36 protein-coding genes are annotated in these 49,673 nt (G+C 67.2%); 22 read left to right on the top strand and 14 right to left on the bottom strand.

Annotated features, from left to right (window positions below; translation table 11 throughout):
* Positions 1-167: 167 nt before the first annotated feature.
* Positions 168-1,886: a gamma-glutamyltransferase gene (gene ggt / locus QMX81_RS08335; RefSeq protein WP_282260487.1), complete on the bottom strand. Its 1,719-nt coding sequence runs from the start codon at positions 1,884-1,886 to the stop codon at positions 168-170.
* A gap of 656 nt (positions 1,887-2,542) precedes the next feature.
* On the opposite strand from ggt, the gene ilvC reads away from it, so the two are divergent.
* From ilvC to gdhA, 9 genes are all read left to right on the top strand, one after another.
* Positions 2,543-3,517 carry a ketol-acid reductoisomerase gene (gene ilvC / locus QMX81_RS08330; protein WP_070473592.1) on the top strand — a complete coding sequence of 325 codons (975 nt, stop codon included), beginning with the start codon at positions 2,543-2,545 and terminating at the stop codon, positions 3,515-3,517.
* Positions 3,518-3,556: 39 nt separating this feature from the next.
* A complete protein-coding gene (gene ilvG / locus QMX81_RS08325) occupies positions 3,557-5,290 on the top strand; it encodes an acetolactate synthase 2 catalytic subunit (RefSeq protein ID WP_282260482.1) in 1,734 nt (577 codons plus the stop codon).
* Positions 5,274-5,534 carry an ACT domain-containing protein gene (locus QMX81_RS08320; RefSeq protein WP_070473596.1) on the top strand — a complete coding sequence of 87 codons (261 nt, stop codon included), beginning with the start codon at positions 5,274-5,276 and terminating at the stop codon, positions 5,532-5,534. The genes ilvG and QMX81_RS08320 overlap by 17 nt, the downstream gene beginning before the upstream one ends.
* Positions 5,535-5,648: 114 nt before the next feature.
* Entirely contained in the window at positions 5,649-6,746 is a 1,098-nt protein-coding gene (locus tag QMX81_RS08315; protein WP_121041216.1) for a threonine dehydratase, read from the top strand.
* A 2-nt stretch (positions 6,747-6,748) separates the two neighbouring features.
* Entirely contained in the window at positions 6,749-8,296 is a 1,548-nt protein-coding gene (locus tag QMX81_RS08310) for a 2-isopropylmalate synthase (RefSeq protein ID WP_282260473.1), read from the top strand.
* 42 nt (positions 8,297-8,338) lie between these two features.
* On the top strand, positions 8,339-9,760 hold the full coding sequence (gene leuC, locus QMX81_RS08305; RefSeq protein WP_282260472.1) for a 3-isopropylmalate dehydratase large subunit: 1,422 nt from the start codon (positions 8,339-8,341) through the stop codon (positions 9,758-9,760).
* Complete coding sequence (gene leuD / locus QMX81_RS08300) at positions 9,760-10,338, top strand: 3-isopropylmalate dehydratase small subunit (RefSeq protein ID WP_282260470.1); 579 nt, start codon at positions 9,760-9,762, stop codon at positions 10,336-10,338. The genes leuC and leuD overlap by 1 nt, the downstream gene beginning before the upstream one ends.
* Positions 10,328-11,389, top strand: a complete 1,062-nt coding sequence (gene leuB / locus QMX81_RS08295; RefSeq protein ID WP_282260468.1) for a 3-isopropylmalate dehydrogenase — start codon at positions 10,328-10,330, stop codon at positions 11,387-11,389. The genes leuD and leuB overlap by 11 nt, the downstream gene beginning before the upstream one ends.
* 110 nt (positions 11,390-11,499) lie before the next feature.
* The gene (gene gdhA / locus QMX81_RS08290; RefSeq protein WP_282260466.1) at positions 11,500-12,843 is read left to right on the top strand and encodes an NADP-specific glutamate dehydrogenase; all 1,344 of its coding nucleotides are present in this window, start codon (positions 11,500-11,502) and stop codon (positions 12,841-12,843) included.
* Between the two features lie 68 nt (positions 12,844-12,911).
* On the opposite strand, the gene QMX81_RS08285 is transcribed toward gdhA, so the two are convergent.
* From QMX81_RS08285 to QMX81_RS08275, 3 genes are all read right to left on the bottom strand, one after another.
* Positions 12,912-13,952, bottom strand: coding sequence for a hypothetical protein (locus QMX81_RS08285; protein WP_282260464.1), 1,041 nt, complete (start codon positions 13,950-13,952; stop codon positions 12,912-12,914).
* Positions 13,953-14,068: 116 nt separating this feature from the next.
* The gene (locus tag QMX81_RS08280; protein WP_282260462.1) at positions 14,069-17,239 is read right to left on the bottom strand and encodes an efflux RND transporter permease subunit; all 3,171 of its coding nucleotides are present in this window, start codon (positions 17,237-17,239) and stop codon (positions 14,069-14,071) included.
* A 4-nt stretch (positions 17,240-17,243) separates the two neighbouring features.
* A complete protein-coding gene (locus tag QMX81_RS08275; protein ID WP_121039622.1) occupies positions 17,244-18,380 on the bottom strand; it encodes an efflux RND transporter periplasmic adaptor subunit in 1,137 nt (378 codons plus the stop codon).
* Positions 18,381-18,502: 122 nt separating this feature from the next.
* Between QMX81_RS08275 and QMX81_RS08270 the strand changes: the two genes are divergently transcribed.
* The 5 genes from QMX81_RS08270 (at position 18,503) to mgtE (ending at position 24,007) form a co-directional block, all read left to right on the top strand.
* Positions 18,503-19,168: a TetR/AcrR family transcriptional regulator gene (locus QMX81_RS08270; RefSeq protein WP_121039625.1), complete on the top strand. Its 666-nt coding sequence runs from the start codon at positions 18,503-18,505 to the stop codon at positions 19,166-19,168.
* A 131-nt stretch (positions 19,169-19,299) separates the two neighbouring features.
* Positions 19,300-19,947 (top strand): protein-L-isoaspartate O-methyltransferase, encoded by a 648-nt coding sequence (locus QMX81_RS08265; RefSeq protein WP_019183799.1) that lies wholly within the window; start codon positions 19,300-19,302, stop codon positions 19,945-19,947.
* Between the two features lie 16 nt (positions 19,948-19,963).
* A complete protein-coding gene (locus QMX81_RS08260) occupies positions 19,964-21,328 on the top strand; it encodes a TolC family outer membrane protein (RefSeq protein ID WP_121039628.1) in 1,365 nt (454 codons plus the stop codon).
* Positions 21,329-21,786: 458 nt separating this feature from the next.
* The gene (locus tag QMX81_RS08255) at positions 21,787-22,455 is read left to right on the top strand and encodes a hypothetical protein (protein ID WP_121039631.1); all 669 of its coding nucleotides are present in this window, start codon (positions 21,787-21,789) and stop codon (positions 22,453-22,455) included.
* Positions 22,456-22,624: 169 nt separating this feature from the next.
* A complete protein-coding gene (gene mgtE, locus QMX81_RS08250) occupies positions 22,625-24,007 on the top strand; it encodes a magnesium transporter (RefSeq protein WP_282260453.1) in 1,383 nt (460 codons plus the stop codon).
* 48 nt (positions 24,008-24,055) lie between these two features.
* Here mgtE and waaA read toward each other — a convergent pair whose 3' ends face one another.
* On the bottom strand, positions 24,056-25,354 hold the full coding sequence (gene waaA, locus QMX81_RS08245) for a lipid IV(A) 3-deoxy-D-manno-octulosonic acid transferase (protein WP_282260451.1): 1,299 nt from the start codon (positions 25,352-25,354) through the stop codon (positions 24,056-24,058).
* A 95-nt stretch (positions 25,355-25,449) separates the two neighbouring features.
* Between waaA and QMX81_RS08240 the strand changes: the two genes are divergently transcribed.
* Positions 25,450-26,370: an LpxL/LpxP family Kdo(2)-lipid IV(A) lauroyl/palmitoleoyl acyltransferase gene (locus QMX81_RS08240; RefSeq protein WP_121039637.1), complete on the top strand. Its 921-nt coding sequence runs from the start codon at positions 25,450-25,452 to the stop codon at positions 26,368-26,370.
* A gap of 72 nt (positions 26,371-26,442) precedes the next feature.
* On the opposite strand, the gene QMX81_RS08235 is transcribed toward QMX81_RS08240, so the two are convergent.
* Genes QMX81_RS08235 through QMX81_RS08225 form a run of 3 tightly spaced genes read right to left on the bottom strand, consistent with a single transcriptional unit; the run spans position 26,443 to position 29,074 of the window.
* Positions 26,443-27,690: an O-antigen ligase family protein gene (locus QMX81_RS08235; protein ID WP_259462118.1), complete on the bottom strand. Its 1,248-nt coding sequence runs from the start codon at positions 27,688-27,690 to the stop codon at positions 26,443-26,445.
* Positions 27,691-27,748: 58 nt separating this feature from the next.
* Positions 27,749-28,861, bottom strand: coding sequence for a glycosyltransferase (locus QMX81_RS08230; RefSeq protein ID WP_282260447.1), 1,113 nt, complete (start codon positions 28,859-28,861; stop codon positions 27,749-27,751).
* A gap of 15 nt (positions 28,862-28,876) precedes the next feature.
* Positions 28,877-29,074, bottom strand: coding sequence for a zinc-finger domain-containing protein (locus tag QMX81_RS08225; protein WP_019183790.1), 198 nt, complete (start codon positions 29,072-29,074; stop codon positions 28,877-28,879).
* Between the two features lie 386 nt (positions 29,075-29,460).
* Here QMX81_RS08225 and QMX81_RS08220 point away from each other — a divergent pair, with 386 nt between their 5' ends.
* Positions 29,461-32,817 carry a GH92 family glycosyl hydrolase gene (locus QMX81_RS08220; RefSeq protein WP_282260444.1) on the top strand — a complete coding sequence of 1,119 codons (3,357 nt, stop codon included), beginning with the start codon at positions 29,461-29,463 and terminating at the stop codon, positions 32,815-32,817.
* Positions 32,814-33,512, top strand: coding sequence for a basic secretory protein-like protein (locus QMX81_RS08215; RefSeq protein ID WP_282260442.1), 699 nt, complete (start codon positions 32,814-32,816; stop codon positions 33,510-33,512). Before QMX81_RS08220 ends, QMX81_RS08215 begins: the two co-directional genes overlap by 4 nt.
* Positions 33,513-33,978: 466 nt before the next feature.
* On the opposite strand, the gene QMX81_RS08210 is transcribed toward QMX81_RS08215, so the two are convergent.
* Complete coding sequence (locus QMX81_RS08210; protein WP_121039652.1) at positions 33,979-36,270, bottom strand: NADP-dependent malic enzyme; 2,292 nt, start codon at positions 36,268-36,270, stop codon at positions 33,979-33,981.
* Positions 36,271-36,469: 199 nt separating this feature from the next.
* Entirely contained in the window at positions 36,470-37,819 is a 1,350-nt protein-coding gene (locus tag QMX81_RS08205; protein WP_121039654.1) for a dicarboxylate/amino acid:cation symporter, read from the bottom strand.
* Between the two features lie 261 nt (positions 37,820-38,080).
* Between QMX81_RS08205 and QMX81_RS08200 the strand changes: the two genes are divergently transcribed.
* Both QMX81_RS08200 and QMX81_RS08195 read left to right on the top strand, forming a co-directional pair.
* Positions 38,081-39,247: a porin gene (locus QMX81_RS08200; RefSeq protein WP_282260438.1), complete on the top strand. Its 1,167-nt coding sequence runs from the start codon at positions 38,081-38,083 to the stop codon at positions 39,245-39,247.
* Positions 39,248-39,303: 56 nt separating this feature from the next.
* Positions 39,304-41,955, top strand: coding sequence for a PAS-domain containing protein (locus QMX81_RS08195; protein ID WP_282260436.1), 2,652 nt, complete (start codon positions 39,304-39,306; stop codon positions 41,953-41,955).
* Positions 41,956-41,965: 10 nt separating this feature from the next.
* Here the strand turns inward: QMX81_RS08195 and QMX81_RS08190 are convergent, their stop codons facing one another.
* The 4 genes from QMX81_RS08190 to QMX81_RS08175 form a co-directional block, all read right to left on the bottom strand.
* A complete protein-coding gene (locus QMX81_RS08190; protein ID WP_259259176.1) occupies positions 41,966-42,616 on the bottom strand; it encodes a response regulator transcription factor in 651 nt (216 codons plus the stop codon).
* A 188-nt stretch (positions 42,617-42,804) separates the two neighbouring features.
* Entirely contained in the window at positions 42,805-43,857 is a 1,053-nt protein-coding gene (locus QMX81_RS08185) for an ABC transporter substrate-binding protein (protein ID WP_282260428.1), read from the bottom strand.
* On the bottom strand, positions 43,854-45,236 hold the full coding sequence (locus QMX81_RS08180) for a sensor histidine kinase (RefSeq protein ID WP_282260426.1): 1,383 nt from the start codon (positions 45,234-45,236) through the stop codon (positions 43,854-43,856). Before QMX81_RS08180 ends, QMX81_RS08185 begins: the two co-directional genes overlap by 4 nt.
* Complete coding sequence (locus QMX81_RS08175; RefSeq protein ID WP_282260424.1) at positions 45,226-45,924, bottom strand: response regulator transcription factor; 699 nt, start codon at positions 45,922-45,924, stop codon at positions 45,226-45,228. Before QMX81_RS08175 ends, QMX81_RS08180 begins: the two co-directional genes overlap by 11 nt.
* Positions 45,925-46,080: 156 nt before the next feature.
* Between QMX81_RS08175 and QMX81_RS08170 the strand changes: the two genes are divergently transcribed.
* Genes QMX81_RS08170 through phbB form a run of 3 tightly spaced genes read left to right on the top strand, consistent with a single transcriptional unit; the run spans position 46,081 to position 49,397 of the window.
* Positions 46,081-47,262 (top strand): porin, encoded by a 1,182-nt coding sequence (locus QMX81_RS08170; protein WP_282260422.1) that lies wholly within the window; start codon positions 46,081-46,083, stop codon positions 47,260-47,262.
* A 40-nt stretch (positions 47,263-47,302) separates the two neighbouring features.
* The gene (locus tag QMX81_RS08165; RefSeq protein ID WP_070473693.1) at positions 47,303-48,631 is read left to right on the top strand and encodes a CitMHS family transporter; all 1,329 of its coding nucleotides are present in this window, start codon (positions 47,303-47,305) and stop codon (positions 48,629-48,631) included.
* 25 nt (positions 48,632-48,656) lie between these two features.
* A complete protein-coding gene (phbB, locus tag QMX81_RS08160) occupies positions 48,657-49,397 on the top strand; it encodes an acetoacetyl-CoA reductase (RefSeq protein ID WP_088432597.1) in 741 nt (246 codons plus the stop codon).
* Positions 49,398-49,673 lie beyond the last annotated feature (276 nt).

Genomic DNA, 49,673 nt, shown 5'->3' with positions numbered 1-49,673 from the left:
ACCATGAGCCGCATGGATGCGGCGACATGAGCCTCCATGGATGGATTCACGGCGTGTCCCGCCAACCCACCCAGGCCGGCCCACTACACGTAGCCCAAAGCGTCCTGCTTTACGCTCTGCTCTGCGCTTCTGCAGACCAGCGATCGGCACTACGGAGCACGAGAGAATCAGTACCCCGCCGCCTGCCCATCCTTGCGGCTTTCCGACGCCCCGTAATACACACCGGTCTCCGGATCACGCAGGATCGCCTGATACCCGCCGTACGGACCATCCGCGAACACCACGCGGTGGCCCTTGCGCATCAACGCGCGCACCGTCTCATACGGGAAGCCGGTTTCCAGATTCACCTCGCCGCCATCGCTCATCGCCGTCGCCTGCCCGGTCGGCTCGGTCGAGCCCTCGTGCTGGATGCGCGGCGCATCGCCGGCTTCCTGCAGATTCATCCCGAAGTCGACCATGTTCATCACGATCTGCGCATGGCCCTGCGGCTGCATCGCGCCCCCCATCACGCCGAAGCTCATCCACGGCTTGCCGTCCTTGGTGACGAAGCCCGGAATGATGGTCTGGAACGGGCGCTTGCCCGGCGCATAGCCGTTCGGGTGATCCTTGCGCAGCACGAACATCTCGCCACGATCCTGCAGGATGAACCCCAGGCCCGGAGGCGCCATGCCGCTGCCCATGCCGCGGTAGTTGGACTGGATCAGCGAGACCATCATGCCGTCGGCATCCGCCACGGTCATGTAGATCGTGTCGCCTTCCTGCAGCTGCTTGGGCGTACCCGGCTGCACTTCACTCAGGGCCTTGTCCATCGAGATCAGCTTGCGGCGCTCAGCCGCGTAGCCCTTGGAAATCAACCGGTCGACCGGGGCCGGGTGGAATGCCGGATCGGTGTAGAAGCGCGCGCGGTCGGCGAAGGCGAGCTTCTTGGCTTCCACGAACAGGTGCACGTGCTCGGGTGAGCCGAAGGCGATCTTGGAGAAGTCGTAGCCTTCCAGTACGTTGAGGATCTGCAGCGCGGCGATGCCCTGGCTGTTCGGCGGCAGCTCCCATACGTCATAGCCACGGTAGTTGCTGCTGACCGGCTCGACCCACTCGCCATGATGGCTGGCCATGTCGTCATAGCTCAGGTAGCCACCGTTGGCCTTGAAGTAGGTGCCGATGGTGCGGGCGATGTCGCCCTTGTAGAAGGCATCGCGGCCGCCCTGGGCGATCTGCTCCAGGGTGTGGGCCAGGTTCGGGTTCTTCCACATCTCGCCCTTGCGCGGGGCATGGCCATCGATCGTGAACTGCTCGGTGAAACCGGGGTACTTGGACAGCCGGGGCACCGAGCGGTCCCAGTAGTAGGCGATGACCTCGGCGACCGGGTGGCCCTCGCGGGCGTAACGGATCGCGGGCGCGAGGTTGTCGGCCATCGGCTTGCGGCCGAAGCGGTCGTGCAGGGCGAACCAGCCATCCACCGCGCCGGGCACCGAGACCGGCAGCGGGCCAGTCGCCGGGATCTCCTTCAGGCCGCGGCGCTGGAACTCGGCCAGGGTCAGCGACTTCGGCGAGCGGCCTGAGCCGTTGTAGCCATACAGCTTCTGCGTCCTGGGGTCCCACACGATCGCGAACAGATCACCACCGACGCCGTTGCCGGTGGGCTCCATCAAACCGAGGGCGGCATTGGCCGCGATCGCGGCATCCACCGCCGAACCACCGGACTTCATCACGTCCAGGGCGATCTGCGTGGCGAGGGGCTGGGAAGTGGCGGCCATCGCGTGCGGGGCGATCACCTCCGAGCGGGTGGCAAAGGTGTGGCCGGTGATCCGGTCGGCGGCAATCGCTGCGGCGGGCAGGGCACACAGGACGGCGGCGGCAAGCAGGCCGCGGGCAAGGCGTGAGGACACGGGGTGGTTCCTGAGGGTGGTAGCCACCCGATGGTGGCGGCAGAGGCCGCTGGATGACATCCCACAATGGTCATGCCCCGAGGTTGAAATTGACCCCCGATCCGCGCAATCCGCTGCACCAAAATGCTGAATTCCAGTTCATCGGAACGCTTTCAGCCGCAACCATCCTTGTACGGCGGGGCCTTGCGGTGGATGCAGGCGAAACCGATGGAAATTGTCTTTCCAGGGTTGACACCGCCAAAACCCGTGTGGTTTTCTCGATCTCATGTTGCAGCGCACAGCCACCCGCGAATCCATCGAGCACGCCGACCACGGCGCGGCCTCCATCCATTCGCTTCTCGTCCTCGTACTTATTACCCAACCAACAGGTGCGGGACGGACCGGCGTGTAAGCAAGACTGCCAGGTATCCATCAAAACCCGCACCCGACCAGGTGCGGGTTTTTTCGTTTCAGAACGCTTTGATTTCCCTCCTCCCCTCTGAGTTGCCCTCCACCATGACCCGCCAGCCCACCTCAAGCCAGCCGATGCCCACCGCCCCCACGGCGGGTGCGTTCGCGTGTGCTCGCGGCCAGGCCGGTGCCACCCCTTCCCCTGATGGGCCGACGCGTCGCTGACCGTCGGCCCTCTTTTTTCTTGCCTCCAAAGGACCTCCCCCATGAGCACCAACGACCTGCCCCAGATCAAGATCGCTGTTGTCGGCTACGGCAGCCAGGGCCGCGCGCACGCGCTGAATCTGCGTGAATCCGGTTTCGATGTCGTCGTCGGGCTGCGCCCGGGCGGTCCGACCGAGGTCAAGGCTCAGGCCGACGGCTTCACCGTCAAAGCCCCGGCGGAGGCGGTGAAGGATGCCGATCTGGTCGCTGTGCTGACCCCGGACATGGTGCAGAAGAAGCTCTACGAAGACGTGCTCGCGCCGAACATGAAACAGGGCGCGGTGCTGCTGTTCGCGCACGGTCTGAACGTGCATTTCGACATGATCAAACCGCGCGAGGATCTGGACGTGGTGCTGGTCGCGCCGAAGGGCCCGGGTGCGCTGGTCCGTCGCGAGTATGAGATCGGCCGCGGCGTGCCGTGCATCTGGGCGGTCTACCAGGACAAGAGCGGCAAGGCCGCCGAGTTCGCGCTGGCCTACGCCGGTGGCCTGGGTGGCGCGCGCGCCAACCTGATCCAGACCACCTTCAAGGAAGAAACCGAAACCGACCTGTTCGGCGAGCAGGCCGTGCTGTGCGGTGGCGCTTCGGCCCTGGTGCAGGCCGGTTTCGAAACCCTGGTCGAAGCCGGCTACCAGCCGGAAATCGCCTACTACGAAGTACTGCACGAACTGAAGCTGATCGTGGACCTGTTCTACGAAGGCGGCATCACCCGCATGCTGGAATTCATCTCCGAAACCGCGCAGTACGGCGACTACGTCAGCGGCCCGCGCGTGATCGACGCCGGCACCAAGGCGCGCATGAAGGACGTGTTGACCGATATCCAGAACGGCACCTTCACCAAGAACTGGGTGGCCGAGTACGAAGCGGGCCTGCCGAACTACAACAAGTTCAAGCAGGCCGACCTGGAGCACCCGATCGAGAAGGTAGGCAAAGAACTGCGCGCCAAGATGGTCTGGTTGCAAAGTCAAGCCGCGTAAACGCGCGGCTCCCCCACCCGCTTTCGTAAAGGTCACCGCATGAATACCTCCGCTCACAGCACCGCGCCCCGCAACGGCGCACGCTGGTTGACGCAGGCCCTGGAAGCCGAGGGCGTGCATACGCTGTTCGGCTATCCGGGCGGCACCATCATGCCGTTCTATGACGCCCTGGTGGATTCCGGGCTGAAGCACATCCTGGTCCGCCACGAGCAGGGCGCAGCCCTGGCCGCCAACGGCTTCGCCCGTGCCAGCGGCCGGGTCGGCGTCTGCGTCGCCACCTCCGGCCCGGGCGCCTCCAACCTGGTCACCGGCATCGCCGATGCGATGCTGGATTCGGTGCCGATGGTCTGCATCACCGGCCAGGTCGCCACCCCGCTGCTGGGCACCGATGCGTTCCAGGAACTGGACGTGTTCGGGCTGACCCTGCCGATCGTCAAGCACAGCTGGCTGGTGCGCTCGGTCGATGACCTGCCGCAGGTGGTCGCCGATGCGTTCCGCATCGCCCGCGAGGGTCGCCCGGGGCCGGTGCTGATCGATCTGCCCAAGGACGTGCAGGTGGCCGATGCGTCGCACCTGCCGGACCACGTGCCGTCCACGGTGGTCGCACCGCCGGCGCCGAATGACGACGCCATCGCGCAGACCATCGCCGCCATCGCCGGGGCCGAGAAGCCGGTGATCTATGCCGGGGGTGGCGTGGCGCTGGGCGATGCGGTGGAGGACTTCCGTGCCTTCGTCGAGGCGACCTGTATTCCGACCGTGCTGACCCTGCGCGGCCTGGGCGCGCTGCCGCCGCAGCATCCCCACTACCTGGGCATGCTGGGCATGCACGGCACCCGCGCGGCCAACATGGCCGTGCAGGAAAGCGATCTGCTGGTCGTGGTCGGCGCCCGTTTCGATGACCGCGCGACCGGCAAGTTGAACGAGTTCGCCCCGTTTGCCCGCGTCGTGCATATCGATGCCGATGCGTACGAGATCTCCAAGCTGCGCACCGCCGACATCGCGGTGCCGGGCAATGTCGGTACGGCGCTGCGCGCACTGACCGCCGCGGCCACCGCCCCGGCCACGCAGGAGGCCTGGGCCAAGCGCTGCCAGGGCCACCGTGAACGCTATGCCCCGCGCTACGACGCACCGGGCAAGCACATCTACGCCCCGGCGCTGCTGAAGCGCCTGAGCGAGCTGGCGCCGAGCGATGCGATCATCGCCTGCGATGTCGGCCAGCATCAGATGTGGGTCGCCCAGCATTGCCGCTTCACCCACCCGCGCAACCACCTGACCAGCGGTGCGCTGGGCACCATGGGCTTCGGCCTGCCCGCAGCGATGGGTGCGCAGTTCGCCTGCCCGGATCGCACCGTGGTGCTGGTCTCCGGCGATGGCAGTTTCATGATGAACGTGCAGGAGCTGGTCACCATCGCCCGCTGCCGCCTGCCGGTGAAGATCGTGCTGCTGGACAACAGCTCGCTGGGCATGGTCCGCCAGTGGCAGGAGCTGTTCTTCGCCGAGCGCTACAGCGAGATCGATCTGTCCGACAACCCGGATTTCGCCGCGCTGGCGCAGGTGTTCGGCATTCCGGCCACGCGCATCGAAGCGCGTGACGATGTCGAAGGTGGCCTGGCCGCGATGCTGGCCCAGCCCGGCCCGGCCCTGCTGCATGTGGCCATCGATGCGCGTGCCAACGTGTGGCCGCTGGTGCCGCCCAACAATGCCAACAGCACGATGCTGGAAAGCAACCCCGCTCATCAGTCCCAGGAGTTCCCCAATGCAATACCGGCTTGACCTGGTGCTGACCCCGGCCGAAGGCGCGCTGCTGCGCGTGATCGGCATGGCCGAACGCCGCGGCTTCGCGCCGCGCGCGATCGCCGGCGCGCCCAATGCCGCCGACGATGGTCGCTGGCACCTGCAGCTGGTGGTGGACAGCACGCGTCCACCGGAGACGCTGCGCCGCCAGATCGAGAAGATCTACGACTGTGTGTCGGTGCGCATCAGCGCACTGGAGCCCGGTACTGGAGTATCCGCATGAACGCCCGCACCGTTGCATCGGTGCCGGTACGGAGGTGTCTTCTTGGTCGTACGTCGCACCGTGCGCCGTGGCAGCGCGCGTCGCTCCGGAACGATCACCATGGCCGGGTGCGTGATGCCGGCTAGCCGTACCCCGCAGGAACCGGACGTAGGCGACGTAAGCGTCGCCGATGTGCTGGCCGCGCAGGCACGGCTGCGCCGCTTCCTGCCGCCCACGCCGCTGCATTACGCCGAGCGTTTCGGCGTGTGGCTGAAGCTGGAGAACCTGCAGCGCACCGGCTCCTACAAGGTGCGCGGTGCATTGAACGCCCTGCTGGCCGGGCGTGAGCGCGGCGACGACCGCCCGGTCATCTGTGCCTCGGCCGGCAACCACGCTCAGGGCGTGGCGTGGGCCGCCTACCGCCTGAACATTCCGGCGATCACGGTGATGCCGCACGGTGCACCGGCCACCAAGATCGCCGGGGTCGCCCACTGGGGCGCCACCGTACGCCAGCACGGCGAGAGCTACGACGAGGCCTACGCCTTCGCCCGCGCGCTGGCCGAACAGCACGGCTACCGCTTCCTGTCCGCCTTCGACGACCCGGACGTGATCGCCGGCCAGGGCACCTTGGGCATCGAGCTGGCCCCGCACGCACCGGACGTGGTGATCGTGCCGATCGGTGGTGGTGGCCTGGCCTCCGGCGTCGCGCTGGCGCTGAAATCGCAGGGCGTGCGCATCGTCGGTGCACAGGTGGAGGGCGTCGATTCGATGGCCCGCGCCATCCGCGGCGACGTGCGTGAGATCGCCCCGGTCGCCACCCTGGCCGACGGCGTCAAGGTGAAGATTCCCGGTTTCCTGACCCGCAAGCTGTGCAGTGCACTGCTGGACGATGTGGTGATCGTGCGTGAAGCCGAGCTGCGCGAGACGCTGGTGCGGCTGGCGCTGGAAGAGCACGTCATCGCCGAAGGTGCCGGCGCGCTGGCACTGGCCGCCGGTCGCCGCGTCGCCGGCAAGCGCAAGTGCGCGGTGGTCTCCGGTGGCAACATCGATGCGCTGGTATTGGCCCAGCTGCTGGCCGACATCCGTCCCCGCCCCCCGCGCAAACCGCGCCGCCGCGCCAGCGAGCGAACACGCCCGCCCCTACCAACCGTGCTCGCGACATCCCCGATTTCCGCTTCGAATCCTACCTCTGCCATCCCATCCGACCTTGCCGTCGAGGAGACCTCCTGGTGACCATGCCCAACTCCCCCCGAATCAGAATTTTCGACACCACCCTGCGCGACGGCGAGCAATCGCCCGGCTGCAGCATGAGCCCGCAGCAGAAGCTGGTGATGGCCCGCGCACTGGACGAACTGGGCGTGGATGTCATGGAAACCGGCTTCCCGGCCAGCTCCCAGTCCGACCGCGAAGCGATGGCGATGATCGCCCGCGAAGTGCGACGCCCGACCCTGGCCGTGCTGTCGCGCTGCCTGGCCGCCGATATCGAAACCTCGGCCAAGGCGCTGGAGGCCGCGGCGAACCCGCGCCTGCATGTGTTCCTGTCGACCAGCCCGCTGCACCGCGAGCACAAGCTGCGCATGACCCGCGAGCAGGTACTGGAGTCGGTACACAAGCACGTCAGCCTGGCCCGCAGCTACGTGGGCGATGTGGAGTTCTCCGCTGAAGATGCCACGCGTACCGAGGAAGACTTCCTGATCGAGGTCGCCCGCGTGGCCGTGGCCGCCGGCGCTACCACCATCAACCTGCCCGACACCGTGGGTTTCACCACGCCGGAAGAGATCCGCGGCATGTTCCAGCGCGTGATCGCCGGCGTGCCGGACAGCGACCGCATCATCTTCAGCGCGCACTGCCACAACGATCTGGGCCTGGCCGTGGCCAACTCGCTGGCTGCCATCGAAGGCGGCGCGCGTCAGGTCGAATGCACCGTCAACGGGATCGGCGAGCGCGCGGGCAACTGCTCGCTGGAAGAAATCGCGATGGTGCTGAAGGTCCGCAATGCCTTCTATGAAGAAGACACGCGCATCAACACCCCGCGGATCGTGGCCACCTCGCAGCTGCTGCAGCGCCTGGTCGGCATGCCGGTCCAGCGCAACAAGGCGATCGTCGGCGCCAACGCCTTCGCTCACGAGTCGGGCATCCACCAGCACGGCATGCTGCGCCACCGCGGCACCTACGAAATCATGCGCCCGGAAGACGTTGGCTGGGAGTCCTCGCAGATGGTGCTGGGCCGCCACAGTGGCCGCGCTGCGGTCGAACAACGCCTGCGTGCGCTGGGCTTCTTCCTGTACGAGGAGGAACTGAAGCACGTCTTTGAACAGTTCAAGGCGCTGTGCGAACAGCAGCGCGTGGTCACCGACGCCGACCTGCAGACCCTGATGCAGGGCAGCGCCACCCAGAACGGCTATCGCCTGGCCTCGATGACGATCAGCGACGTCGGCAGCCGCGCGAATGCGCTGGTCGAGCTGTCCGATCCGGAGGGCAACCGTGTCGCCGAGACGGCGCAGGGCGATGGTCCGGTCGATGCACTGTTCGGCGCATTGTCGGCCGCCACCGGCGTGCAGTTGATGCTGGACAGCTACCACGTGCACAGTGTGGGCATCGGCGCCGATGCGCGCGGCGAAGCCAACCTGAGCGTACGCCACGAGGGTGTGGAGTACGAAGGCACCGGCACCAGCCGCGACATCATCGAAGCCTCCGCACTGGCGTGGCTGGAGGTGGCCAACCGTCTGCTGCGCCAGCGCAACGCGACGGCCGACCAGCCCGCGGCCACCGCCGCGGCCTGAGCCCCCCCCACTACGTACCCCGAACTGCAGCAAGGCCAGTCCATGACCCCAGCTCCCCGCACCCTGTACGACAAACTGTGGGATGCCCACGTCGTCGTTCCCGAGACCGACAGCGCGCCCGCCGTGCTGTACATCGACCTGCACCTGATCCACGAAGTGACCTCGCCGCAGGCCTTCACCGAACTGCGCGAGCGCGGCCTCTCCCCGCGCCGGCCGGACCGGACCAAGGCCACGATGGATCACTCCACCCCCACCCTGCCGGCCGGCGCCGACGGCAAGCTGCCCTATGCCAGCGCCGCCTCCGAAGCCCAGGTAGCGATGCTGGCCGACAACTGCGCCGCGCATGGCATCGAGCTGTTCGACCTGCAGTCGGCCAGCCGCGGCATCGTGCACGTGATCGCCCCCGAACAGGGCTTCACCCAGCCGGGCATGACCATCGTCTGTGGCGACAGCCACACCTCCACGCATGGTGCATTTGGCGCGCTGGCCTTCGGTATCGGCACCAGCGAGGTCGGCCATGTGCTGGCGACGCAGTGCCTGCTGCAGCGCAAAGCCAGGACGATGGCGATCACCGTCGATGGCGCGCTGGCCCAGGGTGTCGGCGCCAAGGACGTGGTGCTGCACATCATCGGCGTGATCGGCGTCAACGGCGGTACCGGTCATGTGCTGGAGTTCCGTGGCAGCGCGATCGAAGCGATGGACATGGAGCAGCGCATGACGTTGTGCAACATGTCCATCGAAGCCGGGGCACGTGCCGGCATGGTCGCCCCCGACCAGATCACCTTCGACTGGGTGGCCGCCACCCCGCGTGGTCCCAAGGGCGCTGACTTCGATGCTGCCGTGGCCGCGTGGTCGCAGCTGCGCAGCGATGAAGGTGCGCGCTTCGATGTCGAGGTCCACATCGAGGCCGCCGACATCCGCCCCACCCTGACCTGGGGCACGCACCCCGGCACCGCCATCGCCGTGGACCAGCCGATCCCGGCGGCCAACGACGCGGCCGCGCAGAAGGGCCTGGACTACATGCACTTCCATGCCGGGCAGACCCTGGCCGGCACCCCGGTGGATGTGGTCTTCGTCGGCTCCTGCACCAACGGCCGCCTGAGCGACATGCGCGAAGTGGCGCAGGTGCTGCAGGGCCGCCGCGTCGCCCCGAGCGTGCGCATGCTGGTGGTGCCGGGCTCGGAAATCGTCAAGCGCCAGGCCGAAGCCGAAGGCATTGATGTGATCGTGCGCGCGGCCGGTGCCGAATGGCGCGAGCCGGGCTGCTCGATGTGCATCGCCATGAACGGCGATCTGGTCGCGCCGGGGCAACTGGCGGTCAGCACCAGCAACCGCAATTTCGAAGGCCGCCAAGGCCCCGGCTCGCGCACCCTGCTGGCCTCGCCGATGACGGCCGCCTGGGCCGCGGTGAACGGCCGCGTGGCCGACCCACGCGAACTGTATGCCACGCTGGAGGTGGCCTGATGAGCGGCTTCCGTACCCTGACCTCGACCAGCGTGGTGCTGCGCGAGACCAACATCGACACCGACCAGATCATTCCGGCGCGCTTTCTGTCCACCACCGAGCGCGTCGGCCTCGGCAAGCACGCCTTCAATGATTGGCGCTGGCAGAGCGAGGGCGTACCAAACCTGGCGTTCGCCTTCAACCAGCCGCACAACGCTGGCCGCAGCATCCTGCTGGCCGGCCGCAACTTCGGCTGCGGCTCCTCGCGTGAGCATGCGCCGTGGGCCCTGACCGACCTGGGCCTGCGCGCCATCGTCAGCAGCGAGATCGCCGATATCTTCCGCGGCAATTCGCTGAAGAACGGTCTGCTGCCGATCGTGCTGGACGAAGCCGATGTGCAGACGCTGATGCAGCGCCCGGATGACGCATTGACCATCGATGTGGCCGCGCGCGAACTGCGCACCCCCGATGGGCGCGTGTATGCCTTCCCGCTGGACGGCTTCTCACAGACCTGTCTGCTGGAAGGCGTGGACCAATTGGGGTATCTGTTGGGCCGCACCCCTGACATTGAACGTTACGAGAGTGAACATGCACGCTGAGATTGTCGTATTGCCGGGTGACGGCATCGGTCCGGAAGTCGCCGCTGCCGCCGTGGCGGTGCTGGAGGCCGTCGCCACCCGTTTCGGACACAGCTTCGGGTTCCAGGAACACGACATCGGTGGCATCGCCATCGATCGCCACGGCGAGCCACTGCCGGCCGCCACGCTGGACGCCTGCCGCAAGGCAGACGCCATCCTGCTCGGTGCGGTCGGCGGGCCGAAGTGGTCCGACCCGAATGCCAAGGTCCGCCCGGAGCAGGGCCTGCTGGCGATCCGCAAGGCGCTGGGGCTGTACGCCAACCTGCGCCCGGTGCGCACGCATGCGGCTGCGCTCGGTGCCTCGCCGATCAAGGCCGAGCTGCTGGAGGGCGTGGACTTCGTGGTCGTGCGTGAGCTGACCGGCGGCATCTACTTCGGTGAGAAGACCCGCACTGCCGATACCGCCAGCGACCTGTGCAGCTACAGCGTGGGCGAGATCGAGCGGGTCATGCGCACCGCGTTCCGGCTGGCACAGACCCGCCGAGGCAAGGTCACCTCGGTGGACAAGGCCAACGTGCTGGAGACCTCACGCCTGTGGCGCGACGTCGCTGCGCGGATCGGCCGCGAGGAATTCCCGGACATCGCCTTGGAGCACCAGCTGGTCGATTCGATGGCCATGCACCTGCTGGCCAAGCCGCGCGAGTACGACGTGATCGTGACTGAAAACATGTTCGGCGACATCCTCACCGACGAAGCCTCGATGCTGGCCGGTTCGCTCGGCCTGCTGCCGTCGGCCTCGCTGGGCGAGCCGGGTGCGGTGGGCATCTACGAGCCGATCCACGGCTCGGCGCCGGACATCGCCGGCAAGGGCATCGCCAATCCGTACGCCACGATCTTCAGCGCCGCGATGCTGCTGCGGCATTCACTGGGGCTGGACGAAGAGGCTGCTACGGTCGAGGCAGCGGTGTATGCCGTGCTGGATGACGGCGTGTTCACCGCCGACCTTGCAGCCAAGGGTTTCGCGGTGAGTACCGCCGCAGCGACCGACGCGGTCCTTGCCAAGCTGCAATGATCGCAAAGGACGCGGCCCGAGGGCCGCGTTCCTGTGTTTACATCCCGCACGGCCTCCCTGTCCCGTCGGTCACGCCGCTACCAGCGGCCGGCCCCCAACAAGGAAAGCCCTTGAATCATCGTTCCTCAGACGACTTTCTCAATCACGTGGCCCAGCGTGATCCGCATCAGCCGGAATTCCTGCAGGCCGTGAAAGAAGTGATCCAGAGCCTGTGGCCGTTCCTGCAGCGTCACCCCCGCTACCTGGAACACGGCCTGCTGGAGCGTCTGGTGGAGCCGGAGCGGGTGATCCAGTTCCGCGTGGCCTGGGCCGATGACGCCGGCAAGACCCATGTGAACCGCGGCTGGCGCGTACAGCACAGCTCGGCGATCGGCCCGTTCAAGGGCGGCATGCGCTTTCATCCGTCGGTCAACCAGTCGATCCTGAAGTTCTTGGCGTTCGAGCAGACCCTGAAGAACGCGCTGACCACCCTGCCGATGGGCGGTGGCAAGGGCGGCTCGGATTTCAATCCCAAGGGCCGCAGCGACACCGAGGTGATGCGCTTCTGCCAGGCGCTGATGCTTGAACTCCATCGCCACCTGGGCGCAGACACCGACGTACCGGCTGGCGATATCGGCGTGGGCGCGCGCGAGGTCGGCTACATGGCCGGCATGATGAAGAAGCTCACCAACAATGCCGCCTGCGTGTTCACCGGCAAAGGCCTGTCCTACGGTGGCAGCCTGATGCGTCCGGAAGCGACCGGCTTCGGCACGGTCTACTTCGTCGAGCAGATGCTGCACCACGCGCGGCGCGATACGGATGGCGCGAAGGTGTTGATTTCCGGTGCTGGCAACGTGGCCCAGCATGCCGCGATCAAAGCCATCGAACTCGGCGCGAAAGTACTCACGCTCTCCGATTCGGGCGGTACCCTGTACGCGCGCGAGGGCTTCGATGAGGCCGCGCTGCAGGAGGTGGTGGACCTGCGCAACGAGCGCCGTGGTTGCCTGTCCGAGCTGGCCGACGACACACGCTTCGAATACCTGGACGGCAAGCGCCCCTGGCACATCCCTGCCGAGATCGCCCTGCCCTGTGCCACCCAGAACGAGCTGGACGAAGACGACGCCCGCGCCCTGGTCGACAACGGGGTGCTGTGCGTGGCCGAAGGCGCCAACATGCCATCGACACTCGAGGCCATGGAGGTCTTCCTCAAGGCGGGCACCCTGTATGCGCCGGGCAAGGCCAGCAACGCCGGCGGCGTGGCCACCTCGGGGCTGGAAATGAGCCAGAACGCGCAGCGCCTGTCGTGGCATCACGCCGATGTCGATGAGCGTCTGCACGGGATCATGAAGGACATCCACGCCAACTGCGTGCGCCACGGCAAGCGCGCCGATGGCAGCGTGAACTACGTGGATGGCGCCAATATCGCCGGCTTCGTCAAGGTGGCCGATGCGATGCTGGCGCAGGGCGTTTACTGAGGGTAGATGGGTGAAGCGGTGCAGCGGTGTTCATCCGCTGCGCCCTGCAGCATTTCCCGCCGCAGCGGTCAGTGCGCCGAGCGGACCTCGCTCGTCATGCACCCAGCCAGCACGGCGCCGCCATCGGTGGATATCACGCTGAATGCCTGCACGCGCGTGTATCCGGACGACGCCTCCCGGGATGCTTTGCGCATCCAATGCCCTTCCGCCTGACGATCCGCTGCGCCCAGGCCAGTGGCATCGAGCACCGCCTTCAGCGGCGCATCGCCCATGTCGGCTGCGAGATAGCCGCCATACGCGAGGACGAGCGACGTCGCAGCCAAGCCCTTCAACGCCACCGGCTGCTCCAGGGTGATGACCATGACCGGCATCTCCTGGCCATCGGCAAGGTACTCATGCTCGGCCACCGCGCGGACATTGTCCGGCCATGCCAGCGGCGACAGTTCAGACACACGCTCCCACAGGTTGGCGATGCGCTGCATGGCAGCGTCGTCAGCCCGACATTCGAGCGCGGCGCCAACATCACTTGCCGTGGCCGTCTCGCGCAATCGCGGTGGAACACGCGCCTCGCGCATCGGACCGGGGTAGTCACATCCCACCCGATAGCCCTCACCATCGCTGCTCACCATGATGGCGCCCGGCGATGACGCATCGCCGGATGCCTCTGGTGGCGACCAGACCTGGAACGGCTCACGCAACGTATTCGACCGGTGCCGAAGTCCGTTCTCGCCAACGATGCGCGCACGCTGCCCTGCATCGATGGGGATCGAGAAGCCCATGTCATCCGCCACCACGCGGTGCGTTGTGATGCCGTGTGCCGTCAACGTCACCGGCATGTCGATGAGGGTCGTCGCGTGCTCCTCGTCACCGCTGCGCGTGAAGCTCCAGCCCTTCAGATGGGCCGGTCGTTCCTGCGGCGTGCCATACCGTGCGCCACGCAACGCGGTCGTCACCGCCTGCATCGTTGCCGGTGAGGCACGGCACTCCAGCAGCTCGACGAGATCGCGCTGGAAACTGGCAGCGGGGTTCGCCTGCGCTGGCAACGCGGAAACCATCACCAGAACGATCGCCGCCGCAGTGGCGAACCGAGAAGAGGAACGTGAAGACATCATGCGCGACCGAAGAAATCCGGTGTGCATTGTGCGCTTGCAGGCACCGCAAAGACGACAGGCATTCGCGTCGCACTGAAAGAATGAAGCCGGCCATCGGCCGGCTTCATCGTCCCTCAGCCTTCGCTGGTCTTGGCCTCGTCCGGCTTCACCCGGAACCACGCCGCATACAGTGCCGGCAGGAACACCAGGGTCAGCACGGTACCGACGATCAGGCCGCCCATGATCGAGATCGCCATCGAACCGTAGAACGCACTGCGCGACAGCGGGATCATCGCCAGCACCGCCGCCAGCGCGGTCAGCACGATCGGGCGGAAGCGGCGCACGGTGGCGTCGATGATCGCGTGCCAGCGGTCATGCCCGGCGTCGATATCCTGCTGGATCTGATCGATCAGGATCACCGAGTTGCGCATGATCATGCCGGCCAGCGCGATCGTCCCCAGCAACGCCACGAAGCCGAACGGCGCGCGGAACAGCAGCAGGAACAGGGTCGCGCCGATGATGCCCAGCGGTGCGGTGACCAGCACCATCGCCGCACGCGAGAAGCTGCGCAGCTGCAGCATCAGCAAGGTGGCCACCACGATCAGGAACAGCGGCATGCCGGCCTTGATCGAATCCTGGCCACGGGTGGAATCCTCCACCGTACCGCCGGTTTCCAGCAGGTAGCCGGACGGCAGCTCGGCACGGATGCCCTCCAGCGTCGGCAGGATCTGCTGCACCACGTCCAGCGGCTGCTTCGCGTCGGCAATGTCGGCGCGCACGGTCACCGTCGGCAGGCGGTTGCGGTGCCAGATGATGCCGTCCTCGAACACGTACTCCAGGCGCGCCACCTGCGACAGCGTCACCGAGGTCCCGCTGGCGGTCGGAATGGCCAGGCTGCCCAGCATGTCCAGCCGCACACGTTCGTTGTCCGGGCCACGCAGCAGCATCTCGATCAGGCGGTTGCCCTCCCGATAGGTGCTCACGCTCATGCCCGACAACGAGGTGCCCAGCAGCTGGCTCACCTGCGCGCTGCTCACACCCAGTGCGCGTGCACGGTCCTGGTCGATCACCAGCCGCACCACTTTGCTCGGCTCGCTCCAATCCAGGTTGACGTTCATCACATGGGGGTTTGCGCGCACCTTGGCTTCCACCTGCCGTGCGATGGCCTGCACCTGCTCGATGTGCTCGCCGGAGATGCGCATCTGCACCGGGTAGCCGACCGGCGGTCCGTTCTCCAGACGGGTCACGCGCATCTGCACGTCCGGGAACTGCGGAATCACGTCCTTGAGCAGCCAGTCGCGGGTCGCCTCACGTGCGGTGGCGTTCTCGGTCAGCACCACGAACTGCGAGAAGTTGGTGGCCGGCAGCTGCTGGTCCAACGGCAGGTAGAAGCGCGGCGAGCCGGTGCCCACGTAGGCCACGTAATTGCTGATGCCTTCGCGGTCCTTGAGCAGCTTTTCCAGCTTGGTCGCCTGCGCCTGGGTGGCCTGCAACGAGGCACCCTCGGCCAGTTCGATGTCCACCATCAGTTCCGGGCGGGTCGAATCCGGGAAGAACTGCTGGGGCACGAAGCGGAAGATCAGCAGCGAGAACACGAACAGCGCGGCCGTGGCGGCGATCACCCACCAGCGCTGGCGCAGGCAGACATCCAGGAAACGGCGGAAGCGCACGTAGAACGGACGCTGATACGGATCATGGTCGTGCGCATGCACCTTCGGCGCGATCCAGCGCGCGAACGCGGGATGGCGGTCGGCCCACTGCAGGCGGCGGGCATGCCAGCGCCCTGCCAGGCTGTCCGGCTTGGGCGGCTGCGGGTTGAACAGGTCCGGCAACATCTTGTCGCCCAGGTACGGGATGAACAACACCGCGGCGATCCACGACACCACCAGCGCGATGGTCACCACCTGGAACAGCGAGCGGGTGTATTCGCCGGTGCTGGAAGCGGCCGTGGCGATCGGCAGGAAGCCGGCCGCGGTGATCAGCGTGCCGGTCAGCATCGGGAACGCGGTCGACTCCCACGCGAAGCTGGCCGCGCGCAGGCGGTCGTAGCCCTGCTCCATCTTGGTGGCCATCATCTCCACCGCGATGATCGCATCGTCCACCAGCAGGCCCAGCGCCAGCACCAGCGCGCCGAGGGAAATCTTGTGCAGGCCGATGCCGAAGTAATGCATGACGAAGAAGGTCATCGCCAGCACCAGCGGAATGGTCACGCCCACCACCAGGCCGGTGCGCAGGCCGAGCGAGAAGAAGCTCACCAGCAGCACGATCACCACCGCTTCAGTGAGCACCTGCACGAACTCGCCGACGGACTCCTCCACCGCATGCGGCTGGTCGGAGACCTTGCGCAGTTGCATGCCGGCCGGCAGCGTTTTCTGCAGGCGTTCGAATTCGGCATCCAGGGTACTGCCCAGCTTGAGGATGTCGCCGCCGTCTTTCATCGCCACGGCGATGCCGATCGCGTCTTCGCCCATGAAGCGCATCTTCGGCGACGCCGGATCGGCAAAACCACGTTTGATCTCGGCAATGTCGCCCAGGTGCACGGTGCGGTCGCCGGCCTGGATCGGGAAGCTGCGGATGTCCTCCACGCTCTTGAACTGGCCGGTGACGCGCAGCTGCACCCGGTCGGTCGGGGTTTCAAAGAAGCTGGTGGCGGCAATGGCATTCTGGTCGGCCAATGCCTGCTGCACCTGCTGCAGCGACACGCCCAGCGTGGCCAGCTTGGTGTTGGACAGCTCGATCCAGACCTTCTCGTCCTGCAGGCCTTCCAGCTCGATCTTGCCGACATCCGGCACGCGCTGCAGTTCCAGCTGGATGCGGTCGGCGTAATCGCGCATCACCGCGTAGTCGAAGCCTTGGCCGGTCAAGGCGTAGATGTTGCCGAAGGTATCGCCGAACTCGTCGTTGAAGAACGGGCCGACGATTTCGCGCGGCAGGGTCGGCTTGATGTCGCCCACGCGCTTGCGCACCTGGTACCACAGGTCGGGAATCGCCTTGGAACGCAGGCTGTCGCGCGCCACGAAGATCACCTGCGATTCGCCCGGGCGCGAGTAGGAGCGGATGAACTCGTACTGCCCGGTGTTCAGCAGTGCCTTCTCGATCGGCTCGGTGACCTGGCGTGAGACCTGTTCGGCGGTCGCGCCGGGCCAGTTCGTGCGTACCACCATCACTTTGAAGGTGAACGGTGGATCCTCGGACTGGCCCAGGTGCTTGTACGACCACGCGCCGATGATCGCGAAGGCCAGCATCGCAAACAGCACCAGTGGCCGGTTGCCCAGCGCCCATTCGGAGAGGTTGAAGCGGCGCACGGGATCAGTTCCCCTTGCCGGTGGCAGGCGCGGCAGGCTTGGCCGCCGGTGCCAGCACCGGGCGGTTCTGGCGGTCCACCGCGGTCACCGGCTGGCCCTCGCGCAGCAGATGGCCGCCGGCGGCAACCACCCAGTCGTTCGCGTTCACCCCGCTCAGCACCGGAACGGATTCAACGCCATACGCACCGACCGCCACCGGCGTGGCTTTCAACGTGCGCTTGGCCGGATCGACCACCCACACGCTGCTGCGCCCATCGGCACCGCGCTGCACCGCCGCCAGCGGCAACTGCAGGGTGCCCTGGCGCCCGGCCGCGGCGAACACGCGCGCGCTCTGGCCCAGCTCGACCTCGGTCAGCGCTTCCGGTGCCAGGCTGACGCGGGTGGCATAGGTACGCCCCTGCGCATCGGCAGCCGGGGCGATCTCACGGATCGTGCCGGCCAACAGCTGGCCCGGGCGGTTCCACAGTTCCACCTGTACCGGCTGGCCCACCTGGTAATCGCGGATGGTGCTTTCCGGCAGGGCGATCACGACTTCGCGGCCGCCATCCGCAGCCAGGGTGAACACGGTCTGCCCGGCACTGACCACCTGCCCGGCTTCGGCCTGGCGGCTGGCGATCACGCCGTCGGCCGGCGCGCGCAACTGGGCGTACTCGGCCTGGTTGCGGGCCACGGCCAGATTGGCGCGGGCGGCATTGGCCTGGCCCTGCGCGGCCTTGAACGCGGCGGTCTGGCTGTCGAGTGCGGACTGGCTGACCAGTTGCTGCTCGGCCAGCGTGGCGTAGCGCTTCTGGTCATCACGGGCGCGGATCAGATCGGCTTCGGCAGCGGCCAGCTGGGCCTGCGAGGCGCTGGCCTGGGAGGCGTAGTCGGCAGCATCCAGCTCGGCCAGCAGTTGGCCCTTGCGCACGCGCTGGCCGGCATCGACATGCCGCTTGATCAGGTTGCCCCCGACGCGGAACGACAGCGGGCTTTCCTCGCGGGCGCGGATCTCACCGGGATAGGCAGCCACTTCCTGGCCGGTCACGGTGCCCGGGTGGACCACCAGCACCGGAATCGGCGCAACCGGCTCGGCGTCCTGCTTGCCACATGCTGCCAGCGCGATCGCCAGCAACCCACCACCCATCCATCGCATGTTTTTCATGAGGTCCTGGACCTGAAAAGTAACCCGGAAAAAGCCGCTGGAAACGCTCTGTTCCAGCCGCCTCAATATTGAACCAGCCGGTATAGTATAAATATCGAACCGATTGGTCTAGTATTGATTGGATGACTGATCCGACCTCCTCCACATCGCCTTCCAAGCCGGCCGCCAAGGCCGCCGGGCCGGGGCGCCCGAAGGATCTGGGAAAGCGCGCGGCCATTCTGGAAGCCGCCAAATCGCTGTTCGTCGACCAGGGCTACAACGGGGTGAGCATGGACAGCATCGCCGCCCAGGCTGGCGTATCAAAGCTGACCGTTTACAGCCATTTCGGCGATAAAGAGACCCTTTTCACCGAAGCTGTGCAGTCCAAATGTGTCGAGATGCTGCCCGACGAGCTGTTCGTCACCGACATCGAGGGCCCACTGCGCGATCAGCTGATGGGCATCGGCCACGCCTTCTTCAGCCTGATCACCTCCGATGCGGCCGTCGCCGTGCAGCGGGTGATGATGTCGCCCGATACCGATGACCGCATCCGCGAAATGTTCTGGCTGGCCGGCCCGCAGCGGACCACCGATGCACTGGGGGACTTCCTGCGTGCCCGGGCCGCCCGTGGCGAACTGGAGATCACCGACTTCCAGACCGCCGCCCTCCAGTTCCTGACCTTGATCAAGGGCGAGCTGCATACGCATATGATGTGCGGGTTGCGGCCGGCCCCGGCCGAGTGCGATGCCGACGCCCACGTATGCGCCAGCGTCGACTTTTTCCTGCGGGCGTATGCCCGGCGGCACTAAACTGAATGGACCGGAGGTCGCGGTGACTTCCGGCACTGCGACCCCGGCGCGACGGCAGCGATGCTTTCAGCGCGCCGCCGGCTCCCGGCACCGGTAAAATGGCCGGCCCACTGCGCTGGATATAGAACCTCATGACGATCGATTACTCCCACGCCCGCGAACTGATGGTTGAACAGCAGATCCGCCCCTGGGATGTGCTGGAAATCCGCGTGCTCGATGTACTGGCACGCTTGCCGCGGGAGGCGTTCGTCGCTGAATCGCACCGGGCTCTGGCTTACGCTGATATCGAGCTGCCGCTGGGCAACGGCCAGAAGATGATGAAGCCGGTCATCGAAGGCCGCACGCTGCAGGCGCTGGATCTGCAGCCGGGCGATGAAGTGCTGGAAATCGGCACCGGCAGCGGCTACCTGAGCGCCTGCATGGGCGAACTGGCCCGCGAAGTGCTGAGCCTGGAAATCGATGCCGAGCTGGCCACCACCGCGCGCGCGCGTCTGGACGCTGCCGGCCTGGGCAACAACGTCCGTATCGAAACCGCCGACGCCCTGAGCTGGGACACCGAGCGCCGCTTCGATGCGATCTGCGTCACCGGCGCGGTGGATGTCATTCCGTCACGTTTCGCCCAGTGGCTGCGTCCCGGCGGTCGACTGTTCGTGATCCGTGGCCGGTCGCCGGTCATGGAAGCGGTGCTGGTCAAGGCGGACGGCACCACTGAATCGCTGTTCGAAACCGATATCGATTACCTGCGCGGTGCCGCCCCGGCACCCCAGTTCCAACTCTGAGTCCAAGGAAGCCGCAATGATCCGCCGATCCCTCGCCTTTGCGCTGGCCGCCGCCCTGCTGCCGATGACCGCCTCTGCCGCCGACCTGCTGCAGGTCTACGAAATGGCGCGCAACGGCGATCCGCAGCTGTCGGCTGCCGAGTCGACCCGTCTGTACGACAAGGAAGGCGCTGTGCAGGCACGTGCCGCCCTGCTGCCGCAGCTCAACGGCGAGGCCTCGCTCAACCGCAGCCGCACCAACCCGAACCATGATCTGACCTCCAGCTCGTTCACCACCAAGAGCCGGAACTACACGATCAACGGCAGCCAGACCGTCTTCAACTTCACCCAGTTCGCCAATCTGCGGTCGCAGCGCGAGCTGAGCCGTGCAGCGGATTTCACCCTGGATTCGGCCAACGACGACCTGATCGTGCGCACCTCGGCGGCGTACTTCAACGTGCTGGTGGGCATTGAATCGCTGTCGGCCGCGCAGACCAACGAAGCCGCTGCCAAGAAGCAGTTCGACTTCGCCGACAAGCGCCTGGAAGTGGGCCTGGCCCCGATCACCGACGTGCACGAAGCCCGCGCCCAGTACGACCAGGCGCGCGCCAACACGATCATCGCGCAGAACACGCTGGCCGACGCCTACCAGGCGCTGACCGAACTGACCGGCCAGCCGGTCACCGACCTGCGCGCTCTGCCGGCCGATTTCCGTCCGGAGCTGCCGGCCAAGTACGCCACCATCGATACGCTGGTGAACGAGGCTGTTGCGCAGAACCCGGCGCTGAAGGCGCAGGAACTGAAGGTCAACGCTGCTGAATCCGGCGTCTCGGCCGCCCGCGGCGCGCACTACCCGACCCTGTCGCTGGGTGCCACCGCCGGCAAGTCGGCCAGCTGGGGTGATGTCGTCGGCGACGGCGGCAGCAGCTTCAGCCCGGACCGCCGCACCAACAGCGTCGGCCTGACCCTGAACGTGCCGATCTTCTCCGGCGGCGCCACCCAGTCCGGCGTGCGCCAGGCCCTGGCCCAGCGTGACATCGCCCAGGACGGCTACGAGCAGCAGAAGCGCGCCCTGGACCGCAACACGCGCAATGCCTACCAGACCCTGGTGGCCGGCATCAGCGAAGTGGAAGCGCGTCGCCTGGCCGTCGTGTCGGCACAGAGCGCCTATGACGCCTCGCAGGTCGGTCTGGAAGTCGGTACGCGTACCGTGCTGGACGTGATCCAGAACCAGCGCATCCTGTTCTCCGCGCAGCTGGACTACGCCAACGCCCGCTACACCTTCCTGCAGAACCGCCTGCAGCTGGGCCAGGCGGTCGGCACGCTGGACATCGCCGAACTGCAGGACATCAACCGCCTGCTCACCCAGAAGGCGGCCACGCCGAGCACCACCGTCAACTGATCGACGGCGCAGCGCGTGACAGAAAACCACCCGCATGCGGGTGGTTTTTTTATGCGCGCAGGTTGTTGATTCCGACACATCGTGGGCGTCACACACGCGATCACTGCCGCGGCGATTTCATCGCGTAATGCCTACCCGCGCACAGTCTCCACCGTGAACCGGTCCACAGTCCGGCACGTCGCATGGAAAATGGCTTGACCCCTCGGCATGGGCCGACTAAGGTCCGCCCCGCACCACCTTCCCTTTCCCTCCAGAGGCCCCCTCCTTGGACAGTCATAGTCGATCTCGTTGCTGCTCCTGAGCCGACGGACCCACTGACCCCAAGGTCGGTTCCGTCCGCACAGGACGGGGCCCACCGGCGCAGCTGACACGCTCGCCCGCCTCGCATCATCCGTATCGCCGTTCCACCGACCCCAAGAAGGGTGCCGCTGGCGTTTCCGTTTGCCTGGAGATTGCCCATGCACGTTTCCCGTGTGTTCGCCCTGCCGCTCGTGGCCGTGGCGATGCTTCCGTTCGACACCCGCGCCGCCGCCAGCCTGATGGTGGATGACGCCTCGATCACCGATGCCGGTCGCTGCCAGCTGGAAAGCTGGGGCCGGCATACCGATGCCGGCAACGAATGGACGGCCGTGCCGGCCTGCACCATCGCCGGGACCGAGTGGTCGCTCGGCGTCAGCCATCAACGTGCCACTGCCGCCACGCAGTGGGCCGTGGGCGCCAAGCGCGTGCTGCGTGATCTCGATCAGCGACGCTGGGGGGTGGCGGTCAGTGCGGGCGTAGGCAGCGACTGGCACCGCCCGCGCGCCAACGATTGGAACCTCAATGCCCCCCTGACCGTGGCGCTCGGTGCCTCTGATCGCACGCTGCTGCACCTCAACCTGGGCTGGGCACGCACGGCAGGGGCACGGGGCCGCACCGATGGCGTCGGCCTGGAAATCGTGGCCGCACCGCACTGGTCACTCCTGGCCGAAACCGCCCGCGATGCAACGCGCCAGCGCAGCAGTCAGTTCGGCGTGCGCCACGAACTCTGGCGCGGCGCCAGCGTGGATCTGCTGGCCGGCCGCATGCATCACCAGCGCGATGGTCGATGGCTGACGCTCGGCTTCAATCTCGCGGCCGCACCGTAGTGCCGTGCGTGCCGGCTGACGGCAACGATTGACCTCACCCGCCGCCTGCACGCTGCACGCGGCCCACGCCCTGTACCTGCCGCGCCGGACGCAATCCGGTGCGCTGGATGCCTGTACCTCATCACCGCGCGTTGCTCCGCCACGCGCCGCTTTCTGCTGGAGAACCACCATGAACCGCGAAGACCTCCTGTTCTCGATCCGCACCCTCTCGCTCTCCCTCGACGCGGCCGGCTTTGTCAGCATCGCCGCCACCACGCATCCGTCCGACCTCGTCGATGCGCTCGACGCGCTGAGCGTGGACAAGACACTCCCGTTGCTGATGATGCTCGACCCGCAGGCACGCGCCGAGCTGTTCGCGCACTTCACCGAGATACGCCAGGATCAGCTGCTGGCGGCGATGCCGCGCGAGGCGGTGGTGCAGCTGTTCGAACACATGCCCTCGGATGACCGCGCCGATCTGTACAACCGGCTCGGCGATGACGCCAAGCAGAAACTGCTGCCGGCACTGACCAAGGTCGAGCGCGACGACATCCTCAAGATGGCGTCCTATCCGGAGGGCACGGTCGGCTCGGCGACGACGTCCGATTATGTCTGGGTGTCACCGGAGATGACCGTGGCCCAGGCGCTGGCACATATCCGCGCCACTGCGCTGCACAGCGAGACGGTGAACATCCTGTTCGTGCTCGACCACACGCTGCGGCTGCGCGGCACGGTGGCCCTGCGTGATCTGGTGTTGGCCAACGAGAACCGCACGGTCGCCTCGATCATGCGTGAGCAGCCGGTCGCCGCGAAGGCGCACTGGCCCAGGCTGCAGGCCGCCGAACTGATCCGTCGCTACGACCTGCTCGCGCTGCCGGTGACCAATGGCGGGGATCGCATGATCGGCATCGTCACCGTGGACGATGCGATGGATATCGAGAAGGAGCAGGATGCCTCGCAGCTGGCACGCTTTGGCGGCACGGTCAGCGGAAACGGGAACGATCTTGATGTGCGCAGCACGCCGCTGAAGCAGATGTTCCGGGTGCGTGTGTTCTGGCTGGCGATCCTGACCTGCTTCGGCATCGTCACCAGTACGTTTGTCGCCGCGCAGGAGGAGCTGCTGTCGCAGGTGATCGTGCTGGCCGCCTTCATCGCCCCGATCGTGGACATGGGCGGCAACACCGGCAGCCAGTCGGCCACGCTGGTGATCCGCAGCATGGCGCTGGGCGAGCTGAAACTGAGCTGGCGCGATGTGGGGTTCGTGATCCAGCGCGAACTGCCGGTGGCCGCGGCGCTGGGCATCAGCATCGCCGTGCTGGAGGCGATCCTGGCTTACTTCAGCAAGGGTGTGGGCATGGACGTGCTGCTGGTGGTGGGCTCGAGCATGCTGGTGTGCACCGCGCTCGGCGGCATCATCGGCGCGTTGCTGCCGTTCGCCGCACGCCGCATCGGGGCGGATCCGGCCACCCTGTCGGCCCCGATGATCACCTCGGTCATGGATCTGATCGGCGTGTTCATCTACTTCGGGTTTGCGTACGCCTTCCTGGGCGATCTGCTGGTCGCTGCGGGCTGATGGATCGGCAGGCCTGGTCGCCGCGCGTGGCGGCCAGGCGGGCCGCGATCACGCCACCGGCGGCGGCAACTGCGGGGCGATCAGGGCCACGGTGCGCTTCAGCGCGCCACGGCCGTTGCTCACCAGCGCACACCCCGCGCGGGCCATGTCTTCGCGTGCCTGCGGATCGCGCAACAGGGTCAGCAGTGCATCGCCGACCCCGCTGGCATCCTCGGCGATCACCACCGCACCGGCTTCGCGCATGCGCCGGGAAATCTCGGCGAAGTTGTGCAGGTGCGGGCCGGTGACAGCGGCCGTGCCCATCGCCGCCGGCTCCAGCAGGTTGTGCCCGCCGATGGCCTGCAGGCTGCCCCCGACGAAGGCCACCTGCGCGCAGCCGTAGAACGACATCAGCTCGCCGAGCGTGTCGATGACGAAGACATCCGTATCGGCCTGCGGCCACTGCTGCTGGCGGCGTGTGGCGACCTTCCAGCCCTGCTCGCGGGCCAGTGCTTCCACCCGCGGGAACCGCTCGGGATGCCGCGGCGCCCACAACAGCAGCACCCCCGGCATCGCCTCGCGCAGGCGGCGATGCAGATCGAGGGTGGCCTGCTCTTCGCCCTCGTGCGTGCTGGCGGCGATCCAGACCGGGCGCGTGGCGGGCACCAGAGCATGGAAGCGCGCGATGAAGTCCTGCACGTTCGGGGTGGCGATATCGAATTTCAGGTTTCCCAGCGGCTGCACCTGGTCCGGGCGCGCCCCGAGCTGGATGAAGCGCTCGGCATCATCGTCCGACTGTGCGGCCACGCAGGTCACGGTGCGCAGTGCGCGGCCGATCAGCGGCCGCAGCAGCCGATAGCCGCGCAGTGAGCGCGCCGACAGCCGGGCATTGAGAATGTAGACCGGGATCCGGCGGTCGCGGCAGCCGAACAGCAGGTTCGGCCACAGCTCGGTTTCCAGGATCAGCGCCAGGCTGGGCTTGAAGTGCCCCAGGAAGCGGCCGACGCTGCCCGGCACGTCGTAGGGCAGGTACACGTGGTCGACCGCATCCCCCCACAGCGCGCGGACCCGTTCGGAGCCGGTCGGGGTAATGGTGGTGATCACCCAGCGGATGTCCGGGCGCAGCGCGCGCAGGGCATTCACCAGTGGCGCGGCAGCATTCACCTCGCCCACCGAGACCGCGTGCAGCCAGACCCGCGGCTGGCCGCTGGAGTGCGGATAGGAGGCATAGCGCTCATCCCAGCGCTGGAAGTACTCGCGCACCCGGAAGCCCCGCCAGACCAGGTGGTACACGGTGATCGGCAACAGCAGGTACAGCACGGCCGAGTACAGGCCGCGCAGGATCCATTCGACAGGGCTTTTACGCATGCGCAAAGGATACGGGAGCGGCGCGGGGAAGACACGCCGCGCCGCCGTGATGGCCGCGCCGGGACGCATCCGGGCGCATCCATTAGAATCGAGGCATGTCCGATAACGCTTCCACCGCCACCCGGCCGTCCCTGCGCAATCCGCGCCACTGGCCGACCTTCGCCTTCATGTTGGTCGCCTTCGCGATCGCCCGCCTGCCGTGGATGCTGCAGCGCGCGCTCGGGCGCGGCGTCGGCACGGTCGCCTACCGGCTGGCCAGCAGCCGCCGGCGCGCCGCCGAGGTCAACCTGAAGCTGTGCTTCCCGGAGAAGGACGACGCCTGGCGCCAACGCCTGCTGCGCGACAGCTTCGACGCGTTGGGCGTCGGTATTTTCGAATTCGCGCGGGCCTGGTGGGGCAGCATCGACAGCATCCGCCCGCAGGTGCAGATCGAAGGGCTGGAACACCTGCACCGCATGCAGGCCCAAGGCCGCGGTGTGCTGCTGGTCTCCGGCCACTTCATGACGCTGGAGATGTGCGGCCGCCTGCTGTGCGACCACGTGGAGCTGTCCGGCATGTACCGCAAGCACCGCAACCCGGTCTACGAGTGGGCGGTGAAGTTCGGCCGCCTGCGCTACGCCAAGGCGATGTACGCCAACGAAGACATCCGTGCCACGGTGCGGCACCTGAAGAAGGGGGGCTTCCTCTGGTATGCACCCGACCAGGACATGCGCGGCAAGGACACGGTGTTCGTGCCGTTCTTCGGCCATACCGCCTCGACCATCACCGCCACGCACCAGCTGGCGCGGATGACCGGCTGTGCGGTGATCCCGTATTTCCACCGTCGCGAAGGCGGCAAGTATTTTTTGAAGATCGGCGCACCGCTGGAGAATTTCCCCAGCGAGGATGTCGAGGCCGATACCGCCCGCGTCAATCAGGCCATCGAGGCCATGGTGCGCGAGGCGCCGGACCAGTACCTGTGGATCCACCGTCGGTTCAAGCGCCAGCCCGGTGGCCGGAGCGATTACTACCAGTGATGGATGACGCGGATGCCTCCGGGCATCTCAGCAGGCGGCGTGGATCTACCTGCTTGACGGGCCCCTGCGACGCTACTGGGCCTCATCCTTCGCCAACAGACTGCCCGCATACAGCGCGGCCAGCAGCAGCGTGAGGCCGCCCCAGAAGGTCGAATAGAACGCCAGGTGGGTGTTGAGCGGGAACACCGTCACCGCCAGCGCGAGCATCGCCGGGCGCGCGCGCTCACGCGCCTCGGGAGGTGCAAAACGCCACGCGCGCCACGCCTGGGCCACGGCCGCCAACCACAGCAGCAGGCCGAGGATGCCCGTTTCGGCGAGGATCTCGAGCACGATCTGGTGCGCGTGCAGGGCCGGGCCGGCGCCCCACACTTCCCGGGCGGCCGGGTCCGGATTGCACGCGGGGTAAGCGTCGCGGAAACCACGCGCACCGACGCCGTTGATCGGATGCTCCTCGATCATGCAGGTTGCTGCGGCCCATATCTGGGCCCGGCCGGACAATGCCTGATTGACGCCGTCGTTCTCGCCTTCCCACGCCATTGCGGTACGCGCGATGCGGTCCCCCACCTGCGGCACGGTCACCGCCAGTGCCACCGCCGCCACCGCGCCGACCGCAACGCAGGCCAGCAGCCCGCGCACACCGATCAGCCGCCAACCGGAGAACACCAGCACCAGTGCATAGGTCAGCCACGCCGCGCGCGAACCGGCCAGGACCAGCACGACACCCACCGCGGCGGCCACCAGTGACCAGCCGAGAATGCCGGCACGCCGTGCGGCGGCGAACAGCAGGAACGGTGACAGGCTGGCCAGCACCTGGCCGAACTTGAGGTTGCACGGGCCGAGCACGCCGCTGAGGCGATCCACCGCCGCCATCTCCTGCGGTGAGCACAGCCCGTGACCGCTGACCGCCCACTTGAGCTGGTCCATCGACCAGAACAGCGGGCTGCTGCCGATGATCGCCTGCGCCAATGCATCCACGGTCCACAGGCCGGTGATCAGCGCCAGCCCGCCCAGCGTCAACGCGCGCCGCTGCGGGGTGGCCACGGCAATGGCCACCAGCCACATGAACGGCAGATAGCGCAGGCCGGCAGCCGCCTTGCGCCACGCGGTGCCGGGGTCGATCGCATCGAAGGCGGAAAACGCCTGCGGCAGCCAGTAGCCCAGGAACAGGATGCTGGTCAGTGCCCACGCAGGGCTGCTGAGCAGACGCTGTTTACCCTGCAGGCGCAGTTGCACCATGCGCACCGCCGCGTACAGCGCACCCAGCACCAGCACGCCCTCGGCGATCCCGGGCAGCGGCCACAAGGCGACGAACGCAATCACCCACCACGGCGCCCAGCGGCCCGCGCGGGAGCCCGGTGAACCGGGAAGGACGGTGGGCTCAACCGATGAGGGAGGTATAGAGCTGGAGCGTGTCACGCTGCATGGCCTGCAAGGTAAACGGGATACGCGTCGGCAGTGAGGGCGGCTGCAGCAACAACTGCTGCGCGCGCGCCAGCAGTGCATCGGCGTCGCCCAAGGGTACCGCGCCGGAGGGTTGCAGCTGAGTCAACAACTCGCCGACGCCACCATGGTTCCAACCGAGCACCGGCCGGCCCACCGACAACGCTTCGACCACAGTGCGGCCAAACGCTTCGGCCTTGTCCGAGAGCTGCAGCACCAGATCGCTGGCCGCATAGGCCTGCGCGATGCGCGAGGTCGGCGCGGTCATCAGCACCGCATCGAAGACGCCAAGGCTGCGCGCCTGCGCCTCCAGTTCGGCGACATAGGATTCGCGACCGGGCTCGCGCGTGCCTGGCATCCACAGCGTGGCCGGCACACCGGCGGCGTGCAGCCCGGCCAGCAGGCTCAACGCATGGCGATGCCCTTTCAGGCGGGTGCCACGGCCCGGCAGCAGCAGCAACGGTGCCTCGCCGGCCAGCGCGGGATGCTGCTCGGCCACGGCCAGGCGCGCACGCCGATCCTGCCGGCCCACGCGCGGGAACTGCGCGACATCGACACCACGGGGTATCACCTGCAGGCGCTCGGCCGGCACGCTGGGGTAGTGCGTGCGCACGAACTCACGCACGCTGTTGGACACGCAGATCACGCGCTCGCCGCTGGTCATCACCGCGCTGTAGCGGCCCGGCGAGTTGAGCCCGTGCACGGTGGTGACCCAGTGCGGGCGGGTGGCCGCCGGCAGGTTGCGCACGGCGTACAGGCCCAGCCAGGCCGGCAACCGCGAACGCGCGTGCACGATATCCGCGCCCACCTCGTTGAACAGGTTACGCAGGGTCAGCACGTGGCGCAGCGTCAGCAGCGACTTGCGGCCGATGTCCAGGGTCAGGTGTTCGGCGCCACTGGCGAGCAACGGCTCGACCAGGCGCCCACCGGCGGACACGACGATGGCCCGGTGGCCGGCGGCAACCAGGGCGGAGGCAATCTCAAGGGTGGAGCGTTCGACCCCGCCGGAGTGCAGCGCCGGCAGCAGCTGCACCACGGTCAGTCGGCGCACAGTGTGGTCCGCGGATCAGTCGGCGAGCACGAACACGGCGCCGCAGTACGGGCACGCAGCCTCGCAGTTGGGCTCGTCTTCGATCGGCAGGTACACGCGCGGGTGCGAGTTCCACAGCGCCATTTCCGGCGTCGGGCAGCTCAGCGGCAGATCGCTGCGGTGCACGGTGTAACGCTTCTCGGCATTGGCGGGCGCGGTGGCGGTATGGCTCATGGCGTGGACACACAAAGGGGGTTGCGAGACCGCCGATTCTAGCATCTGGCGGCCGCCGAAGGCCGCTGGAGCGGAGGGCGCCAGGTTGAAGCGCTGGCCATCTGCGGGGGAGAACCACCGGACCTTTTAAATCGATCCAAATCCATTGTCAATATTTCGAAATGAAACGAATTTGCCGTATTTGGATCGAACTAATTGCACTTGTCACAGCCAGTTGTCGTGATGCAGGATCAGCGGGTACCGATCATCGACCCGATCGCCTGCCCGACCCCCACCGGACATGCATCGCCTCTTTCCTGCCGTCCACGATGGCTGGGGCGACGCCGTCTGCTGTGGCCATCGATGCGGGTCCTGCCTGCCGCCTGCCCTCCCCGGGAGACCCTTGCATGACCCTGTCCCACCTGCGCCCCGTCCGCCGCGCCCTTCCCCTCGCCCTGGCACTGGCCTGCGTATCGATCGCCCTGCCGGCCGCCGCGCAGGGCCTGCAGACCTCCTTCGAGCCGGGCCAACCGGCCCCGGCCGCGGCGGCCGGCGACGGCGCCCTGCAGGTACGGATCGGCAGTGGCCCAGCCGCCCCCTATGCCTCCAAGCCCGGCGTCGGCTACAGCGGCCTGCACGCGCTGCACTACGCCAGCGCCGGCGGCCAGGCGCGCCGCCAGCTGTTCACGACCGACCTGGCCATCGAAGCCGATACCACCCTGTCCTGGCTGGTGCTGCCCGAGATCGTCGGCAAGGACACCGTGGCCTCGACTTACGTCTCGCTCGATCTGGTGCTCGACGACGGCACCCGGGTCTCGGCGAGCGCTGCGCGCGATCATCACGGGGTGGCACTGGGTGCGCGTGCACAGGGCGACTCGAAGACGCTGTACCCGCAGCAGTGGGCACGCAAAGCCGTTCGTCTGGGCGATACCCCGGCCCTGCGCGGGCGTCGCGTGGTCGCGCTGGAGGTGGAGGTGGCCAGCGCCGATGGCGCACCGGTGGCCGGCTGGATCGACGATGTCCGCCTGGACACGCAACCGCGCAGTACGCCGCAACGTCCCTCGGATTGGGTGCTGACCACCCGCGGCACGCAGGCCAATGGCACCTTCTCGCGCGGCAACAATTTCCCGGCCACCGCCGTGCCGCACGGCTTCAATTTCTGGACGCCGGTGACCGATGCCGGCTCGCTGACCTGGCTGTACCGCTGGAACGAACAGAACGACGCAGCCAACCGCCCTGCCCTGCAGGCGCTGGCGCTGAGCCACCAGCCCAGCCCGTGGATGGGCGACCGCCAGACCTTCCAGGTGATGCCATCGGCGACCCGTGGCGTGCCCGAAGCCGACCGCAGCAAGCGTGCGCTGAGCTTCTCGCGCGAGAACGAGCAGGCCCGCCCGTACCGCTATGACGTGCGCTTCGACAACGGCATCGCCGCCTCGATCGCACCGACCGACCACGCCGCCGTCTTCCGCTTCGCGTTCCCCGAAGGCGGTGATGCCAATCTGCTGTTCGACAACGTCGACGCACGCGGCGGGCTGACGCTGGATGCGGCCACCCAGACACTCTCCGGCTATACCGATACGCGCAGTGGCCTGTCCACCGGCGCCACGCGCATGTATGTGGTGGCCAGCTTCGACCGCCCGTGGCGCAGCAGCGGCACGGTGAAGACCGGCCGCCCGACCGGCTACATCAAGTTCGATGCGGGTACCGAGCGCCGCGTCACCATGCGCATCGCCACCTCGTTGATCTCTGTCGAGCAGGCCCGTCATAACCTGGCCCTGGAAGTGGCCGCTGCCGACGATGTGGATCGCGTGGCCGCGCGTGCGCAGGAAGCGTGGGACCAGCGCCTGGCCCGCTTCGATGTGGGCGATGCCAGCGACGACCAGAAGACCACCTTGTACTCCAACCTGTACCGCCTCTACCTCTACCCCAATTCCGGCCATGAAAACGCCGGCACCGCAGCGGCGCCGGACTGGCGCTATGCCAGCCAGGCCAGCGCCTCGGATGAGAACACCGACGGCAGTGCCACGCGCAGCTTCGCGCCGGTGCGCGATGGCAAGGTGTACGTCAACAACGGCTTCTGGGATACCTTCCGCACCACCTGGCCGGCCTATGCGCTGTTCACCAAGGACGACGCCGGCGCGCTGGTGCAGGGTTTCATCGAGCAGTACCGCGCCGGTGGCTGGGTCGCGCGCTGGTCCTCGCCCGGCTATGCCGATCTGATGGTGGGCACCAGTTCGGACGTGGCCTTCGCCGATGCGTGGCTGAAGGGCATCGGTGGCTTCGACCCGCAGGAGGCCTACGCTGCCGCACTGAAGAACGCGACCGTGGTGCCGCCGGACCGCCATGTCGGGCGCAAGGGCATGGACCGTTCCACGTTCCGTGGCTATGCCACTGCCGACGTGCATGAGGGCATGTCGTGGACGATGGAAGGCGCACTCAACGATTTCGGCGTGGCCAACATGGCCGAGGTACTGGCCAAGCAGGCCGATACGCCGGCTGCGCGCGAACGCTATGCGACCGAGGCCGACTACTTCCGTCACCGCGCCGGCACCTACGCCACGTTGTTCGATCCCGCCGCAGGCTTCTTCCAGGGTCGCAAACCGGATGGCAGCTGGCGTCTGGACGCCAAGGACTACGACCCGCGCGTGTGGGGCCATGACTACACCGAATCCAACGGCTGGACCTTCGCCTTCACCGCCGCGCACGACGGTGAAGGCCTGGCGGCCCTGTACGGCGGCCGCGCGCAGTTGGCGGCCAAGCTGGATACCTTCTTCGCCACGCCGGAAACCGCCGATGCGGCGTTTGCAGGCTCCTACGGCGGCACCATCCACGAGATGACCGAAGCGCGCGATGTGCGCATGGGCATGTACGCGCACAGCAACCAGCCGGCCCACCACATCCCATGGATGTACCTGTATGCCGGGCAGCCGTGGAAGACCCAGCAGCATGTGCGCGAGATCCTCTCGCGCCTGTACCTGGGCAGCGAGATCGGCCAGGGCTACCCGGGCGATGAGGACAACGGCGAGACCTCGGCGTGGTACCTGTTCGCCTCGCTGGGCATCTACCCGCTGCGCATGGGCGCACCGGAGTACGTGATCGGCTCGCCGCTGTTCCGCCATGCCCGCGTGGCGCTGCAGGGCGGCGCGGTGCTGACCGTCAACGCGCCGGAGAACTCGGCCACCAACATCTACGTGCAGTCGCTGAAGGTCAACGGCACGCCGTGGACCAAGACCTGGCTGCCACACGAGCTGCTCGCCAAGGGCGCCACGTTGGACTTCGTCATGGGCCCGGAGCCCTCGCGCTGGGGTACCGGCCCGGACGATGCGCCGCGCTCGCTGACCGCGCGCGGCCAGCAGCCGGCCCTGCTGCATGATCTTCTGGGCAGCGGCGCGACCGCCCAGCTCGGCGATGGCCGCGCGGCCGCCGCGCTGATCGATGACGATGCGGCCACGGCACTGCCGTTGGGCGGCTCGAGCACGATCACCTTCAGCAATGTCGCAGCGGGTACGCCCGCGATGTACACACTGACCAGTGGCAACGGCCCGATCCGCGGTGGCGAGTGGACGCTGGAGGCACGCACCACCGGTGGCCGCTGGGTGCAGGTCGACCAGCGACGTGGCGAAGCCTTCGCCTGGGCAATGCAGACCCGACCGTTCCGCATCGCCCAGCCGGGCCGCTACGCCGAGTACCGGCTGCGCATCGGTGCACCGGGTCGCCTGCAACTGGCGGAAGTCGAACTGCTCGCACCGGCGGCGACGCGATGAGGACTGCCCTGCCGATCCCCCGTTGCCTGCTGACCGCCGTGCTCGTCACCGCCGGGCTTGCCGATGCGCACGCGTTCGAGACCACGCAGACCCGCGAGGACGTGACCCTGCACTACCGCGACGCCAGCGATGCGCTGGCCGCGCCGGTGCGCGAGCGCATCATCGAGACCTTCTTTGGCGCGTATCTGCGCGAGCGCGCCGATTTCCATCCGGCCGCACCGACGCAGGTCGGCATCGTGATCGACCCGGCTTACGACGGCATCGCCTTTGTCGGTGAGAAGGCGCAGGCGGCGACGATCACGATCAACCCGGCCTGGTTGCACACGCACCCGGGCGACATCGATCTGGTCACCCACGAGGCGATGCACATCGTGCAGGGCTACCCGGAGTACGCCAATGCGCGCGTGCCGGGCTGGCTGGTGGAAGGCATCGCCGATTACGCCCGCGACCGCTACGGCAAGGACAACGCCGGGGCGGGCTGGGCACTGCCGACACAGGTCAAACCGGAGCAGAACGTCGATACCGGCTACCGGGTCACCGGTGCGTTCCTGGCGTGGAGCGAGGCGCAGCATCCCGGGCTGGTGAAGGCGCTTGATGGTGCGCTGCGCGAGGGCCGCTATACGCCGGCGTTGTGGGAAACACTCAGCGGCGTGACGTTGCCGGCTCTATGGGCGCAGTACGTGCGGACACGCTGATTACTACAGGTGACGGGTCGGCGCCTGCCAGGAGCCGGCCAGCGGCCGGCACTACCGGTGCCATCGCTGCCGTCTTCAGCGCGCGCCGACCAAGCCGGCGTAGAGCGCGAATAGCTGCTGGAAATACCGCTTCGTGCGTCGATGGTGCATGACACCGTTCCCGTGGCCGATCGTGGAGGATCTGGTCGGGCCCAGGGTGGCGACGCCCCCACCGGAGCGCCGCCACGGCCGGGCCGCGTGGGGGTATTGGGCGCTTGGGAGGTTGCAGGACGGTGACGCGGGGGCTACCAGAATATGAGCGGCCACGGAACAAACGGCGTAGATCCACGCCATGCGGGGAGACCGCACGCAGCGCGGCACATGCCAAGTGCATCCACGCATGGCGTGGATCTCCCTGTTTCGCTGCGCGCAACCAGAACGCGCCCCGAAGGGCGCGTTCTGGCAACTCAGAGGAGGAAAGAACGCCTTACGCGTTCTTCTCCGCCTCCAGCTGCTTGCGGATCTGCGCATCCACGGCCGCGATGGCGGTCATGTTGAGCACGCGGCGCGAGGTCGCGCTGGTGGTCAGGATGTGCACCGGCTTGGCCACGCCCATCAGGATCGGGCCGATCGCCACGCCGTCGGTGAACACGCGCACCAGGTTGTAGGCGATGTTGGCCGCTTCCAGGTTGGGCAGTACGAACAGGTTGGCACGGCCCTTCAGCGTGCTGTTGGGCAGCAGCTTCTGGCGCAGGGCTTCATCCCATGCGGTATCCCCCTGCATTTCGCCATCCACGTTCAAGCGCGGGTTGCGCTTGAGCAGCATCTCGCGGACCGCCCGCATCTTCAGCGCGTCCTTGGAGTCGTGGCTGCCGAAGTTGGAGTGCGACAGCAGCGCCACCTTCGGTTCGATGCCGAACAGCTTCATGCGGTATGCCGCCTGCAGCGTCGCTTCGGTGATCTGCTCGGCGGTCGGGTCTTCCTGGACGTGGGTATCCACGAAGAAAAACACGCCCTGCTGGTTGATCACGCCGGTCATCGCCGAGGTCGAGGTCACCTTGGCTTCCAGCGGCAGCACGCTGCGCACGTAGCCGAGTTTCTTGTGGAAGCGACCGACCACGCCGGTCAGCATCGCGTCGGCTTCGCCACGCGCCACCATCACTGCGGCGATCAGGGTCGGGCGCGAGCGCATCAGGTTCTTGGCCGCAGCCACAGTCACACCACGACGGCCGGTGAGGTTGTGGTAGTACTGCCAGTACTCGTTGAAACGCGGATCGTCGTTGATGTTGGTGATGTCGAAATCGACACCGGCCTTCATGCGCAGGCCCAGGCGTTCGACGCGGGCCTCGATCACGTCCGGGCGGCCGATCAGGATCGGCTGCGCCAGGCCTTCATCGACCACGTTCTGCACGGCGCGCAGCACCACTTCTTCCTCGCCTTCGGCGTACACCACGCGCTGCTTGTCCGAACGCGCGCGGTCGTAGACCGGCTTCATCATCAGGCTGGTGCGGTAGACGAACTGGGCCAGCTTCTCGCGGTAGGCGCCCATGTCGGCGACCGGACGGGTAGCTACGCCGGAATCCATCGCGGCCTGCGCCACGGCAGCCGACAGCTCCACCAGCAGGCGGCGGTCGAACGGACGCGGAATCAGGTAGTCACGGCCGAAGCTCGGGGTCTCATCGCCATAGGCCGAGCCCAGGTCGCTGGCCTCGCGGCGTGCCATCGCGGCGATCGCGTGCACGCAGGCGATCTTCATTTCTTCGTTGATCGCGGTCGCGCCGACATCCAGCGCACCGCGGAACAGGTACGGGAAGCACAGCACGTTGTTGATCTGGTTCGGGTAGTCCGAACGACCGGTACCGATCAGCGCGTCCGGGCGGACCGAACGGGCCACTTCCGGCATGATTTCCGGGGTCGGGTTGGCCAGCGCGAAGATCACCGGATCCTTGGCCATGGTCTTGACCATGTCCGCGGTCAGGATGCCCGGGGCCGACAGGCCCAGGAAGATGTCCGCGCCATCGACGATCTCAGCCAGCGTGCGCTTGTCGGTATCACGCGCGTAGCGCGCCTTCTCCGGGTCCAGATCGGTGCGGCCGGTGTGGATCACGCCGTCGCGGTCGAAGGCCAGGATGTTCTCTTTCTTCAGGCCCAGCGAGACCAGCATGTTGACGCAGGAGATACCCGCTGCGCCCATGCCGGTGGTGGCCAGCTTCACGTCTTCGATCTTCTTGCCGGTGACGAGCATGGCGTTGAGCACGGCCGCGCCGACGATGATCGCGGTGCCGTGCTGGTCGTCATGGAACACCGGGATGTTCATCCGCTCGCGCAGCTTGCGCTCCACGATGAAGCACTCCGGTGCCTTGATGTCTTCCAGATTGATGCCGCCGAAGGTCGGTTCCAGCGAGGCGATGATGTCGACCAGCTTGTCCGGGTCGTTTTCATCGATCTCGATGTCGAACACATCGATGCCGGCGAACTTCTGGAACAGCACGCCCTTGCCTTCCATCACCGGCTTGCCGGCCAGCGGGCCGATGTTGCCCAGGCCCAGCACGGCGGTACCGTTGGAAATGACGGCGACAAGATTGCCGCGGGCGGTCAGTTCACTGGCCTGCTGCGGGTCGGCCATGATCGCCTCGCAGGCGTGCGCCACGCCCGGGGAGTACGCCAACGACAGATCGCGCTGGGTCAACATCGGCTTGGTCGCGGTGACCTTGATCTTGCCGGGCGGCGAGAGCCGGTGATAGTCGAGGGCTGCCTGTTTGAAATCTTCGTTGGACATCGCTTTCTGCAGATGAATGGGCGAGAGGAACAGGGGATCATACCCCCGTTGGCGTGGACGGACCTGTCGCTACGCTGTCGCGGTCATGCTGCAACCGCACATATTCCAGCACCGCGCACCGGGCCTTCAAAATAAAAAATGGCCGTGACGCCCCAGCAGGAACGGCACGACCATGCACCACACAATCAGGTCATCGGGCTCAATGCGCCGGGGCCGGCAGCGTGTCCGGCAGGTCGGCCACGACCAGCGGCGGCAGCTCGGCCTCACGGCCATCGAGCACCATTGCCAGGCGGTCGCGATCCAGCGCGTTTTCCCAGCGCGAGACCACCACGGTGGCCACCGCATTGCCGATGAAGTTGGTCAGCGAGCGGCATTCGCTCATGAAGCGGTCCACGCCCAGGATCAGCGCCATGCCGGCCACCGGCACTTCCGGCACCACCGCCAGGGTGGCGGCCAGGGTGATGAAGCCGGCACCGGTGACGCCAGCGGCGCCCTTGGAGCTGAGCATCGCCACCAGCAGCAGGGCGATCTGGTGGCCCAGGGTCAGTTCGGTGTTGGTCGCCTGGGCGATGAACAGCGCCGCCAGGGTCATGTAGATGTTGGTGCCGTCCAGGTTGAACGAGTACCCGGTCGGGACCACCAGGCCCACCACGGACTTGCTGCAGCCGGCCTTTTCCATCTTCTCCATCAGCGAGGGCAGCGCCGATTCCGAGGAGGAGGTACCCAGCACCAGCAGCAGCTCGGCCTTGAGGTAGCGGGCCAGCTTGAACACCGAGAATCCGCACAGGCGGCACACCACGCCCAGGATCACCGCCACGAACAGGAAGGCGGTCAGGTAGAACGAGCCGACCAGCCAGGCCAGGTTGACCAGCGAGCCGACCCCGTACTTGCCGATGGTGAAGGCGATCGCGCCGAACGCACCGATCGGGGCGGCCTTCATCAGGATGTGGACCAGGCGGAACACCGGGGCGGTCAGCGCCTCCAGGAAGGTCAGCACCGGGCGGCCCTTGGCGCCGGTCAGGGCCAGCGCGATGCCGAACAGCACCGCCACGAACAGCACCTGCAGGATGTTGCCTTCGACGAAGGCGCTGACCAGGGTGGCCGGGATGATGTCCAGCGCGAAGCCGACCAGGGTCAGCTCATGCGACTTCTGCACATAGCCGTTGACCGCGGTCTGGTCCAGATCGGCCGGGTTGATGTTCATACCCGCGCCCGGCTGCACCACGTGCGCCACCACCATGCCCACGATCAGGGCCAGCGTGGAGAAGAACAGGAAGTAGGCCATCGATTTGGCGAAGACCCGGCCCACGGTGCGCAGGTGGGTCATGCCGGCGATACCGGTGACGATGGTCAGGAAGATCACCGGGGCGATGATCATCTTCACCAGCTTGATGAAGGCGTCGCCCAGCGGCTTGAGCGATTCGGCGAAGGCCGGCTCGTAATGGCCGAGGATGGCACCGAGAACGATCGCCACCACCACCTGGAAATACAGTTGGCGGTAGAACGGCAGCGGCTTGGCCGCCAGCGGGGCGGTGGTGGGAACGTGCATGGAAAGCTCCGGCAGTGTCACGAAGGATGCCGGCCGCGCTGGGCGGCATCTGGCGTGGCCTTTTTACGCCCGCATCTCGCCAACGCAGATAACCTATTGGTACTAGCCCCCCGGTTCAGCTGGCCGGACTGCCTACACTGCCCAGGCACCGCGCCCCCACGGCGGCGGGTGGCCCGGCAGCGGATCAGGGGGAGAGACCCACAGATTTGCCGTCCGCGGCCGTTGTTGTTCTGCCCCACCCTTATCTAGCAGCTACCGCCCATGCGCCCTACGCCCCTGTTCATCGCCCTGGCCCTGACCACCGCCCCGCTCGCCGCCACCGCGGCCGACTGGGACAACTGGCCGACCAAGACCACCTTCAGTGACGGTACCGAGCTGGCAGCCACTGCCAACATTGCCTACGACCTCAACGACTTCTCCGGCGGCAGTGGCATCGACGATGCCGACGCCGTGCGCCGCAAGGAATTCGGCGCGACCCTGAAGAAGAAGGGCGTGTACGACGCCATGGTCTATTACGACTTCCAGGCCGACACCTGGCTCGACGTGTTCGTGCGCTTGGAAAGCAAGGCCTTCTTCGGCAGCGACATCGGCCGCTTCCGCTTCGGCTACATGAAGACCCCGGTCGGCCTGGATGCCGGCACCTCCTCGCGCGCCGGCAGCTTCCTGGAGACCGCCCTGCCCGTGCAGGCGTTCTACGAAGGCCGCCGCACCGGTGCCGAATGGGTGCTGGAGCGCCCGCAGTACCTGCTGCAGGCCGGCGCCTATGGCGGCAAGGACCTGCAGGGCGACAACCCCGGCACTACCCAGGCCATGCGTGCGGTGTGGACCCCGGTCAAGGCCGCGGGCGACGTCGTGCACCTGGGCCTGGCCTATTCGCAGGAAAACCCACGCGGTTACCGCGATGGCCGCGATGTCTCGCACCCGGCCAGTGCCCGCCTGCGCGCGCGCCCCGAAGCCGGCTTGACCGATATCCGTCTGGTCGACTCCGGCGCACTGATCACCGCCGACAAGATCGTGCGCACTGGCCTGGAAGGCATCTGGATCCGCGGCCCGTTCTCGCTGCAGGGCGAAGCGCTGCAGACCACGGTCAGCCGTGACGGCAAGCCGGATTACACCGGCAACGGCCAGTACGCGATGGCCAGCTGGATCCTGACCGGCGAATCGCGCCCGTACAACGCCGGTGCCGTGGCCAACGTCAAGCCGGCCCACGACTACGGCGCGGTGGAGCTGGTAACGCGCTATAGCCGTATCGATCTGGACGATGCCGACGTGTTCGGCGGCCGCCAGCACGATTGGACCATCGGCGCCAACTGGTACCTGACCTCGCACTTCAAGTTCCAGGCGAACTACGTCAAGGTCGACGCCAGCCGTCGCGGCGTGCGCAGCCAGCCGGAGATCTTCGAGCTGCGTGCCCAGATGCACTTCTGAGGCCGCCCGGCGGACGCGTTGATGCGCGTCCGCCCTGCCCTGCCTAGACTGACGGCATGTACCGCGTCTCCCGCTATCGTCCCTGGCTGCTGCTCATCGTCCTGATGCTCGGCGGCACGGCGCTGTGCGCGCTGCTGGCCGGGCGCTATGCCCAGCAGCGGGCACTGGACGATGAAAGCCTGCAGGTCCGCCGCCAGCTCGGGCTGTATGCCCAGACCCTGCAGCAGCGCATTGATCGTTTCGGCACCCTGCCGCAGGTGCTGGCGCTCGACCCGGACCTGCACCAGGCGGTCTCGCACCCCTTGAGCGCCGCCGAACGACAGCGGCTCAATCTCAAGCTGGCCCAGGCCAACAATGTCACCCGCGCCTCCACCCTGACCCTGATCGACCGGCACGGCATTGCCGTGGCCGCCAGCAACTGGGACCAGCCGACCAGCAACGTCGGCGAGGACTACAGCTACCGCCCCTATTACCAGCAGGCGATGGCACACGGCAGTGGGCACTTCTACGGCATCGGCATGACCACGGCCGTGCCGGGCTACTTCCTCTCCCAGGCGATCTACGACGCCGGCGGCAGCGTGCTGGGCGTGGTCGCGATCAAGATCGAACTGCGCGCGCTCGAACAGGAGTGGCTGCAGAGCCCGGACATCGTGCTGGCCACCGATGCCCACGATGTGGTGTTCCTGGCCAATGGCGATGCCTGGCGCTACCGGCTGCTGCGCCCGCTCGGCCCGCAGGAACGCAACGAGATGCTCGCCACCCGCCAGTACGCGGACCGCTCACTGCAACCCCTGCAGGCACGCACCGTGGAAGTACTGGCCGATGGCGGGCGCATGGTCCGCGTGGAGCAGCCTGCGCTGCCACGGCCGGTGCTGTGGCAGACCCTGGCGCTGAACGAGCCGCAGTGGAAGCTGCACCTGCTGCATGACGCCAGCGCCAGTGCCGCGGTCGGCCGGAGTGCTGCGCTGGCCGCCGGCGGCATCTGGCTGGCACTGTGTTTCCTGGGCCTGTTCGTGCAGCAGCGCCGGCGCCTGGCCGCGCACCGGCAGCGCAGCCGGCGCGAGCTGGAGAGTGTGCTCAAGCAGCACGCGCAGGAACTGCGCACCGCCCAGGATGGCGTGCTGCAGGCAGCGCAACAGGCCGACAGCGGTCTCAGCCGCAGCCTGGCGCACCTGCCGCAGGGCGTGGTGGTGATCGACAACGAGCAGAAGCTGGTCGCCTGGAATGCACGGTATCTGGAGCTGTTCCGCTTCCCGACCGGGTTGATCCGGGTCGGCCGGCCGATCGAGGAGATATTCCGCTACAACGCACGCCGCGGCCTGCTCGGGCCGGGGCCGATCGATGAAGCCATCGAGCGTCGCCTGAACCATCTGCGCAGCGGCCGCCCGCACATGCGCGAGAGCGAAAAAGACGACGGCACGGTGCTGGAGATCCGCGGCAACCCGCTCCCCGATGGCGGCTTCGTCACCAGCTATGCCGACATCACTGCCTACAAGAACACCGCACGCGAGCTGCGCTCGCTGGCTGATGCGCTGGAGCATCGCGTGGCCGAGCGCACCCGCGATCTGGATGAAGCGCGCCGGGAAGCCGAGCGCGCCAATCGCTACAAATCGCGCTTCGTGGCCTCGGCCGTGCACGACCTGCTGCAACCGTTGAACGCGGCGCGGATGTTCGTCTCAGTGCTGCGCGGCAAGCTGCAGGGTGACGCCCGCGAGCTCAGCGAGCACGTGGATGCCGCACTGGCCGCGCAGGACGCCATCCTCAACAGCCTGCTGGACATCTCGCGGCTGGAATCGGGCGCGCTGCAGACCCATGTGCGCCCCTTCGCACTGTCACCGCTGCTGGAAACGCTGGCCCGCGAGTTCGGGCTGGCCGCCGCCAGCCGCGGCCTGCAGCTGCACTGGGTGGATACGCGTGCCGTGGTGGTGAGCGATGAAGCGCTGCTGCGCCGCATCCTGCAGAACTTCCTCTCCAACGCGCTGCGCTACACCCCGCGCGGCCGCGTGTTGCTCGGCTGCCGCCGCGATGGCGATCAGCTGCGCATCGAAGTGCACGACCAGGGGCCCGGTATACCGGAGAGCCTGCAGAGCGAGATTTTCGAAGAATTCCGCCGGTTGGATGACGGTGTGGACCAGGAACGCGGGGCCGGGCTGGGTCTGGCGATCGTGGAGCGGATCGGCCGTCTGCTCGGCCATCCGATCCGGCTGCGTTCCACCCTGGGGCGCGGCAGTGTGTTTGCGGTAAGCCTGCCGTTGGGGGCGGCAGCGGACGTGGTGGCCGCACCGGCGCCCACGGTCGCCCCGGTGGTCGATAGTGGCGATGACAGTCCGTTGCGCCACTGCCGGGTCTGGAGCATCGACGATGATCCGCGCGTCTGCGCCGCCACCCGCGCGCTGTTGGAGCGCTGGGGCTGTGAGGTGGAACTGGCCGATGGGCCGCAGGCCGCGCTCGAGATCGCCTCGGCGTTCAATGTGCCCAAGCTCCTGCTGCTGGATGTGCGCATGGGCCAGTGGCACGGACCGGACCTGTACGAACAGCTGTGCGACCTGTGGCACGCGCGCCCGCCGGTGATCCTGGTCACCGCAGAGCGCGACGATGCGCTGCGCGCGCAGGCCGCGGAAAACGGCTGGGGGTTCCTGTCCAAGCCGGTGCGCCCGCCCGCGCTGCGGGCCCTGATGACACAGTTGCTGCTACGGCATCGCAGCTGAGCACGCGCCGCTAGACCCCTGCGCCCGCATCCCCTTCCGGCTCCAGGGCCTTCACCAGCACCGCCGCCTGTGTGCGGCTGTGGCATTCCAGCTTCTTCAGAATCGCGGTGACGTGCACCTTGACCGTGTTCTCGGCCAGGCCCAGCTCGTAGGCGATCTGCTTGTTGAGCAGGCCATCGGCCAGGCACAACAGCACGCGGAACTGCTGCGGGGTGAGCTGCGCCAGGCGGGTGGCCAGCAGCGCATCGGATTCGGAGCGTTCGGCCGCCATCGCCGGGAACCACACCCCGCCATCGAGCACCGCCGCCACCGCCTGGCCCAGGGTCTCGGCCGGGGCAGACTTGGGAATGAAACCGGCCGCACCAAACTGCTGCGCACGCCGGATCACCCGCGGGTGATCGTTGGAGGACACGATGACCACCGGCACGTCGGGATGCGCACCGCGTACATGCAGCAGCGAGGAGAACCCGCGAGCACCGGGCATGGTCAGATCCAGCAGGACCAGCTCGATCTCCGCATGCTGGTCCAGCGCTGTCTCCAGCGTGGCGGCGCTGGCCACTTCGATCACAGTGACCTGTGGCAGCGCCTGGCGAAGCGAATGCACGACCGCGGCACGCAGCAGGGGATGGTCGTCGGCGACCAGAACGGTGATGTCACTCATGCGCCGATTGTAATGAGGTTAAACGGCCAGCGGAGGCATCCCCAGCATCCCCGAGGTGCCAACCCAACCCTGCCTACACACGTTGAGCGTCTGGAGAAAAGCCCCCTTCGTGTTGAAGGGGGCGCGCCAACGGCGCGGGGTTGAGGTGGAATGCGAGGGCAGCAGGGACGGCGAGGCCGTTGTCGGCCTCACCGTCCCTGCTGCATGCTGCCGCGCCACGCGTCCAGGAACTGGCGCCGCTTGAGCCCGTCCAGGTACACCAGCAAGCCCGGGCCGAGCTGGATCGGGCGGTAGCTGCGCTCTGGCGACGCCCCCCGGCGCTGGCCCGCCGCCGGCAGGATCGGCATCAGCCGCGCCTCGCGCGAGAGCACCTGCTGCCCGCGGGGCGACAGCAGGTAGTCCAGGAACCGGCGGGCTTCCCCGGGGTGCTGGCCGCCACGCGGAATCACCGCAGTACGCAGCATCACCAGGGTGTAGTCCTCCGGCTCGATGATGCCCAACGGTGCACCGGCATCGATGCGGGCCTGCGCATACGATCCCAGCACGTTGTAGACCAGCGAAAGTTGTCCGCTGCTGACCCGGTCCAGCAGCACGCCGGTGCGCTCCTCCAGCTGCACCCGGTTGTCGCCGAGTGCGCCCAGCAGCGCGCCGGCCATGCTGCCGCGCTGACCATCCTGGGTAGCGAGCAGATACCCGACGCTGCTGCGCTGCACGTCGTAGGTGCCCACCCGGCCCAGCAGCGGTGCATCCGGCGCACGCAACAGCTCCAGCAGTTGGCGGCGCGTGTGTGGCACGCGCGCCGCCGGCAGCATGCGCGTGTTGTAGACCATCGCGACCGGCTCGTAGCTGATCCCGAACGCCTCGTGCCGCCACTGCGCCCACGCGGGCAGCGCATCAGTCTGTGCCGAGCGATGCGACAGCGCATGCCCGTCGTTGACCAGCTTGGTCTGCAGGTCCATGCCGCTGCTGATCAGCATGTCCGGTGCGGTCGAGCTGCTGCGGTCACGCAGGTAGCGCGCGTACATCTCCTGCGCGATCACGTCCTCATAGACGATCTCGGTGCCCGGGTGCAGCCGCTGGTAATCGGCAATGACAGTCGCAAACACCTCGATATCGGTGGAACCGTGGATGCGCAGCTGCGCGGTCGGCGTGCCCTGCGCGGGAAAGCGCTGCACGTCGCCGGGATCGGCGGATGCAGTGACAGCGACCACCATCAGCAGCAGACCGGTCAGAACGTTCATGCGTGCCTCCTCGGCATCCGGATGGTGGCGATCAGGCCGCCGCCCACCCGGTTGGACAGATCGATGCAGCCGCCATGGCTGTCCACCACCCGCTTGACGATCGCCAAGCCCAGCCCCGCCCCTCCGGCCGCCGCGCCTTCGCCCCGCGCGAAGCGCTCGAACACGCGCTCGGCATCGGCGGGGGCAATACCGGGGCCATGGTCGGCAATGGTCAACACGCAGTGGCGCTCCTCGGTGGTCAGGGCCACCTGCAACGCGCCGTCACCACCGTATTTGAGCGCATTGTCGATCAGGTTCTTGATCGCTTCGCGCAGCAGCAGTGCATCGCCGTTGACCCACGCCGGATCGCGGGTCACCGCCAGCTGCACGCGGGGGGCCGGCAACGCCTGTGGCACCGCCTCGTGCAGGGCCTGGTGCGCGATCTCGGCCAGGTCAACCAGTGCGAAACGCTGCAGGTTGGCGCGATGGATCACGCTGGCATCGCTGAGCAACTGATTGAGCAACCGGCTCATGTGCGTGGCATTGCGCTCGATGGCCTCCAGGCTGCGGCGCATGTCCTCAGGGTCTTCGTCGTCCAGCGCCAACTGCGCCTGCGCACGCAGCGCGGCCAGCGGGGTGCGCATCTGATGGGCCGCCTCGGCCATGAACGCCCGCAGGGTTTCATTGCTGTTCGAGAGCCGGCCCATGAAGTGATTCAGCGCGCCGACCATCTGGTCCATCTCCTGCGGTGTGGTCGCATCCAGTGGGCGCAGGTCGGAGGGTTCGCGTCTGGACAACTCGCGTTCGACCCTCACCAGCGGGCGCAGCGCACGGTGCACCCCCAGCGCGACCAAGGCCAGCGACAACAGCGACAACACCACGATCGCCACCAGCGCGCGGGTCACCATATCTTGTGCCAGCGCCTCGCGCGCCCGCCGGGTCTGCCCCACCTGCACACGCACCTCCGCCTGCGCGGAGGGTGATGAGACCCGTCGTGAGACCACCACGAAGCGCACCGTTTCACCGCTGTAGGGCGCGTCGAACAACTGCGGGCGATCGGTCGGCGTGCGCGGCGGCGCGGGCAGGTCGTCGTAGCCGGTCACGGTCTGGTTGCGCGCATCGAAGACGCGGTAGAACACGCGGTCTTCCGGTGCCATCGCCAGCAGATCGAGCGCGGCATACGGCAGATCGACCTGCCACTGCGCGTCCACCAGCGCCACCGAATCAACGATCGACAACGCCGAGGACACCAGCAGGTGATCGTAGGAGCGGTTGGCGGCACGCTGGCCATAGTCACGCGCGCCAAAGAACAAGGCGACGGCGAACAGCGCCATCAACCCGCCCAGGTACAGCCACAGCGTGCGCCGGATCGAGGATGGCGCGCGCGCCTCAGTCACCATCGGGACTGCCCTCGGCCGCCGCATCGTGCGCCTCAAGCAGATAGCCACTGCCGCGCACGGTCACGATCCGCAGCGGTGCCTGGGCCAGCTTTCGGCGCAGGCGCCCGACATACAGCTCGATGGCGTTGGGTCCGGCCTCGTCATCGAAGCCGAACAGCCCGTTGCCGATCTCGTCCTTGCCGACCACCTGCCCGAGCCGGCCCATCAGGATCTCCAGCAGCCGGTATTCGCGGTTCGGCAGCTCGATCGGCTGACCGTCCAGGCTGACCCGGTGCGCGGCGTTGTCGAACTGGAAGCCACCGATCTGCACCACCTCGCTGGCCTGCCCACGGGTACGCCGCAACAGCACACGGCAGCGCGCTTCGAACTCGCGGAAATCGAACGGCTTGCCGAGGTAATCATCCGCGCCCACGTCCAGTGCCTGCACGCGGTCCTCGATGCCATCACGTGCGGTGAGCATCAATACCGGCGTGCTGTCACCGCGCTCGCGCATGCCGGCCAGCACGCGCAGCCCATCCAGTTTGGGCAGGCCGATATCCAGCACGACCAGATCGAACGACTGGTAGCGCAGCACGCTCGCCGCCGCCAGCCCATCGCTCTGCCAATCCACGGCATGGCCACTGCGGCGCATGCGGCGGACGATCGCGTCGGCCAGGTCCGGGTTGTCTTCCACCAGCAGGATGCGCATCGGTCGGGATCGGAAAAGGTGCGGGAATGCTAGCGCGTGCGAGCCCCGCCGTGCGCTTCGCTGCGGTGCAGCACTGGCTGACAGGTGGATGACAGCATCCCGGCACTAGGCTGCGCCATCGCGTCATCACCGAACATCCGGTACCTGGGAGGGTCCATGGAACTGAACGCACTGCGCTGGTGCCTGCCGGCCGCCTGCACGCTGTTGTGGGCCGCGCCCGCCTGGGCCGCCGACGACCGCGATGACGACCGCCCGGTCACCGCGACCCTGGGCGGCCGCCTGCACCTGGATTTCGCCGACTTCGACAACGACCGTCGCGGCACCCCGAACAAGGACGACACCGAGATCCGCCGCGCGTGGGTGGATGTCTCGGGCAGGTTCTTCGCCGTCGACTACAAGCTGGAAGCGGATTTCTCCGGTGATCGGGTCGAGGCCAAGGATGTGTTCGTCAGCCGCAGCTTCGGCGATGCCGGCAAGCTCACCGTGGGCCAGTTCAAGCAGTTCTTCTCGCTGGATGACCGCACCAGTTCCAACTACGGCAGCTTCCTGGAGCGCGGCAATGCCGGCACCACGCTGGCACCGCTGTACCGGCTGGGCGCGTCCTGGCAGGCTGCGCGCGGCGACATGACCTGGGCTGCCAGCGCGTACAGCCTGGAAAGCATCGACGCTTGGCAGGTCAAGGGCCGCGCCGCCGGTGGCCGCGCCACCTGGGCACCCGGCGCCACGGCCGGTGATGTCCTGCACCTGGGCCTGTCGCTGGCGCATGAGCGCTACGACAACCCGGGCACGGACGGCGTGCCTGCCCTGCGCATCCGCCCGCGCCCGGCCGGTCATCTGTCCGACAACAGCCGCCTGACCCTGGTCGATTTCTCGGCCGGCCGCGACACCGACGTCAACAAGTGGTCGCTGGAGTACGCGCAGGTGCGCGGCCCGCTGTCCTGGCAGGGCGAATTCAGCGGCGCCACGTTCGATGACGGCAGCCAGCGCGGCAAGGTCCTGGCCGGCTACGGGATGCTCAGCTGGTTCGTCACCGGTGAATCGCGCGTGTACGACCGCAAGACCGGTCGTTTCGGGCGTGTCAAGGATTTCCAGCACGCCGCCGGCGCGTTCGAACTGGCACTGCGCTATGACCAGATGCGGGGCGACCAGCACCTGATCGGCCAGCCCGACCTGCGCGACGGCCAGACCGAGGCGTGGACGCTGGGTGGCAACTGGTACATGCGCCCGAACCTGCGCTTCATGCTCAACCTGATCGAAAGCCGCAACCGCGACCGCCTGGCCGAGGCCACCGTGGACCGCACCCGCGCGGTCACGGGCCGCCTGCAGTACGACTTCTGATGCCCACTTTCCGCACCGTTTCCTCTGGAGAATGCAGATGATGCTGAGCATCCTCGGCTTTGGCATGGTCATTACATTCATGTACTTGATCATGAGCAAGCGGCTCTCGCCGCTGGTCGCCCTCATCACCATTCCGATCCTGTTCGCGCTGATCGGCGGCTTCGCGGCCGGCATAGACGACATGATGCTGGAAGGCATCAAGAAGATCGCGCCGACCGGCGTGATGTTGATGTTCGCCATCCTGTACTTCGGGGTGATGATCGATGCGGGCCTGTTCGATCCGCTGGTGCGGATCATCCTGCGCTTCGTCAAGGGCGACCCGATGAAGATCGTGCTCGGCACCGCCATCCTGGCGATGCTGATCTCGCTCGACGGCGATGGCTCGACCACGTACATGATCACCGTGTCGGCGATGCTTCCGTTGTATCAGCGCCTGGGCATGAACGCGTTGAACATGACCTGCGTGACCATCCTCGCCGGCGGCGTGATGAACCTCACCCCGTGGGGCGGCCCGACCGCCCGCGCCGCCACCGCGCTGCATGTGGACCCGGCCGACGTGTTCGTGCCGCTGATCCCCTCGATGGTGATCGCCTGCGCCGGCGTGCTGGTGCTGGCCTGGTACCTGGGCATGAAGGAGCGCCGCCGCCTGGGCGTCGTTACCCTGCCCCAGGGCGGCAGCTGGATGGACAACAGCGTCTCCGATGATGGCAATACGCTGCCGACGGTGGAAGACGCCGAAGACACCAAGCGCCCGAAGCTGCTGTGGGTCAACCTGGGCCTGACCATCGCGCTGATGACTGCGCTGATCCTGGGTGTGCTGCCGATGCCGGTGCTGTTCATGGTCGGCTTCGCGATCGCCCTGGTGATCAACTACCCGAACCTGGCCGAGCAGCGCCGCCGCGTGGTCAACCATGCCGGCAACGTGCTGTCGGTGGTCTCGTTGATCTTTGCGGCGGGCATCTTCACCGGCATTCTCAACAACACCGGCATGGTCGAGGCGATGTCGCACAGCTTCCTGGCGATCATCCCCGACAGCTGGGGGCCGTACCTGGCGGTGATCACCGCGCTGGCCTCGATGCCGTTCACCTTCTTCATGTCCAACGACGCCTTCTACTTCGGCGTACTGCCGATCCTGTCCGAAGCGGCCGGCAACTACGGCATCACCCCGGTGGAGATGGCGCGCGCCTCGCTGGCCGGCCAGCCGGTGCATCTGCTCAGCCCGCTGGTGCCCTCGACCTACCTGCTGGTCGGCCTGGCCAAGGTGGAGTTCGCCGACCACCAGAAGTTCACCCTGAAGTGGGCGATCGCCATTTCGATGCTGCTGATGTTCGGTGGGCTGCTGTTCGGCCTGTATCCGCTTGCGTCCTGACCCGCCTACCAAGGAGCGTTCCGCCATGACTCTTCGCATCGCTTACGTCACCAGCGCCATGGGCAGTGTCGGCACTGCCATCTGCCAGAAACTGGCCCGCAACGGCCACACCGTGGTGGCCGGCTGCGCACCCAATTCCCCGCGCAAGGCCGCCTGGCTGCGCGAGCAGCGCGAACTCGGCTTTGATTTCATCGCCTCGGAAGGCAACGCGGCGGACTGGTCGTCGACCGTGGCGGCGTTCGCGAAGGTGAAAGCCGAGGTCGGCGAGATCGATGTGCTGGTCAACAATGCCGGCGGCAGCCGCGATGTACTGTTCCGGCAGATGAGTCCGGACGATTGGAACGCGGTGATGGGCTCGAACCTGCATGCGCTGTTCAACATCACCAAGCAGGTGATCGATGGCATGAGCACGCGCGGCTGGGGCCGGATCGTGAACATCGGCTCGGTGAGTGCGCACAAGGGCCAGATCGGCCAGGTGAACTTCGCGACGGCGAAGGCGGCGATGCATGGCTTCAGCCGGGCGTTGGCCAATGAGGTGGCGACGCGGGGCGTGACGGTCAATACGATTTCGCCGGGGTATATCGCGAGTCAGTCGATCAGCAGTTTTCCGCCGGATGTGTTGGATCGTCTGGCAGGTTCGGTGCCGATCCGGCGGCTGGGTAAGCCGGAGGAGGTGGCGAGTCTGTGTGCGTGGTTGGCATCCGATGATGCGGCGTATGTGACGGGTGCGGATTATGCGGTGAACGGTGGTCTGCACATGTTCTGATGGTTTTGCGCATCCCACGTGATGCGTGGCCTCCCCCACGAGGTGAGCCGCGATGCTGGTTGGCATCGCGGCTTTTTTTTCTTCCGGGATTTCGGGAACGTTGGGCTACTTGCAATGGCAATGGCAATGGCAACAGAAACAGCAACTGCAACTGCAACGGTGGGGCAAAAGCCGGACTGCAGGCCCGTGTCGCGCTGGGCAGGCACGGGTGGGTTGGCGGGACCCGCTGCAAGTACGTCCATGTAAGCTCGTGTGTTGCCATCCATGGCAACACAC

This window comes from Stenotrophomonas sp. PS02301 (assembly GCF_029959485.1).
Classification (GTDB): Bacteria; Pseudomonadota; Gammaproteobacteria; order Xanthomonadales; family Xanthomonadaceae; genus Stenotrophomonas; species Stenotrophomonas maltophilia_Z.
Note: the sequence above shows the minus strand (reverse complement) of the source record. Positions and strands in the feature narration are given on the sequence as shown.

Excerpts from the sequence above, each read along its gene's own strand:
- QMX81_RS08310 (WP_282260473.1), top strand. The coding sequence starts at position 6,749 with ATGCCCAACTCCCCCCGAATCAGAATTTTCGACACCACCCTGCGCGAC.
- QMX81_RS08315 (WP_121041216.1), top strand. The coding sequence starts at position 5,649 with ATGCCGGCTAGCCGTACCCCGCAGGAACCGGACGTAGGCGACGTAAGC.
- QMX81_RS08200 (WP_282260438.1), top strand. The coding sequence starts at position 38,081 with ATGCGCCCTACGCCCCTGTTCATCGCCCTGGCCCTGACCACCGCCCCG.
- mgtE (WP_282260453.1), top strand. The coding sequence starts at position 22,625 with ATGAACCGCGAAGACCTCCTGTTCTCGATCCGCACCCTCTCGCTCTCC.
- ilvC (WP_070473592.1), top strand. The coding sequence starts at position 2,543 with ATGAGCACCAACGACCTGCCCCAGATCAAGATCGCTGTTGTCGGCTAC.
- QMX81_RS08205 (WP_121039654.1), bottom strand. The coding sequence starts at position 37,819 with ATGCACGTTCCCACCACCGCCCCGCTGGCGGCCAAGCCGCTGCCGTTC.
- QMX81_RS08170 (WP_282260422.1), top strand. The coding sequence starts at position 46,081 with ATGGAACTGAACGCACTGCGCTGGTGCCTGCCGGCCGCCTGCACGCTG.
- QMX81_RS08220 (WP_282260444.1), top strand. The coding sequence starts at position 29,461 with ATGACCCTGTCCCACCTGCGCCCCGTCCGCCGCGCCCTTCCCCTCGCC.
- QMX81_RS08210 (WP_121039652.1), bottom strand. The coding sequence starts at position 36,270 with ATGTCCAACGAAGATTTCAAACAGGCAGCCCTCGACTATCACCGGCTC.
- QMX81_RS08240 (WP_121039637.1), top strand. The coding sequence starts at position 25,450 with ATGTCCGATAACGCTTCCACCGCCACCCGGCCGTCCCTGCGCAATCCG.
- QMX81_RS08275 (WP_121039622.1), bottom strand. The coding sequence starts at position 18,380 with ATGAAAAACATGCGATGGATGGGTGGTGGGTTGCTGGCGATCGCGCTG.
- QMX81_RS08225 (WP_019183790.1), bottom strand. The coding sequence starts at position 29,074 with ATGAGCCATACCGCCACCGCGCCCGCCAATGCCGAGAAGCGTTACACC.
- QMX81_RS08190 (WP_259259176.1), bottom strand. The coding sequence starts at position 42,616 with ATGAGTGACATCACCGTTCTGGTCGCCGACGACCATCCCCTGCTGCGT.
- QMX81_RS08195 (WP_282260436.1), top strand. The coding sequence starts at position 39,304 with ATGTACCGCGTCTCCCGCTATCGTCCCTGGCTGCTGCTCATCGTCCTG.
- QMX81_RS08180 (WP_282260426.1), bottom strand. The coding sequence starts at position 45,236 with ATGGTGACTGAGGCGCGCGCGCCATCCTCGATCCGGCGCACGCTGTGG.
- QMX81_RS08215 (WP_282260442.1), top strand. The coding sequence starts at position 32,814 with ATGAGGACTGCCCTGCCGATCCCCCGTTGCCTGCTGACCGCCGTGCTC.
- QMX81_RS08320 (WP_070473596.1), top strand. The coding sequence starts at position 5,274 with ATGCAATACCGGCTTGACCTGGTGCTGACCCCGGCCGAAGGCGCGCTG.
- QMX81_RS08260 (WP_121039628.1), top strand. The coding sequence starts at position 19,964 with ATGATCCGCCGATCCCTCGCCTTTGCGCTGGCCGCCGCCCTGCTGCCG.
- QMX81_RS08165 (WP_070473693.1), top strand. The coding sequence starts at position 47,303 with ATGCTGAGCATCCTCGGCTTTGGCATGGTCATTACATTCATGTACTTG.
- QMX81_RS08265 (WP_019183799.1), top strand. The coding sequence starts at position 19,300 with ATGACGATCGATTACTCCCACGCCCGCGAACTGATGGTTGAACAGCAG.
- leuD (WP_282260470.1), top strand. The coding sequence starts at position 9,760 with ATGAGCGGCTTCCGTACCCTGACCTCGACCAGCGTGGTGCTGCGCGAG.
- QMX81_RS08175 (WP_282260424.1), bottom strand. The coding sequence starts at position 45,924 with ATGCGCATCCTGCTGGTGGAAGACAACCCGGACCTGGCCGACGCGATC.
- phbB (WP_088432597.1), top strand. The coding sequence starts at position 48,657 with ATGACTCTTCGCATCGCTTACGTCACCAGCGCCATGGGCAGTGTCGGC.
- leuB (WP_282260468.1), top strand. The coding sequence starts at position 10,328 with ATGCACGCTGAGATTGTCGTATTGCCGGGTGACGGCATCGGTCCGGAA.
- QMX81_RS08285 (WP_282260464.1), bottom strand. The coding sequence starts at position 13,952 with ATGTCTTCACGTTCCTCTTCTCGGTTCGCCACTGCGGCGGCGATCGTT.
- QMX81_RS08270 (WP_121039625.1), top strand. The coding sequence starts at position 18,503 with ATGACTGATCCGACCTCCTCCACATCGCCTTCCAAGCCGGCCGCCAAG.
- ilvG (WP_282260482.1), top strand. The coding sequence starts at position 3,557 with ATGAATACCTCCGCTCACAGCACCGCGCCCCGCAACGGCGCACGCTGG.
- QMX81_RS08255 (WP_121039631.1), top strand. The coding sequence starts at position 21,787 with ATGCACGTTTCCCGTGTGTTCGCCCTGCCGCTCGTGGCCGTGGCGATG.
- QMX81_RS08185 (WP_282260428.1), bottom strand. The coding sequence starts at position 43,857 with ATGAACGTTCTGACCGGTCTGCTGCTGATGGTGGTCGCTGTCACTGCA.
- waaA (WP_282260451.1), bottom strand. The coding sequence starts at position 25,354 with ATGCGTAAAAGCCCTGTCGAATGGATCCTGCGCGGCCTGTACTCGGCC.
- leuC (WP_282260472.1), top strand. The coding sequence starts at position 8,339 with ATGACCCCAGCTCCCCGCACCCTGTACGACAAACTGTGGGATGCCCAC.